The sequence below is a fragment of the Paenibacillus ehimensis NBRC 15659 genome (genome assembly GCF_004000785.1).
In the GTDB taxonomy this organism is placed as follows: Bacteria; Bacillota; Bacilli; order Paenibacillales; family NBRC-103111; genus Paenibacillus_G; species Paenibacillus_G ehimensis.
Genome location: NZ_BILX01000016.1, coordinates 1 through 57,250, shown reverse-complemented (window position 1 = coordinate 57,250; position 57,250 = coordinate 1). Strand labels below are relative to the sequence as shown.

Annotated in this window: 61 protein-coding genes (1 of these 61 cut by a window edge); 57 read left to right on the top strand and 4 right to left on the bottom strand. The window is 53.5% G+C overall.

Features of this window, described 5'->3' with window-relative positions; all coding sequences use genetic code 11:
* The 19 genes from PEH01S_RS11935 to trpA all read left to right on the top strand — a co-directional run.
* Positions 1–148, top strand: the end of a protein-coding gene (locus tag PEH01S_RS11935) for a hypothetical protein (RefSeq protein WP_127485627.1). The gene continues 374 nt to the left of window position 1, outside the view; the window shows 148 of its 522 coding nt (coding positions 375–522); the start codon falls outside the window, past its left edge; the stop codon is at positions 146–148.
* An 88-nt stretch (positions 149–236) separates the two neighbouring features.
* Positions 237–1,100: a heptaprenyl diphosphate synthase component 1 gene (locus tag PEH01S_RS11930; RefSeq protein WP_025846368.1), complete on the top strand. Its 864-nt coding sequence runs from the start codon at positions 237–239 to the stop codon at positions 1,098–1,100.
* Between the two features lie 10 nt (positions 1,101–1,110).
* A complete protein-coding gene (locus tag PEH01S_RS11925) occupies positions 1,111–1,851 on the top strand; it encodes a demethylmenaquinone methyltransferase (protein WP_025846366.1) in 741 nt (246 codons plus the stop codon).
* Between the two features lie 4 nt (positions 1,852–1,855).
* Positions 1,856–2,731, top strand: a complete 876-nt coding sequence (locus PEH01S_RS11920) for a UbiA-like polyprenyltransferase (RefSeq protein WP_025846364.1) — start codon at positions 1,856–1,858, stop codon at positions 2,729–2,731.
* Positions 2,728–3,333, top strand: coding sequence for a UbiX family flavin prenyltransferase (locus PEH01S_RS11915; RefSeq protein WP_025846363.1), 606 nt, complete (start codon positions 2,728–2,730; stop codon positions 3,331–3,333). The genes PEH01S_RS11920 and PEH01S_RS11915 overlap by 4 nt, the downstream gene beginning before the upstream one ends.
* The gene (locus PEH01S_RS11910; protein ID WP_127485625.1) at positions 3,326–4,189 is read left to right on the top strand and encodes a menaquinone biosynthetic enzyme MqnA/MqnD family protein; all 864 of its coding nucleotides are present in this window, start codon (positions 3,326–3,328) and stop codon (positions 4,187–4,189) included. Before PEH01S_RS11915 ends, PEH01S_RS11910 begins: the two co-directional genes overlap by 8 nt.
* Positions 4,186–5,160: a polyprenyl synthetase family protein gene (locus tag PEH01S_RS11905; protein WP_127485623.1), complete on the top strand. Its 975-nt coding sequence runs from the start codon at positions 4,186–4,188 to the stop codon at positions 5,158–5,160. The genes PEH01S_RS11910 and PEH01S_RS11905 overlap by 4 nt, the downstream gene beginning before the upstream one ends.
* Positions 5,161–5,396: 236 nt before the next feature.
* The gene (ndk, locus tag PEH01S_RS11900; RefSeq protein ID WP_025846357.1) at positions 5,397–5,840 is read left to right on the top strand and encodes a nucleoside-diphosphate kinase; all 444 of its coding nucleotides are present in this window, start codon (positions 5,397–5,399) and stop codon (positions 5,838–5,840) included.
* 18 nt (positions 5,841–5,858) lie between these two features.
* Positions 5,859–6,638, top strand: a complete 780-nt coding sequence (locus tag PEH01S_RS11895; RefSeq protein WP_025846356.1) for a CheR family methyltransferase — start codon at positions 5,859–5,861, stop codon at positions 6,636–6,638.
* 84 nt (positions 6,639–6,722) lie between these two features.
* Positions 6,723–6,887 carry a hypothetical protein gene (locus PEH01S_RS34560; RefSeq protein WP_164827793.1) on the top strand — a complete coding sequence of 55 codons (165 nt, stop codon included), beginning with the start codon at positions 6,723–6,725 and terminating at the stop codon, positions 6,885–6,887.
* A gap of 203 nt (positions 6,888–7,090) precedes the next feature.
* Positions 7,091–8,254 carry a chorismate synthase gene (gene aroC, locus PEH01S_RS11890; protein ID WP_025846354.1) on the top strand — a complete coding sequence of 388 codons (1,164 nt, stop codon included), beginning with the start codon at positions 7,091–7,093 and terminating at the stop codon, positions 8,252–8,254.
* 17 nt (positions 8,255–8,271) lie between these two features.
* Entirely contained in the window at positions 8,272–9,369 is a 1,098-nt protein-coding gene (gene aroB / locus PEH01S_RS11885; RefSeq protein WP_025846352.1) for a 3-dehydroquinate synthase, read from the top strand.
* Positions 9,370–9,372: 3 nt separating this feature from the next.
* A complete protein-coding gene (gene aroH, locus PEH01S_RS11880) occupies positions 9,373–9,750 on the top strand; it encodes a chorismate mutase (RefSeq protein WP_127485621.1) in 378 nt (125 codons plus the stop codon).
* A gap of 322 nt (positions 9,751–10,072) precedes the next feature.
* Positions 10,073–11,614 carry an anthranilate synthase component I gene (gene trpE, locus PEH01S_RS11875; RefSeq protein WP_025846349.1) on the top strand — a complete coding sequence of 514 codons (1,542 nt, stop codon included), beginning with the start codon at positions 10,073–10,075 and terminating at the stop codon, positions 11,612–11,614.
* Between the two features lie 28 nt (positions 11,615–11,642).
* The gene (gene trpD, locus PEH01S_RS11870; protein ID WP_025846347.1) at positions 11,643–12,686 is read left to right on the top strand and encodes an anthranilate phosphoribosyltransferase; all 1,044 of its coding nucleotides are present in this window, start codon (positions 11,643–11,645) and stop codon (positions 12,684–12,686) included.
* Complete coding sequence (gene trpC, locus PEH01S_RS11865) at positions 12,676–13,485, top strand: indole-3-glycerol phosphate synthase TrpC (protein WP_127485619.1); 810 nt, start codon at positions 12,676–12,678, stop codon at positions 13,483–13,485. Before trpD ends, trpC begins: the two co-directional genes overlap by 11 nt.
* Before the next feature lie 7 nt (positions 13,486–13,492).
* The gene (locus tag PEH01S_RS11860) at positions 13,493–14,185 is read left to right on the top strand and encodes a phosphoribosylanthranilate isomerase (protein ID WP_127485617.1); all 693 of its coding nucleotides are present in this window, start codon (positions 13,493–13,495) and stop codon (positions 14,183–14,185) included.
* On the top strand, positions 14,178–15,383 hold the full coding sequence (gene trpB / locus PEH01S_RS11855) for a tryptophan synthase subunit beta (RefSeq protein WP_127485615.1): 1,206 nt from the start codon (positions 14,178–14,180) through the stop codon (positions 15,381–15,383). The genes PEH01S_RS11860 and trpB overlap by 8 nt, the downstream gene beginning before the upstream one ends.
* Entirely contained in the window at positions 15,370–16,179 is an 810-nt protein-coding gene (gene trpA, locus PEH01S_RS11850; protein WP_127485613.1) for a tryptophan synthase subunit alpha, read from the top strand. The genes trpB and trpA overlap by 14 nt, the downstream gene beginning before the upstream one ends.
* A gap of 94 nt (positions 16,180–16,273) precedes the next feature.
* Here trpA and PEH01S_RS11845 read toward each other — a convergent pair whose 3' ends face one another.
* Positions 16,274–16,672, bottom strand: a complete 399-nt coding sequence (locus PEH01S_RS11845; protein WP_025846339.1) for a hypothetical protein — start codon at positions 16,670–16,672, stop codon at positions 16,274–16,276.
* Positions 16,673–16,887: 215 nt separating this feature from the next.
* Here PEH01S_RS11845 and hisC point away from each other — a divergent pair, with 215 nt between their 5' ends.
* The 14 genes from hisC to PEH01S_RS11775 all read left to right on the top strand — a co-directional run bounded on the left by hisC (position 16,888) and on the right by PEH01S_RS11775 (position 28,225).
* On the top strand, positions 16,888–17,988 hold the full coding sequence (gene hisC / locus PEH01S_RS11840; RefSeq protein WP_127485611.1) for a histidinol-phosphate transaminase: 1,101 nt from the start codon (positions 16,888–16,890) through the stop codon (positions 17,986–17,988).
* Positions 17,985–19,073 (top strand): prephenate dehydrogenase, encoded by a 1,089-nt coding sequence (locus PEH01S_RS11835; RefSeq protein ID WP_127485609.1) that lies wholly within the window; start codon positions 17,985–17,987, stop codon positions 19,071–19,073. The genes hisC and PEH01S_RS11835 overlap by 4 nt, the downstream gene beginning before the upstream one ends.
* Positions 19,074–19,470: 397 nt before the next feature.
* Positions 19,471–20,064 carry an RNA polymerase sigma factor gene (locus tag PEH01S_RS11830; protein ID WP_025846334.1) on the top strand — a complete coding sequence of 198 codons (594 nt, stop codon included), beginning with the start codon at positions 19,471–19,473 and terminating at the stop codon, positions 20,062–20,064.
* A complete protein-coding gene (locus tag PEH01S_RS11825; RefSeq protein ID WP_025846333.1) occupies positions 20,061–20,687 on the top strand; it encodes an anti-sigma factor family protein in 627 nt (208 codons plus the stop codon). The genes PEH01S_RS11830 and PEH01S_RS11825 overlap by 4 nt, the downstream gene beginning before the upstream one ends.
* A gap of 65 nt (positions 20,688–20,752) precedes the next feature.
* Complete coding sequence (locus PEH01S_RS11820; protein WP_025846332.1) at positions 20,753–21,343, top strand: histidine phosphatase family protein; 591 nt, start codon at positions 20,753–20,755, stop codon at positions 21,341–21,343.
* A gap of 185 nt (positions 21,344–21,528) precedes the next feature.
* A complete protein-coding gene (locus PEH01S_RS11815) occupies positions 21,529–22,656 on the top strand; it encodes a hypothetical protein (protein WP_025846331.1) in 1,128 nt (375 codons plus the stop codon).
* 92 nt (positions 22,657–22,748) lie between these two features.
* Positions 22,749–23,261: a gamma carbonic anhydrase family protein gene (locus PEH01S_RS11810; protein ID WP_025846330.1), complete on the top strand. Its 513-nt coding sequence runs from the start codon at positions 22,749–22,751 to the stop codon at positions 23,259–23,261.
* Positions 23,262–23,314: 53 nt separating this feature from the next.
* On the top strand, positions 23,315–23,506 hold the full coding sequence (locus PEH01S_RS11805) for an IDEAL domain-containing protein (protein WP_025846329.1): 192 nt from the start codon (positions 23,315–23,317) through the stop codon (positions 23,504–23,506).
* Between the two features lie 113 nt (positions 23,507–23,619).
* Positions 23,620–24,072: a DUF2487 family protein gene (locus PEH01S_RS11800; protein ID WP_025846328.1), complete on the top strand. Its 453-nt coding sequence runs from the start codon at positions 23,620–23,622 to the stop codon at positions 24,070–24,072.
* A gap of 241 nt (positions 24,073–24,313) precedes the next feature.
* A complete protein-coding gene (locus PEH01S_RS11795; protein ID WP_025846326.1) occupies positions 24,314–24,859 on the top strand; it encodes a ubiquinol-cytochrome c reductase iron-sulfur subunit in 546 nt (181 codons plus the stop codon).
* Positions 24,860–24,878: 19 nt separating this feature from the next.
* Complete coding sequence (gene qcrB / locus PEH01S_RS11790; protein WP_025846325.1) at positions 24,879–25,550, top strand: menaquinol-cytochrome c reductase cytochrome b subunit; 672 nt, start codon at positions 24,879–24,881, stop codon at positions 25,548–25,550.
* Between the two features lie 58 nt (positions 25,551–25,608).
* Entirely contained in the window at positions 25,609–26,505 is an 897-nt protein-coding gene (locus PEH01S_RS11785) for a c-type cytochrome (protein WP_025846324.1), read from the top strand.
* A gap of 157 nt (positions 26,506–26,662) precedes the next feature.
* Positions 26,663–27,286, top strand: a complete 624-nt coding sequence (locus PEH01S_RS11780) for a DUF1405 domain-containing protein (protein WP_051570209.1) — start codon at positions 26,663–26,665, stop codon at positions 27,284–27,286.
* A gap of 54 nt (positions 27,287–27,340) precedes the next feature.
* A complete protein-coding gene (locus tag PEH01S_RS11775) occupies positions 27,341–28,225 on the top strand; it encodes a sporulation protein YpjB (protein WP_025846322.1) in 885 nt (294 codons plus the stop codon).
* A gap of 8 nt (positions 28,226–28,233) precedes the next feature.
* Here PEH01S_RS11775 and PEH01S_RS11770 read toward each other — a convergent pair whose 3' ends face one another.
* Complete coding sequence (locus PEH01S_RS11770) at positions 28,234–29,100, bottom strand: YitT family protein (protein WP_025846320.1); 867 nt, start codon at positions 29,098–29,100, stop codon at positions 28,234–28,236.
* A 210-nt stretch (positions 29,101–29,310) separates the two neighbouring features.
* Between PEH01S_RS11770 and PEH01S_RS11765 the strand changes: the two genes are divergently transcribed.
* From PEH01S_RS11765 to PEH01S_RS11700, 14 genes are all read left to right on the top strand, one after another.
* On the top strand, positions 29,311–29,646 hold the full coding sequence (locus tag PEH01S_RS11765) for a nucleotide pyrophosphohydrolase (RefSeq protein WP_010501017.1): 336 nt from the start codon (positions 29,311–29,313) through the stop codon (positions 29,644–29,646).
* 91 nt (positions 29,647–29,737) lie between these two features.
* The gene (locus PEH01S_RS11760) at positions 29,738–30,259 is read left to right on the top strand and encodes a tetratricopeptide repeat protein (RefSeq protein WP_025846318.1); all 522 of its coding nucleotides are present in this window, start codon (positions 29,738–29,740) and stop codon (positions 30,257–30,259) included.
* 43 nt (positions 30,260–30,302) lie between these two features.
* Positions 30,303–31,106: a 4-hydroxy-tetrahydrodipicolinate reductase gene (gene dapB / locus PEH01S_RS11755; RefSeq protein ID WP_127485607.1), complete on the top strand. Its 804-nt coding sequence runs from the start codon at positions 30,303–30,305 to the stop codon at positions 31,104–31,106.
* Positions 31,107–31,197: 91 nt separating this feature from the next.
* Positions 31,198–31,617, top strand: a complete 420-nt coding sequence (mgsA, locus tag PEH01S_RS11750) for a methylglyoxal synthase (protein ID WP_010501023.1) — start codon at positions 31,198–31,200, stop codon at positions 31,615–31,617.
* Positions 31,614–32,318, top strand: coding sequence for a bacillithiol biosynthesis deacetylase BshB1 (bshB1, locus tag PEH01S_RS11745; protein WP_127485605.1), 705 nt, complete (start codon positions 31,614–31,616; stop codon positions 32,316–32,318). The genes mgsA and bshB1 overlap by 4 nt, the downstream gene beginning before the upstream one ends.
* Before the next feature lie 45 nt (positions 32,319–32,363).
* Positions 32,364–33,533 carry an N-acetyl-alpha-D-glucosaminyl L-malate synthase BshA gene (gene bshA / locus PEH01S_RS11740; RefSeq protein WP_127485603.1) on the top strand — a complete coding sequence of 390 codons (1,170 nt, stop codon included), beginning with the start codon at positions 32,364–32,366 and terminating at the stop codon, positions 33,531–33,533.
* A gap of 19 nt (positions 33,534–33,552) precedes the next feature.
* Positions 33,553–34,848: a CCA tRNA nucleotidyltransferase gene (locus PEH01S_RS11735; RefSeq protein ID WP_127485601.1), complete on the top strand. Its 1,296-nt coding sequence runs from the start codon at positions 33,553–33,555 to the stop codon at positions 34,846–34,848.
* Entirely contained in the window at positions 34,845–35,819 is a 975-nt protein-coding gene (locus PEH01S_RS11730; RefSeq protein ID WP_174807127.1) for a biotin--[acetyl-CoA-carboxylase] ligase, read from the top strand. The genes PEH01S_RS11735 and PEH01S_RS11730 overlap by 4 nt, the downstream gene beginning before the upstream one ends.
* A gap of 328 nt (positions 35,820–36,147) precedes the next feature.
* The gene (gene panB, locus PEH01S_RS11725; protein WP_025846308.1) at positions 36,148–37,023 is read left to right on the top strand and encodes a 3-methyl-2-oxobutanoate hydroxymethyltransferase; all 876 of its coding nucleotides are present in this window, start codon (positions 36,148–36,150) and stop codon (positions 37,021–37,023) included.
* A 21-nt stretch (positions 37,024–37,044) separates the two neighbouring features.
* Entirely contained in the window at positions 37,045–37,932 is an 888-nt protein-coding gene (panC, locus tag PEH01S_RS11720; protein ID WP_127485599.1) for a pantoate--beta-alanine ligase, read from the top strand.
* Positions 37,933–37,985: 53 nt separating this feature from the next.
* Positions 37,986–38,369 (top strand): aspartate 1-decarboxylase, encoded by a 384-nt coding sequence (gene panD, locus PEH01S_RS11715; protein ID WP_010501035.1) that lies wholly within the window; start codon positions 37,986–37,988, stop codon positions 38,367–38,369.
* Positions 38,370–38,489: 120 nt separating this feature from the next.
* Positions 38,490–39,137, top strand: a complete 648-nt coding sequence (locus tag PEH01S_RS11710; RefSeq protein WP_127485596.1) for a tetratricopeptide repeat protein — start codon at positions 38,490–38,492, stop codon at positions 39,135–39,137.
* Positions 39,138–39,251: 114 nt separating this feature from the next.
* Positions 39,252–42,104, top strand: coding sequence for an ATP-dependent DNA helicase DinG (gene dinG, locus PEH01S_RS11705; RefSeq protein ID WP_127485594.1), 2,853 nt, complete (start codon positions 39,252–39,254; stop codon positions 42,102–42,104).
* The gene (locus PEH01S_RS11700; RefSeq protein ID WP_025846302.1) at positions 42,101–42,721 is read left to right on the top strand and encodes a redox-sensing transcriptional repressor Rex; all 621 of its coding nucleotides are present in this window, start codon (positions 42,101–42,103) and stop codon (positions 42,719–42,721) included. Before dinG ends, PEH01S_RS11700 begins: the two co-directional genes overlap by 4 nt.
* Before the next feature lie 79 nt (positions 42,722–42,800).
* Here the strand turns inward: PEH01S_RS11700 and PEH01S_RS11695 are convergent, their stop codons facing one another.
* The gene (locus tag PEH01S_RS11695; protein ID WP_025846301.1) at positions 42,801–43,802 is read right to left on the bottom strand and encodes an inorganic phosphate transporter; all 1,002 of its coding nucleotides are present in this window, start codon (positions 43,800–43,802) and stop codon (positions 42,801–42,803) included.
* A 57-nt stretch (positions 43,803–43,859) separates the two neighbouring features.
* The gene (locus PEH01S_RS11690) at positions 43,860–44,480 is read right to left on the bottom strand and encodes a DUF47 domain-containing protein (RefSeq protein WP_025846299.1); all 621 of its coding nucleotides are present in this window, start codon (positions 44,478–44,480) and stop codon (positions 43,860–43,862) included.
* 315 nt (positions 44,481–44,795) lie between these two features.
* Between PEH01S_RS11690 and PEH01S_RS11685 the strand changes: the two genes are divergently transcribed.
* The 10 genes from PEH01S_RS11685 to PEH01S_RS11640 all read left to right on the top strand — a co-directional run.
* Positions 44,796–46,055 (top strand): amidohydrolase, encoded by a 1,260-nt coding sequence (locus PEH01S_RS11685; RefSeq protein WP_174807128.1) that lies wholly within the window; start codon positions 44,796–44,798, stop codon positions 46,053–46,055.
* 36 nt (positions 46,056–46,091) lie between these two features.
* Positions 46,092–46,586, top strand: coding sequence for a cell wall elongation regulator TseB-like domain-containing protein (locus PEH01S_RS11680; protein ID WP_127485590.1), 495 nt, complete (start codon positions 46,092–46,094; stop codon positions 46,584–46,586).
* Between the two features lie 265 nt (positions 46,587–46,851).
* The gene (locus PEH01S_RS11675) at positions 46,852–47,385 is read left to right on the top strand and encodes a hypothetical protein (RefSeq protein WP_246062892.1); all 534 of its coding nucleotides are present in this window, start codon (positions 46,852–46,854) and stop codon (positions 47,383–47,385) included.
* Positions 47,378–48,877, top strand: a complete 1,500-nt coding sequence (locus tag PEH01S_RS11670) for an AAA family ATPase (protein WP_025846291.1) — start codon at positions 47,378–47,380, stop codon at positions 48,875–48,877. Before PEH01S_RS11675 ends, PEH01S_RS11670 begins: the two co-directional genes overlap by 8 nt.
* A 216-nt stretch (positions 48,878–49,093) precedes the next feature.
* Complete coding sequence (locus tag PEH01S_RS11665; protein ID WP_025846288.1) at positions 49,094–50,983, top strand: N-acetylmuramoyl-L-alanine amidase family protein; 1,890 nt, start codon at positions 49,094–49,096, stop codon at positions 50,981–50,983.
* A 13-nt stretch (positions 50,984–50,996) separates the two neighbouring features.
* On the top strand, positions 50,997–51,596 hold the full coding sequence (locus PEH01S_RS11660) for a GerMN domain-containing protein (RefSeq protein WP_025846287.1): 600 nt from the start codon (positions 50,997–50,999) through the stop codon (positions 51,594–51,596).
* A gap of 44 nt (positions 51,597–51,640) precedes the next feature.
* Positions 51,641–54,394, top strand: a complete 2,754-nt coding sequence (locus tag PEH01S_RS11655; protein ID WP_025846286.1) for an S-layer homology domain-containing protein — start codon at positions 51,641–51,643, stop codon at positions 54,392–54,394.
* Positions 54,395–54,563: 169 nt separating this feature from the next.
* Positions 54,564–55,271, top strand: coding sequence for an endonuclease III (gene nth, locus PEH01S_RS11650; RefSeq protein WP_025846284.1), 708 nt, complete (start codon positions 54,564–54,566; stop codon positions 55,269–55,271).
* 21 nt (positions 55,272–55,292) lie between these two features.
* A complete protein-coding gene (locus PEH01S_RS11645; RefSeq protein WP_010501064.1) occupies positions 55,293–55,565 on the top strand; it encodes a hypothetical protein in 273 nt (90 codons plus the stop codon).
* Positions 55,566–55,668: 103 nt separating this feature from the next.
* The coding region (locus PEH01S_RS11640) for a dynamin family protein (RefSeq protein WP_174807126.1) at positions 55,669–57,250 on the top strand (1,582 nt) is incomplete at its 3' end.

The following is a 57,250-nucleotide window of genomic DNA, read 5'->3' as shown; positions in this document are numbered from 1 at the left end:
TGCCGTGGACGCCAGGCGGGAGAGATGGCTTCCGAACGAAGCGGGGCTTCGTCCTAAAAACCCGGAAGAGCTGCAGCTTTATCTGGATACCCGCTTTCGAATGACATATACCTCGAAATGGCAGGAGCGTTTTACTCCGAAAAGCTGATCGGGTACATGCGAAAATAATTCGGTTATGCTATAATAGTTTAGATTGCGAGTGAAGAGATTTTTCTTATCGGTTCGGAGGCTTACATATGAACACTTATCGGATTCCGGAGATGGCCAAGAAATACACGGAGCATGACATGATTCAAAAGCATACGGATCTGCCGCTCTTTCCCGAATTCCGCACCCGGCTTCTGTATGCTTTTTTAAATAAACACAGCACATTAGCCGGCTACAGCGAGCTTTATACGCTAGTGACATCCCTTGTACAGCTCGGTCTGGATACGCATGATATGGTCAGCGTAACCAACGACGCCAAGGAGCAGAAGTCCGCCCGCTCCCGGCAGCTCAAGGTGCTTGCGGGGGACTACTTCAGCAGCCGCTTTTATTACCTGCTGTCTCATTCCGGACAGATCGATCTGATCGGAATCCTATCCGCAGCGATATGCGAAGCCAACCGCCTCAAAATGAACCTGTACCTCAAGATGAAGCAGTTGAAGCTTACGGCGGATGAATACATTCGGCAGTCGGTAGAAGTCAAGACGCAATTGTTTCTATCCTTCGCCAATCTGCTCGAAGAGCGTTTTTACGTCGTCTGGCCCGAGGTGCTTCGCCTGTTTACCCGCTGCGAGGTACTGCATCAGGAAATCGTCCGGTCCGAGTCGTCTCAGCCGTATCGGGATAGCTGGGGCTTTTGGCATGTTCTGCAGCAGGCGACGCGGGAAGAAAAGAAGCTGCTGCAAAGCGAAGAGCCGGACGCGGCAAAATGGCGCTCGCTATGGCTGAAGTACAAGGTAACCTCGCAGCTGCACCAGATGCTCGACGCCTGCTTGAAGGAGCTGCAGGACAAGCTGCAGTCGCTGGAACCGGAGAAATTAGGCAAAGAGCTCCTGTCCATCGGCGAACCGTTCCGCCGGTACTTATCGGCCCCGCGGGCGACTCAAGAAGTTTGAGGTGACATTTATGGAAATGAAATCGACCAAGGAACAGTTCGTTCATTCCGTCTTTGAAAGCATTGCGCCGAAGTACGATTTGATGAACGACATTTTGAGCTTCCGCCGGCATAAAGCCTGGAGAAGCTTTACGATGAAGAAAATGAACGTGAAGCCGGGGTCGACGGCTATCGATCTGTGCTGCGGCACGGGCGATTGGACGATCAGTCTCGCTCAAGCGAGCGGCACCGGCAAGATCGTAGGCCTCGACTTTAGCCAGAACATGCTGGATGTAGGCGGCGAAAAAATCAAGCGGCTCGGAATGGACAAACAGATCGAGCTTGTGCAAGGCAACGCCATGGCCCTCCCGTTCGAGGATCATTCGTTCGATTATGCGACGATCGGCTTTGCGCTCCGCAATGTGCCCGATTTGGTCAAAGTCATCGAGGAAATGCAGCGGGTCGTGAAGCCCGGGGGCATGGTCGTCTCGCTTGAACTGTCCAAGCCGACCTGGCAGCCGTTCAAATCGATTTATTATTTTTATTTTCAAAAGGTTCTGCCGCTGCTCGGCAAACTGATCGTTAAACGGTACGAGCAGTATAAATGGCTGCCGGAATCGCTTAAGAATTTTCCGGACCATAAGGAGCTTGCCGACATTTTCCGAAAGACCGGTTTGACCCGCGTCGAGGCTTATCCACTGACCGGCGGGATCGCGGCGCTTCACATCGGCATTAAGCCGCAAGCGGCAAATGGATCTAAGGGAGATGTCTGACAACATGGTATGGAGAAAGACCAAAATCTTTTTGGAAATGATCAAAATCGAGCATACGCTCTTCGCGCTTCCGTTTGCTTTCATGGGAGCGCTTCTCGGTTCGGTCGTGACCTTTAACCATCTGCCGTCATGGGGGCAGATCGGCTGGATCCTGCTGGCGATGATCGGGGCGCGGAGCGCAGCCATGGGGCTGAATCGGGTAATCGACAAAGTGTTCGATGCCAAAAATCCGCGCACGGCGATGCGGGCGATACCGGCCGGCTTGATTTCTTCGAAAGAAGCCATCATTTTTATTATTATTTCGTTCGTATGTTTGTTCTGGGCGGCCTATCATTTAAGCCCGCTGGCGGTAAAGCTGCTGCCGGTCGCCGTATTTTTTCTGGTGTTCTATTCTTACACGAAACGTTTCACGTGGGCATGCCACTTGATTCTGGGGATGACGGTCGCGCTCGCGCCGCTGGGTGGCTGGATTGCCGTGACCGGTGAGTTTTCACTGGCGGCGCTCGTATTTTATGTCGCCATCGTCTTTTGGCTGGCCGGCTTCGATACCATCTATGCGACGCAGGACGTCGAATTTGACAGGGAAGAAGGGCTGCATTCGATTCCGGCCCGGTTCGGGATTCCCAAAGCGCTGCTTATCGCTCGCTGGTTTCATATCGTCACTGCGGCAGGTTTGATCAGCCTGTTTTTTTTAACGGATTTGAGCTGGGTCTACCTGATCGGGGTGCTTGTCTCCTACGCTCTGCTGATGTATGAGCATCTGATTGTAAAGCCGACGGACCTCACCAAATTGAATACGGCATTTTTTACGATGAACAGCACGCTCAGCATCTCGTTGTTCGTGTTCACCTTGATTGACTTGGTGGTGTTTACCGGGTGAAAAAACCGTGGGTAGTGGGCATTACCGGTGCGAGCGGCGCGGCGTACGGCGTGCGGCTTTGCCGCTTTTTGCTGTCGGCAGGGGAAGACGTTCATCTGATTGTAACGGATGCGGGCTGGCGCGTGCTTAAGGAAGAGCTCGGCTGGGACGCCACGAGGCGGCAGGAAAGCGTTCGTCTGCACTTTGCGGCGGACAACCAGCCGGGGAAGCTCGAATACGTGCCTGTGCAGGATATCGGGGCCAAGACGGCCAGCGGCTCCTTCCGGACGCAGGGCATGGTGGTCGTGCCGTGCTCGATGGGAACCCTATCCGGCATCGCAAACGGCGCCTCGGACAACCTGCTTGAGCGAACCGCGGACGTGATGCTGAAAGAAGGGCGCAAGCTGATTGTCGTGCCGCGGGAAACACCGCTGCATGCGATTCATCTCGAAAACATGCTGAAGCTGGCCAGGCTTGGGGTTCGTATTCTGCCGGCGATGCCGGCATTTTATCAAGGTCCGCAGACCTTAGACGATATGATCGATTTTGTGGTCGGCAAAATATTGGACTGCATGGAGATCGAACATCAATTGTATAAAAGATGGGGTATGCCAAATGACTAACAACCAGGCGTCCGTGCGCATCGGCCGTATCGACTTCACCAATGTATGGCCGCTCTTTTATTACTTTCCATTCTCTTCCTTCGGCAGCGATCTGGAGGTTACTCAACAGGTGCCGTCCGGATTGAATCGTGCCATGGCCGAAGGACGAATCGATATCGGAGCTATTTCGTCATTTGCGTACGGAGAACATTTTGACGAGTATTTAGTATTTCCCGATATGTCGGTCAGCGCTTTCGGACAGGTTAATTCCATTCTTCTGTTTCACCGGAAGCCGCTGGAGGAGCTGGGGGACGCCAAGATTGCGCTGCCGACGACTTCCGCCACCTCCATCAATCTGCTGAAAATTATTTTAACCAAGTTTTACGGGCTTCAGCCGAAGTACGAGTACGCGGCTCCGGAGCTTGAACCGATGATGAAGAGCGCAGATGCCGCGCTGTTGATTGGCGATCATGCGATTCGGGCAAGCTGGGAAAATAACGGATATCTCGTTACCGATCTCGCGACGGAATGGACACGCTTAACCGGCCAGTGGATGACGTTTGCCGTCTGCACCATTCGGAAGCAAACCGTGGAGCAGTACCCGGAGCTTATCAGCCGCATCTATGAGGCCTTTCTCGAGAGCAAGAACAAGTCGCTTGCCGATCCGGCGGCGTTGGTTCGTGACGCGCAAAAGCTGATTGGCGGGACCGAGGCCTATTGGCAGCGTTATTTCTCCGAACTGTGCTACGAATTCGGTCCGAAGCAGTGGGCCGGGCTTTCGTTATATTATCAGTATGCCGCAGAGCTCGGTTTTCTTGAGCGGAACGTTCCTCTGCAAATATGGAAAGACAATTCTGTAGTACGGGTGACGGAATGAAACTGTTGGATTTATATACTAAATTAAAAAAAGATATCAATTTGATTGAGAAAGAGCTGGAGCGAAGCATCGATGTCGATCATCCGGTGCTTCGCGAAGCTTCCCTGCACTTGCTGAAAGCAGGCGGTAAGCGGATTCGTCCGGTATTCGTGCTGCTTGGCGCCAAGTTCGGCCAGTACGATCTGCAGCGGATCAAATTCGTAGCCGTGCCTTTGGAGCTGATTCACATGGCTTCACTGGTGCACGACGACGTCATCGACGATGCGAACACGCGGCGCGGTCAATTGACGGTTCGCTCCAAATGGGACAATCGGGTAGCGATGTACGCTGGAGATTATATTTTTGCCAAAGCGCTCAGCATTGTCACCCAACTGCCGGACCCGTCCATCCATCGGATCATGTCCAATGCTCTGGTCGAGATGTCGATCGGAGAAATGGAACAAATCCGCTTCTTTTTCCATACGGGCCAGACCGTGCGCGACTACATGCTGCGCATTAAGCGCAAGACCGCGCTGCTCCTTGCGATCAGCTGCCAATTGGGAGCGATTGCGGCAGGCGCTCCTGAGCGGACGGCCAAGCGGCTGTACGATTTCGGGTATTATACCGGCATGGCGTTCCAAATTCGGGACGATCTTCTCGACTTGTGCGGAACGGAGAAGGAGATCGGCAAGCCGCCTGGCAGCGACATCAAGCAGGGGAATATAACGATCCCCGTCATCTTTGCGCTTCAGAATCCGCAGCATCGTCCGGCTCTCTTGGAGGAAATCTCGCGTATCGAGGCCTGTGACGGGCAAACCGACATCACTCCGTTTTTGAATATGATCCGGCGCAGCGAGGGAATCTCCCGCGCCGAAGCGATGGCGTCGGCATACATAGATAAGGCGATTCGTTCCCTGGAGGGCTTGCCCGATATTCAGGCGAAAAAAGATTTGATCAGTATTGCTCATTTTGTGGGGAACCGTTCTTATTAGGAGATTGGTTTTACACCTCCACTGTATTTGCAACGGCGGCTTTGGTTGTAAAGATATTGCTGCTCCACCGCTCTTGAAATTCAAGTTGTATTCAATATACCTTGCGGTAACAACTTGATTTCAAAGGCGGCCGTAAACTTTCCGCAGCAATACCTTTACCCTGTCGCCTGTTGAAAAAGCATCAAAGCAAAACCAAACTCCCAATAAACTTTATTATAGGGTAGGAGGAGTAAAACATGGAAAAAACGTTTTTGATGGTCAAGCCTGACGGGGTGCAGAGAGGGCTCATCGGGGAGATCGTGCGCCGCTTTGAACAAAAAGGGCTGCAATTGGTTGCGGCCAAGCTGGTGCAGGTCAGCCGCGAGCAAGCGGAAAGGCATTATGCGGAGCATGTGGGCAAGCCGTTTTTCGATAACTTGATCAAGTTCATCACCTCGGGGCCCGTCTTCGCGATGGTTTGGCAGGGGGATCAGGTGATTGCGCTGTCCCGGACCATGATCGGAAAGACGAATTCTTTGGAAGCGCTGCCCGGTACGATTCGCGGCGACTATGCGGTCCATACGAATTTGAACTTGATTCACGGTTCCGATTCTCCGGAAAGCGCCGAACGGGAAATTGCAAACTTTTTCCGTCCCGAAGAAGTGCTCGATTACAGCAAAGCGATACAAACTTGGATCTGATAAGGCGGGGATGGCGGCATGGAGGATAAAGATTTCCTGTTATTCATCAAGAAAGTCAAGGACTACACGTCCATCGACTTGTCCCAGTATAAGGAAGCGCAGATGAAACGCCGTCTGACTACGCTGCGGATGAAAAAAGGGTATTCGACGTTCGCTTCGTTTTTTGAGGCGATGACGAAGGACAAAGAGCTGTTTTACGAGTTTTTGGATCGGATGACGATCAACGTCTCCGAGTTTTGGCGCAATCCGAACCGCTGGGAAGTGCTGGAGCAAAAGTTTTTGCCGGACATGCTCCGCAAATCGCGCAAGGTCAAATGCTGGAGCGCCGCATGCTCCACAGGGGAAGAGCCTTATACGCTGGCGATGATTTTGGCGGAATTGAACGCGCAGGACAGCGTGGTGCTGGCGACCGACATCGATGAAGGCGCTTTGGAAAAAGCAAAGAAGGCGGTTTATTCGGACCGTTCGGTGCGGGACGTGCCGGCCAAATATTTGCAGAAATATTACCGTCAGGAAAATTTGACTTACCACATTGCGGATTCGCTTAAAAAGTCGATCCGTTTTCAAAAGCAAAACCTGCTGGTCGATACGTTCGATACGGGATTTGATTTAATCGTGTGCCGCAATGTGATGATCTATTTTACGGAAGAAGCCAAGCACTTATTGTATCATAAATTTGCCAATGCCTTGAAGCCGGGGGGCATCTTGTTCGTTGGCAGCACCGAGCAGATTTTCAGTCCCGCCCAGTATGGACTGGAATCCGCCGAAACGTTTTTTTACCGTAAAACGGAAGTGTAATGAATAAACGTTTCCATACGATCCCATACTATGAATAAAATGTAGACAGATCCTTGATGCCCGAAAAGCTGCAGGAGGAATCGCATGGACAAACGTAAAGTCATCAACGCTTACCGTCGGGGCTTCATCTCGGTGCAGGAATGCGCCCAAATTCTCGGGATCGATTCGCTGCAAATTATGGGGTTAGTTCATGATCCGCAGATTCAGGATCGTCCTCAAGGGTTAAAAAAACAACCGGCCGGAGGCTGACGTACCTTCGTCCGAAACGGAAAGAAGCGCAGTCATCGGCTACATGCCTTTGGCCGGCGCTTCTTTTTGTTCTGCATATTCTTGTCAAAGCCGCGGGCCTATACTATAATTAGCACATGACTCAGCACATAAAAGCGCTAAAGCGTTTTGAAAGAAATAAAGCTTACGCTTTTCATGGGATAGGATGAAAGGAGACAAATCAGGTGAGATATTTAACCGCAGGGGAAACGCACGGACCACAATTGACAGCTATTATTGAGGGATTTCCAAGCAATGTAACGATCGATTTTGAAGCGGTGAACGAACAGCTCGCCAGACGGCAGAAAGGCTACGGGCGGGGACGCCGCATGCAGATTGAGAAGGATACCGTCAACATTGTCGGCGGCGTTCGTCATGGCAAAACGACCGGCGCTCCGATCGCGCTTGTAGTGGAGAACAACGATTGGAAGCATTGGACTTCCATCATGAACATCGAGCCGATCGAAGGCAATGACGAGTCGAAGCGCCGGGTGAACCGCCCGCGTCCGGGTCATGCCGATCTGAACGGCGGTTTGAAATACAACCAGCGCGATTTGCGCAACATTCTTGAGCGCTCCAGCGCGCGGGAAACGACGATGCGCGTAGCTGTCGGCGGGATGGCCCGCGAGCTGCTGAAGGAGTTCGGCATCAAGGTGGCCGGCCAGGTCATTCGCATCGGGGAAGTGGAAGTACAGCGGCAGGAGCTGCCTATCGACGAATTGATCCGCATCACGGAGGAATCGCCGGTCCGGGTGACGGATAAAGACGCGGAAGCGAGAATGATTGCGGCCATCGATGCGGCCAAGGAAGACGGGGATACGCTTGGCGGGGTCGTGGAGTGCATCATCGAAGGCGTGCCTACGGGTCTCGGCAGCCATGTGCAATGGGACCGCAAGCTTGACGGACGCATTGCGCAGGCGGTGCTGTCGATTCAAGCGTTCAAGGGCGTGGAATTCGGCATCGGGTTCGAAGCGGCCAAGCGCAGAGGCTCGTCCGTCCACGACGAAATCATGCACGACGAGGAGCGCGGCTTTTATCGTGCGACCAACCGCGCAGGCGGATTCGAGGGCGGAATGACCACAGGCGAGCCGATCGTCGTACGCGGTGTCATGAAGCCGATCTCGACCCTCTATAAAGCGCTGCAAAGCGTAGATATCGACACGAAGGAAGCGTTCACGGCGCAGGTGGAGCGCTCCGATACTTGCGCGGTGCCGGCGGCCGGCGTCATCATGGAGAACGTCATTGCTTGGGAAGTGGCGAAAGCGTTTATGGAAAAATTCGGCGGCGACTCGCTTGAGGAAATCCGCAGAAATTACGACAGCTACTTGGAGCAAATCAAATCTTACTAAGCGGGAGAGCCGGATTTATGGTCAGAGAGCTAACGGTAGACCTTGGTACGAGGTCCTATCCGATTTATATCGGGGAGGGCCTGCTCGCGGATATCGCCGCGTACTTCGAGAAGCACGGGATTAGCAAAGCCTCGCCGCTGCTTATCGTAACCGACGATCATGTGGCGAAGCATCACCTGAGCCTGGCTCTGGACCGGCTGGCGGAGGGCGGCTTTACGGCGGTGTCCTACACCGTTGCGGCAGGCGAAAAGTCCAAGTCGCTCGCGGTGCTGGAAGACGTCATCGGTGCCTGCTTGCAGGCGGGACTGGACCGCAAATCGACGGTCGTTGCGCTCGGCGGAGGCGTTGTCGGCGATTTGGCCGGGTTTGTGGCGGCCAGTTATATGCGCGGCGTCCGGTTTGTGCAAATCCCGACGACAATCCTGGCTCACGACAGCAGCGTGGGCGGCAAGGTTGCCGTCAACCATCCGCTGGCGAAGAACATCATCGGCGCGTTCCATCAGCCGGAGCTGGTGTTATACGATACGTCTACGCTGCTGACTTTGCCGGATCGGGATGTGCGCGCGGGATTGTCGGAAATGATCAAGCACGGGCTGATCTGGGATGCGGAATTTACCGCATGGTGCGAAGCGAATGCGGAGAAGCTCATCGGGCTGGACCCGGAAGCGCTCCAGTACGGTTTGTACAAAGGCTGCGCCGTCAAGGCGGCGGTCGTGTCGCGGGACGAGCGGGAGAACGATCTTCGCGCGATCCTGAACCTTGGACATACGATCGGTCATGCGCTAGAGGCGGTGGCCGGCTACAATGAGCTGCTGCATGGCGAAGCGATCTCCATCGGCATGGTCGGTGCGGCGATGCTGTCGGTGCGTATGGGCAATCCGGAAGAAATTCTTACGGTGACCGAACGCATTTTCAAGAAATTTGGCCTTCCTACGCGGATTCCGGCGCACTTCGATACCGAGGCCATCATGCGTGCGATGATGCATGACAAGAAATTCAGCGAAGGCCGCATGGTGTACATCGTTCCAACGGCCATCGGCAAAGTCGAAATTAACAAGAACGTATCCGCGGAATGGGTCAGAGAGATCGTGGATCGGTTAAAACGGGAGGACTGACGGATGTTCGTAAGAGGAATCCGCGGAGCAACGACCGTGGAGCGCAACGAAGAGAATGACATTTTATCGGCAACAACCGCGCTGCTCAATCAAATTATCATCGAAAACGGGATCATTCCGGAGGAAATTGCCAGCGTATTCGTTACAGTGACGCCGGATTTGACGGCGACGTTTCCTGCGCGGGCAATCCGCCAGATGCCGGGCTGGGACTTGGTCCCGTTGATGTGCTCGCTCGAAATTCCGGTGGAGGGCGGATTGCCCCGCTGTATTCGTTTAATGGTGATGGTCAATACGGACAAACAGCAAAATGAAATCATTCATGTTTATCAAAGAGAAGCGATGCGGCTTCGTCCCGATTTGTCCAAATTGACAAAAGCATAATTGAGGTAGTATAGTTAATTACAACGAGTTAAGCAGATAAGAGTGAGTTAGTAGTAACAGAGCAGAGTAGAGAGTGAGCCTAGTTCAGTTTGAGATGAGAAGAGAGAAGATTTACACGTTCCGGGAAAGAACGTCAGGATGCGTGCGGCGCACTATCGGCAGGTTTATTTTAACCTACCCTAGGGCTGTTTAACGTACTTTGGAGATGCTTTCCGTTTGAACGAATCCTTCATCCGCTGAATACCGCCTCTACGATGCGTAGAGGCTTTTTTACGTTTGCAGAGCTAAGTTATTTTTTGAGTTGAGAAGAGGAGAGATGACGATGCACACACCGGAAGCAAAGGAAGTCGTTCGGCTTGCCCGCGAGTATAACCTGATCCCCGTCGTCCGCCATCTGATGGCCGATACGGAGACGCCGATCCGCGTATTTCAACATTTTTACGAAGAGAAGCGTGCTTTCTTGCTGGAAAGCGTCGAGGGCGGGATCAAATGGGCCCGATATTCTTTTATCGGAACAGACCCGTTTATGTTTATTCAGGCAAAAAACGGTGTGACTCGCATCGAAGGTCCGGAAGGAACGACGATCTCGAAGGAAAAACCGGTGGATGTGCTTAAAGCGCATTTAAGTGCGTATACGAGCCCTTCGCTGCCGGATTTGCCGCGCTTTACGGGCGGTGCCGTCGGATTTTTCGGTTATGATCTGCTGCAGTATTATGAGAAGCTGCCGGCCCACCGGCAGGACGATCTGCAGATGAACGATTTGGACTTTATGTTTTGCGATCAAGTGATCGTGTTCGACCACTTTAAGCAGCAACTGAAAGTTATCGCCAACGTGCATGTGCCTCCCCACGGTACGGAAGCGGACATCGTCGCCGCCTACGAAAAAACATGCGCCAAAATCGATACGACGATCGAACGTCTGAAGCGCCCGCTTCCGGCGCTGACGATGAACCATCAATCCATCCCCGACGACGTCGAATTGGGGGAAGTCCGCTCGAACGTGACGAAAGAGCAGTTTTTGGCAAACGTCGATCAAGCGAAGGAGTATATCCGGGCGGGCGATATTTTTCAAGTGGTCCTGTCCCAGCGCTTCGAGATCGAAACGGACATTTCGCCGCTGCATGTGTACCGTATACTCAGAACGATGAATCCGTCGCCTTACATGTACTGCCTCAAAATGGATGAGGAGGTCATCGTCGGCACATCCCCCGAGCTGCTCGTCCGGGTGGAAGACGAGAAGGTGGAGACCCGGCCGATCGCCGGTACCCGTCCCCGCGGGCGGACGACTGAAGAAGACCTCGCGCTCGAACAAGAGCTGCTGGCAGACGAGAAAGAGCGTGCCGAGCACTTGATGCTTGTCGATCTGGGCCGCAACGACCTCGGGCGCGTCTCTGAATTCGGCACGGTGAAATGCGACACGTTCATGCAAATCGAGCGGTACTCCCATGTCATGCATATCGTGTCCAACGTTTCCGGCAAGCTGGCGAAGGACAAAGATTTCTTCGACGCGTTTATTTCGTGCCTGCCCGCCGGTACGGTTTCGGGCGCTCCGAAGCTCAGAGCGATGGAAATTATCGCCGAGCTGGAAAACGAAGCGCGCGGTCCTTACGCCGGAGCCATCGGTTATTTCGGCTTCTCGGGCAACCTCGATACGTGCATTACGATCCGCACCATCGTATTCAAGAATGGCAAAGCTTATGTCCAAGCAGGCGCCGGGATCGTCTGGGATTCCGTTCCGGAGAACGAGTACCAGGAGACGATCAACAAAGCGAAGGGCATGCTGAAATCGATCCGCATGGCGGAAGCCGTTTTTGCATCGAAACCGCCGGAGTATGCATTGATCAATCACGATTATTATCAGTAATACATCGGGATAAGGGGAGGCACGGAAGATGGAACAAACGACGTTGACGGTTCAACAGGCGATCGGGAAAATCATCGGGCTGCAGCACTTGACACGGTCCGAGGCGCGCGAAGTGATGTCCGACATTATGGATGGCGGAGCAACGCCTTCGCAGATCGGAGCTTTGCTTGCGGGACTCCGCATGAAAGGGGAAACGATCGAGGAAATTGCCGGCTTTGCCGAGACGATGCGGTTGAAAGCAAGCCGGGTCAGCACCAGGCAGACGAATCTGCTCGACACGTGCGGCACCGGCGGCGATGGCGCAGATACGTTCAACATATCGACGACGGCGGCCATCGTAGCGGCAGCGGGCGGTATCCGCGTGGCAAAGCATGGGAACCGGGCGATGTCCAGCAAAAGCGGCAGCGCCGACGTGCTCGAAGCGCTTGGCGTCAATATTCAATTGAATCAGCAGCAGGCAGCGCGCTGCCTGGAGCAGGTCGGAATCTGCTTCATGTTTGCGCAGCTGTATCATCAGTCGATGCGGCACGTTGCCGCCCCGCGCAAGGAGCTCGGCGTCCGCACCGTGTTTAACCTGCTGGGCCCGCTCACGAACCCAGCCGGAGCCGATCGCCAGGTGCTCGGCATTTTCGACCGCGGCAAAACGGAAACGATCGCCCATGTGATGCAGGCGCTCGGCGTAAAACGCGCGCTCGTGGTCGCCAGTCTCGACGGGCTGGACGAAATCAGCATCTCCGCCGGCACACAGGTAACCGAGCTGAAGGACGGGAACATTCGTACTTTTGAAATCACGCCGGATGAGCTGGGGCTTCGCACTTACAGCCTCAAGGATGTTATCGGAGGAGACGCCCATGTGAACGCGGGCATCATTCGCCGGATTTTCGCCGGGGAGACCGGCGCCTGCCGCGATATCGTGCTGGCCAATGCCGGAGCGTGCTTCTACGTCACCGGAATGGCCGGAACGCTGCAGGAAGGCGTGAAGCTTGCCGCATCGGTTATCGATTCGGGCCGGGCCCAAGCGAAGCTGGAGCAATTAGTCCAATGTACGGGAGAAGAGAGCTATGTTTCTTGATCGCATTGTTGCCACCAAACGGCAGGAAGTCGCGTCGCTTAAAGAGCAAATTACCATCGACGAAATGGAAAAAACGATCGCCGGACTGGCGCCGTGCCTCGGATTCGAGCGCGCGCTGAGCGCAGGACGGAAGCGGCCGATGGGACTGATTGCGGAGGTGAAGAAGGCCTCGCCTTCCAAGGGCTTGATCCGGGAAGATTTCGAGCCCGTCCGGTTGGCGAAGGCTTACGAGGAGGCCGGAGCGGATTGCCTTTCGGTGCTCACCGACGCGCCGTATTTTCAGGGCTCCAATGATTATTTGAGCCGGGTGAGGCAGGCCGTTGGCGTGCCGCTTCTGCGCAAAGATTTTACGATCGATCCGCATCAAATCTATGAGGCGCGCTGTATCGGAGCCGACGCGATTCTGCTGATCGCGGCTATCCTGACGACCGAGCAGATGCGTCAATTCCAATCGATCGCCCAAAGCATCGGTCTGGATGTGCTGATTGAAGTGCACGATCAGGAGGAGCTGGCCCGCGTGCTGGAGCTGAACCCGACGATGATCGGCATCAACAACCGTAATCTGCAAACGTTTGTGACCGATCTTCGCACGACGGAACAGCTTGTAGGCTCCATCCCGAAAGGGACGACCGTCGTCAGCGAAAGCGGCATCTCGAAGCCGGAGGAGATCGAATGGCTCCGATCGGTTGGAGCTCATGCAGTGCTCGTAGGCGAGCATTTCATGCGTCAGCCGGACGTTTCCGTAGCTGTGCATACCTTGATGGGCTCTTATTCCGAAACGGGCGCCGGCAAGGAGTGAGCAGCGGATGACAGCGCGGGTGAGCGTAAAAATATGCGGTCTGCGGACGGCTGAAATGGCGGAGCAGGTTGCCGCACTTCCGGTAGATTATGTCGGTTTCGTTTTCGCGCCCAGCAAGAGGCAGGTAACGCCTCAGCAGGCCGGCGAAATGATCCGCAGCATGAAGTCGGCTGCCGGGGCGAAGACGCCCGCTGCCGTCGGCGTCTTCGTTAATCCGACGATGGAAGAGCTGGAGGCGGTACTGCAAGAGGCGGCGCTGGATGTCGTGCAGCTTCACGGAAAAGAGAGCGCCGAGTTTTGTCGCGCAGTGAAGCATGCTTTTCCAGGGACGCGCGTTTTTAAAGTATTTACCGTTACAGCCGGTGAAACGATGGTTGGGGAGGAGTCCCATAGCACAGTCAGGTTGGAGCCGTACCGCCATGCCGTAGACGGCATGCTGCTGGATACATACGATCCGGTTTACGGCGGGGGCTCTGGCAAAACGTTCGCGTGGGACACGATACCGCCTTATCTCGCCTGGTGCCGGGAGGCCGGCATTCCGCTGCTTGTGGCCGGAGGGCTTCAGCCGGATAATGTGCGGGACCTGCTCGACGTGTATACGCCCGATGGCGTTGATGTGTCGAGCGGCGTTGAAACGGAAGGCGTCAAAGATATCGTGAAAATAAAAAAATTCGTCGAGAGGGTGCAGACCATTGTATAACGGACCGGATATTCACGGCCGATTCGGCAAGTTCGGCGGGCGTTACGTGCCGGAAACGCTGATGAACGCTTTGATCGAGCTGGAGGAATCGTTTAAGAAATACGCCAAAGACGCTCGTTTTCAGGAGGAGCTGAACTACTGGCTGCACCGTTATTCGGGACGTCCGACTTCTTTATATTACGCAGGACGGTTGACCGAGCATTTGGGCGGCCCCAAAATTTACTTGAAACGCGAGGATTTGAACCATACGGGAGCTCATAAAATTAACAACGCGCTCGGCCAAGGGCTTCTCGCGAAGTGGATGGGCAAAACGAAAATTATCGCCGAAACCGGTGCCGGCCAGCATGGCGTTGCTACAGCCACGGTTGCCGCGCTGCTCGGCTTTGAGTGTAAGGTGTTCATGGGCGAGGAGGACATGAAGCGGCAGCAGCTCAACGTGTTCCGGATGAACCTGCTTGGCACGGAAGTGGTTCCGGTGCTTTCCGGTACCCGGACGCTGAAGGATGCCTGCAACGAGACGCTGCGTTACTGGGTGAGCCACGTGGACGATACGTTCTACATCCTCGGTTCGGCTACAGGCCCGCATCCGTACCCGATGATGGTACGGGACTTCCAGCGCATTATCGGCGACGAATCCCGCAAACAAATTCTCGAGCTGGAAGGGCGGCTGCCGGATGCGGTGATCGCGGCCGTTGGCGGGGGAAGCAATGCGATCGGAATGTTCTATCCGTTCGTACAGGACGAGAACGTGCGTTTGATCGGCGTTGAGGCCGCCGGACGGGGCGTCGATACGGATAAGCATGCCGCGACGATGACGAAAGGCAGCCAAGGGGTGTTCCAAGGCTCGTACAGCTATTTGCTGCAGGACGAATTCGGTCAAGTCCAGGAAGCGCACTCGATATCCGCCGGACTCGATTATCCGGGCGTCGGGCCGGAGCATGCCCATTTGAAAGATACCGGCCGGGCGGAGTACGTTCCGATTACGGATAAAGAAGCGTTGGACGCGCTGCAGCTGCTGAGCCGCAAGGAAGGCATCATCCCGGCGCTGGAAAGCGCGCACGCGATCGCCGAGACGATCAAGCGGGCGCCGGCCATGAGCAAAGACGAAATCATTGTTGTCAGTCTCTCCGGACGCGGCGACAAAGATGTGGAAGCGATCATGAATTATTTGGGAGGATCTGCCGATGAATCGCATTGACCGGAAATTCGCCGAGCTGCGTGAACAAAAACAGCCGGCTTTCATCCCGTTTTTGACGATCGGGGACCCGGACGTGCGGACCTCGGTCGACATCATTAAAGAGCTTGAGAAAGCCGGAGCGGCGATGATCGAGCTTGGCGTTCCGTATTCGGACCCGCTGGCGGACGGCCCGGTCATCCAACGCTCGTCCATGCGCGCGCTCAAAGCGAACCGCATCTCGATTCTCGATTGCATCGGAGCGGCCCGCGAGGCGCGCAGCGAAGGCTGCGAAATCCCGTTTATTTTGTTTACTTATTATAATCCTGTGCTGCAAACGGGGCTTGACCGTATTTTTAAGCTTCTGCAAGAAAATGGAATTGACGGACTTATTATTCCCGATCTGCCGATGGAGGAGGATGAAGAGGTAAGGGCGCTGGCGCAGCAGCACGGCCTTCATCTCATTCCGCTTGTCGCCCCGACATCCAAAGAACGCGTCCAGCGAATCGCTTCGCGCGCCAGCGGCTTCGTTTACTGCGTATCGTCGCTCGGCGTTACGGGGACCCGGACCGAGTTCCACACGGGGATCGACGAATTTTTGACTACCGTCAAATCGTCGACCGATCTGCCGATCGCAATCGGGTTCGGCATCTCTACGCCAGAGCAGTTTGCGCGATTCGCGGGAACGTGCGACGGGATTGTGGTGGGCAGCGCTTTGGTGCGCACGGTGGAAGAAACGCTGCCGCTTCTCACGGATGAATCAACAAAATCGCAAGGGCTCTCGAAAATTCATGAATTTGTGCGACAACTGATTGGATAAAGGGAACAGCCTCGCTAAATTGACGAATTTAGCGAGGCTGTTTAGAATTTTTCGTTGTTCATTCACGAGCAGAGGCCGTGGTGGGGCGTCTGCCCTAGTTTTTTTGGATTTCCCTTCCGGCAATCGCATCCAATTTTCCGGAAACACTTCCGGAACCCGTATACGCCACATCGACATCATAAGTGGCAGGCTTCAAATAAGAGAAACTTACAAGATATGCGCCTTCGAAATCTCCCACCGTTTTATAGTTCGTACAGTTTCCGGTTGAACGGCTGCACAACCGTACCTTTAACGTTGATGCTTTGACATTAGGTTTAAGATTATACAACACTACTTCAGCCATATTGTAAGTGGAAGTGGTTTTAACGTTTCCGTCCCATTTTCCATCTCCTGTTTTGAACACATGACCATATCCTGCTTCCACTTGTGGAACCAAAGCCAATCCGAAAAATATCGCTACGACAACAACGGCAATTCCAAAGCGTTTAAACAAGTAAATCACTCCTTAAAGCAAACTATGAGTTTCCAGCTAGATTATAAGTTGAATCGCAAGACAAAACAAGGAATTCCGGCCTATTGTGTAAATAAATGGGTTATTAAATAGCAGTAAATATAAAGCTTAACATTTTCTTAGACTTGTGCGAAAATTAATGGGGAAATGATTCCGGTATTGGAGCTACTAATTCATGTGACGAGGTGACCTTTGTCGTGCAGCCTAAACAAAATATCGTTCATCTCCCGGTCTACCAGCCGGGAAAACCGATTGACGAAGTCAAGCGCGAGCTTGGTCTGACGGAAGTGATCAAGCTTGCTTCCAATGAAAATCCTTTCGGATGCTCTCCCAAAGCGAAAGAAGCGATTACCGCGATGCTCGACCAAGTCAGCATCTATCCCGACGGCGGCGCCGTCGAGCTGACGAATGCCGTTGCCGGTAAGCTGGGGGTACAGCCGAATCAAATTATTTTCGGATTAGGGTCGGACGAAGTCATCTTGATGATCGCCCGCGCGTTCTTGACCCCGGAAGATGAGACCATTACCGCCTATCCGACGTTTCCGCAGTATAAGCACAACGCCGAGATCGAAGGGGCCAAGGTGATCGAGGTCCCCGTGGATGCGAACGGAAAGCACGATCTGCAAGCGATGCTGGGCAAAATAAATTCCCGGACAAAGATTGTCTGGATCTGCAACCCGAACAACCCGACAGGGACGATGCTGAGCGAAGCGGAAATTACCGAGTTCCTGGAGGCTGTGCCGAAGAACGTTATGATCGTGCTGGACGAAGCTTACGCGGAGTACAACGTGAGCGGGCAATATCCCGACAGCGTCAAGCTGCTGGAGAAGCATAATAATGTCGTCGTGCTGCGCACGTTTTCCAAAATATACGGCTTGGCGTCTTTGCGCATCGGTTACGGCGTAGGCCATCCCGATGTCGTTCGCTCGATCAATCAAGTGCGCGAGCCGTTCAATACGACGAGTTTTGCCCAAAAAGCGGCGCTGGCGGCGGTGAACGACGATGCGTTCATCGAATCCTGCCGTGAGGCTAATGCGCAAGGAATCCGGAAGCTGACAGCGAAATTCGCCGAGATGGGACTGCCGTACTTCGATGCTCACGGCAACTTCATTATGGTTGACGTGAAGCGGGATGGAAACGCGGTATTCCAAGGGCTGCTGCGCAGAGGAATTATCGTCCGCCACGATCCGAGCTGGGGCTACCCGACCATGATCCGGGTCACGGTAGGCAGCGAGGAGCAGAACAACAAATTCCTTGGAGCGCTGGGGCAAGTTCTGAGCGAAGTGGCCGTTTTATGACAAAGGTTTCCATATTCGGAGTCGGATTGATCGGCGGCTCGCTGGCTCTGTGTTTCAAGGGGAAGCCGGGACTGACGGTCGTCGGCCATTCCAATAACCCGAAGTCCGTAGAGAAATATTTGAAGCGCGAAGTCGTGGATTATGCGACCACTTCGATTGAGGAAGCAGCAGCGGAGGCGGACTTTATTTTTTTGTGCGTCCCGGTAGGCAACCTCGAGGAATATTTGCATAAGCTGTCCGCTCTCCCGCTCAAGCCGGGCTGCGTCATTACCGACGTAGGAAGTACGAAAGCGAGCGTAACCGCCTGCGCCTCTCGCCTTAAGCTGCCGGGAGTCCATTTTATTGGAGGCCATCCGATGGCGGGGAAGGAAAAGTCGGGCGTGGAGGCGGCGAGCTCCAGATTGTTCGAGAACGCCTTTTACGTGCTCACGCCGGATGCGGGAACGCCGAAGGAAGCTTATGACCGGCTTGCGGAGCTTCTCCAGCATACCCGGGCCCATCTGGTAAAGGTCGACCCGGTGCTGCATGACGAGATTGTCGGCGCAATCAGCCACCTGCCGCATATTATTGCCGTGGCGCTCGTTAACCAGATTGCCCGATACAATGAATCGAACGAGCTGTACCAGAATTTGGCGGCTGGCGGCTTCCGCGACATCACGCGCATCGCATCCAGCGATCCGGTCATCTGGCGGGATATTCTGATCAACAACCGCGAAGTGGTCCTGAAGCTGCTTCGGGACTGGAATGACGAAATTGCCGGGTTCATCGGACGTCTGGAAGCGGAGGACGGTCTTGGCATCGAACGTGAGTTTCAGAAGGCCAACCAGTTCCGCAACGGACTGCCGGAGCGGCGCAAGGGCGTCATTCATTCGTTCTACGATATTTATGTGGACGTGCCCGACCATCCGGGCATCATCGCACAGATCACAACGCTGCTGGGCAGCCATCGGATCAACCTCAGCAACATTCAGATCATCGAAAGCCGGGAAGATGTGCCCGGGGTTTTGCGCTTATCGTTCCGGGAAGAAGCACAAATGGACAAAGCGCTCGAATTGCTTAAAAAAGACTACGCGGTCCACGTGTAGTCTTTTTTTTCTAAAAAAATCCGTAAACGTTTTCAAAAAAACCATTGACATTTTGTAAACGTATACATATAATAAAAGTACAGTATGGTTTCTCTCCACTCCTATCCGAATAATGGCACACTGTGCAACCGCCTGAATTTCAGGCGGTCTTTTTTTTGCCGGTGCGCATATACAGAAAATGGGTTCAAAAAGAGTAAAAGTGCACACCTGTTTTTGGAAAAAGTTATGAATCTTGTCGGAAAAGCAGGATTTTTGGCTTGTTACCTCGAATCTTATATGATCGTCCCCAATTCTAAAAAAAATTTTAAAATAGACCGCAACTTTTTTACTCCCCCAACAGTACAACAAAGTAGCATCGCTGGGAGTAAGCAGGAATCACAAGGAGGGTCGCACTCGCATGACCGATTCCCAGTTGATCAGAGAAATCAAGGACGGCAATGTCCAACTTTACGATGAATTAATGCGCCGCTACGAACGTAAAATATTGGCATTCATCTTTCATATGCTGAAAAGCGCACAAATGGAATCGCTGGCGGAGGACTTGTGCAACGAGACCTTCTACAAGGCCTACCGCAGCCTGCATTCGTTCCGCGAGGTAGAGGCGACCTTCTCCACTTGGCTCTACACCATTGCGCGCAATACGGTTCTTAGCGAGCTGCGTAAACATAAGAACACCCAGGTTTCATTGGAGCAAAGCGGATACACGCCTCAAACCGCAGTGGAAACATTGCCGGAGCAAACGGTGCTTCGCAACGAAAAGGTGACTATGGTTCGCGATGCGATCAACAATTTGCCTGAGAAGCAGCGTTCCGCGCTTATATTGCGAGAGTATGACCAGCTTGACTATCAAGAGATAGCGAATATCCTCGGACAAACGGTGAGTTCGGTCAAGTCTTTGTTGTTCAGAGCAAGGGCCAGTGTGAAGCTTCAACTGGAACCATACTTTCTTGAACCGATCTTTGAGGAGTATGAGGAGATGAATCGACGATGAAATGCGATGACGTTTACGATTTTTTCGGCGTATACTGGGACTTGCCGGAAGACGATCCGAACCGGCTGGCGGTGGATGAGCATATCAAAAATTGCCCGGCCTGCGCTGAAGAATTTCAAATATGGCAGGAGAGCACGGAGCTAATCCGAACGGCTGGGGTGGAAACGACGTTCGATAGCGGCGAGGTCTCCGTATCTTCCAGCGTAATGAAGCGAATCTACGCGGATGAGTCGTGGCGTGTGCCCGTCGGCGACCGTCTGTATCAATTCTCTTATAAGCTGAGGCGGAACCTGACTGCGGTTATCGCTTGCTTTGTAGCTTTGTTTGTGTTTACCCTTTACTTTTCGTTTATGAACGAGGGTCGGTACGAAGCCGGTTCTCCGCACGAATCTGCGGTTTTCGGGCGGATGAACGATCCCGTCGTTGCCGTTGCCGGGCAATCGGATTCGATGAACGTACATGCGATGCCAACAGCCGTAGCCAGCCTGCGCGGGTTCAGCGATCCGTTCATGTATCAGGTTGGACCTATTCATACGGTCAACGATTATATGCTTTTCGTTTCGTTATTCGGATTGACCGGCACGCTGCTGATCATGAACTGGTTTTTGCGCACCCGCCAGTAACGAGAAGGCCCCGTTCCGGGGCTTTTGCCTTTTGTAGCAGACAGAAAAGGAGAGTCGGCGAAGGAATGTTAACGCTTGGATTTATACGTCACGGAACAACGGAATGGAATTTGGCGGGACGCATGCAGGGGCAGATGGACACTCCCTTGGCTGAAGTAGGCCGGGTACAGGCTGAATTGCTGGCAAAGCGTCTTTCGGGAGAGGCATGGGACGGCGTTATCGCCAGCGACCTGCTGCGGGCTAAAGAAACGGCTCTTACGATATCCCGCCTTACCGGAGCTCCGCTTCTTGGATTGGATGCCAGGCTGAGGGAGCGGTCGTTCGGGGAGTTGGAAGGGACCACGCTGCAGGAGCGTATTGACCGTTGGGGCGAGCAGTGGAGAGACTTGGATCTCGGCGTGGAGAGCGACGAGAAGCTGCTTGCGCGCTGGGCGTCCTTTCTTGTCGATGTGGATCGCGAGCATCGGGGCAAACGGATTCTGCTCGTCAGCCATGGCGGATACATCGCACCGGTGCTGGCACAGTTTATCGGAAGAAAGATTGAGGAGCATCTGAGCAATACGTCGCTCACGATCATGGAGCGGACGCCGGATGGCTGGCAGTGCCGTCTGCTGAACTGTACCGTCCATCTCGCGGAGCTTGGGCAAGGGGCATGACAGATGCATCATGTTGGCCGAAATGAAGCGGTGTTGCACGCATTTCTATTTTTAGAAGTGCTTGCAGCTCCGCTTTTTTATGTTGGGCGAAAATAAACTTTTGAGCGACCGCGTTTAAATCTAGAACATTTTCCCATAATGGGTACTAGGAAAGTTTTGGAGGGAAGTTCTGGAGGGACGAACGGATGAATTTAGCCGACATGTTAAGCTATGCCGACATTCACCAGTTGAGCCGCATCGCAGGGACGTACAACTGCGAGTGCAACGGGCATTCGAAGAACGAGCTGATTCAATCGATTTTGTCAACCGTAGGACGAAGGGACATTTTCGACCGTCAGATCGGGGCGTTGTCCACCCAGGATATCCGGTTTCTCAACTCGCTGCTGTTCGACCAGCGGGGATCGTTCAGTCTGGAGGAGCTGGTCGCCCGGGTGCAGCAGAGCCGGTTCGAGAAAGAGGAAACGGATGCGGCTTGGAATCCGCGCGATACGATTACCCGCTTCAAGCAGCTAGGCTGGCTGTTTAACGGCCATTCGCAGCAGACCAAATATTTGTTTCAAGTGCCTGCGGATTTGAAGCGCCGGTTTGTCACCGCCCTGACAAAGCGATTCGAGCAGCAGCTGGACGCTGTCGAAGAGCCCCCCGTCTACCGGGATGAGCAAAAGCTGATCCTGGACGATATCGCGAACTTCCTGCTCTTTCTTCGCGATCAGGAAGTGATGCTGACGAGCGACAACGCGATGTACAAAAGAAGTCTTCAGCAGGTGCTGGATCGGCTGGCCGTGCGGGAGGAACCGGTAGGGAAGACGGCCTGGCGTTTCGGCTACGGACGGATGTTCCGCGAATATCCGAACCGCTTCTCCTTCATCTACGACTATTGCTACTATAACGATCTTATCACCGAGCATCATCAGGTGCTTGCGCTGACGGAGCAAGGGCTGGCCCGGGTCAACGAAGGAGGGAAGGAAGACCCGGTTCAGGTGTACCGTTTCTGGTTAAGGCTTTATAAAGGCCCCGTTCCACATCTGCAATCGATTGCTCAGTGGCTGAATCGTCTGTGCAAAGGCTGGGTGACGTTCGATTCCGTGAAGCGGGTGCTCGGACCGCTGATCCGTCCCTTTTATTACGATACGCCCGACTCCATCCTGGAGCAGCGTATCGTCCAAATGATGATGCATCTGGGGCTGATCCGGATCGGAGAAGAAGAACGGCACGGCCGCGTCATTCAGGTGACGAAGCTCGGCAGCAGTATTATTGAAGGCACTTACGTGCCGGATGAAGAAAATATCGTGCTGCCATTTGACAACCGGTAATCCCCTTGCTACAATCACTCCATTTAAGCCGCCTGATCCGTCCTTCCGTTTAAGACCGGACGCTTGGGCTTTACAAAGGAGTGGCGATAACTATGCTTCACAGCTATAACGGCATCACCCCTACGGTTCATCCTTCCGCTTTTCTCGCACCTGGCGTGCAGATCATCGGCGACGTCGAAATCGGCGAGGGGGCAACGATCTGGTACAATGCGGTGCTCCGTGGCGACCTGGCCCCGATCCGAATCGGAAAAAGGAGCAACATACAAGACGGCTGCATCGGTCATGTCAACACAGACCAGCCGCTCATCGTCGAAGACGAGGTTTCTGTCGGACATGGTGCGATTATTCACGGGTGCCGCGTAGGCAAAGGCACATTAATCGGCATGGGGGCGATTGTACTTAACGGGGCCGTGATCGGTGAATATGCTTTAATAGGAGCGGGTTCTCTCGTGACCGAAAACAAAACGATCCCCTCGTTTACCTTGTCGCTCGGATCTCCGGCTAAAGTAGTGCGCGAGCTGAAGGAGCCGGACCTTGCACGAATGAAACGGACCATGGAAAGCTACTGCTTGAAGGGCGAGGAATATCGGAAAGAACGTACGTAAGGGATGCTGGAATGAATCGAAATAATCATGACCCGGTTTGGAGGTAGGTTCTCATGGGCAAAATGAATGTGACGAACGAAATGATGCTGAGTTTGTTTGCTGAAATGTTGCTTGATGAAGCACTGCGTAACTACAAAGAGCAGGTTCTATATAAAGAAATCGATCAAGCTCTGGCCAAGGGAGACGAACAATCCTTCATTGCCCTAACGACCGAACTCAATGCGCTGCGCTCTCTGGGGAAATGACGATTTCAAGGCACTCCGACTACAAACGTGTCATTTTTGCGAAAAGACATATGAAGCCGTTCATATGTCTTTTTTCTATGTTAAAGTAGAGAGCGGGAAAGAAGGTGATGTATATGAAATTCAGCGACATTCAAGAAACGCAGTGGGAGGAGCTACGCCCTTACCTTGACACGTGCCTGCTGCCGGTAACGGGACTTCGGGGAACGGAAGTGCCGTGGCAGGCGGCAAGCGAGCTCGAGCGGCTGCGCGACGCTCTTGATCTATTGGAGATCCCGTTTAAAGGCCGGACGGTTACCTATCCTGCAATTCACTTCGTTCCATCGGGCCCGGGAGAAGCGTTCCTTGGAGAAACCTGCGTCAGGCTTAAGGAAGCCGGATTCCGGTATGTGGTGATCGTGACCGCCAAATCGGAGGAGGAGCTAGTTTTAAACCCGGACGAGCTGAGTGGAAAAGCGGATCTTTTGCTTCGATTTACACCGGATGAGCTTCGCCGATCCGCCTCCGACGCGAAGAGACGGGCTGCCGAAGCGGTAACGGCTTTATGGAGCGGCAGGCAAACGCTGTGAAGCATGTATGATCTGTGGCAACAATGCAAATTCTATGCAAAGAGCCCTCATTTTCAGGGTGTTCCGGCAGTTGTGACAATTTCGTTAACAGTGTTATCAGCGGCCAGAATTACACGCCGGAATGGCCTGTCTGCATTCTTGACGCACCCAGAGACGTAAGCTATTATTAGTTATGTCCTAGTATCTGGTGTAAAGTTATGTCGAACGACTGATATATGTTGCAAAAGGGGGTAGAACGAGAATGAACGATCACTCGAATCAAGAGTCGCAGCATCACGGTGAGAAGCCGGTGGCGCGTCGTGAAATGTCCAGACGCCAGTTTCTTAACTACACCCTTGGCGGAGCGGGAGCTTTCATGGGCGCCGGGATGCTGGTTCCGATGATTCGGTTTGCGGTGGATCCGGTTCTTCAGCCTAAAGCTCAGGCTCAATGGGTTAAGGTTGTAGAAGAATCGAAGGTAACGAACGAGCCGAAATCCTTTAAATTTAAAATTCATCAAGTGGACGGCTGGTACGAAAGCGAACCGGAGCTTGAGGCGTGGATTTCCAAAGGGAAGGACGGCAAAGTCTTCGCGCTCAATCCGACGTGTAAGCACCTTGGCTGTACCGTCAACTGGAACGGCAGCCCGGAATTTAAGGATCAATATTACTGTCCTTGCCACGGCGCCCACTATACGGCGGACGGCAAAAACTTGGCCGTCGCACCGCTGCCGCTCGACGAATATGAAGTGAAGATCGAACAGGGCTTTGTGTATCTGGGTCAGCTCGGTCCGAACAAACGGGTGTAATAAGGAGGCGTAACATCAGATGTTTAAAAGTGTCTATAACTGGATTGATGAACGTCTGGATATCACGCCGATGTGGAGGGACGTAGCGGACCACGAGGTACCGGAGCACGTAAACCCGGCGCACCACTTCTCCGCATTCGTCTATTGCTTTGGCGGGTTGACATTCTTTATCACAGTTATACAAATCTTGTCCGGTATGTTCCTGACCATGTATTACGTGCCGGATATTATCAATGCCTATGCGAGCGTCGATTACCTGCAGCATAAAGTGGCTTTCGGCGTTATTGTCCGCGGCATGCATCACTGGGGAGCCAGCTTAGTTATCGTGATGATGTTCTTACATACGCTCCGCGTTTTCTTTACGGGTTCTTACAAGGCGCCCCGCGAGATGAACTGGGTAGTAGGTATGCTCATCTTCTTCGTCATGTTGGGACTCGGTTTGACGGGTTATCTGTTGCCTTGGGATAACAAAGCCTATTTCGCAACAAGCGTTACGCTGAAGATCGTCGAGTCGGCGCCGTTAATCGGTCCGTATGCCAAGACGCTTCTGCAGGGCGGCGAGATCGTAGGCGCTCAGACGCTGACCAGATTCTTTGCTCTGCACGTGTTCTTCCTGCCGGGAGCTTTGCTTGCCCTGCTCGCCGGACACTTCTTCATGATCCGCAAGCAAGGGATTTCCGGTCCGTTGTAAGAACCGGTGAGGCCTGCTGAGCCGGTATTCATGAGAAAATGAGAAGGAGGGGCGAATCGTGGCTCACGGTCATAAAACTGATGAAAAAATCGTTTACGTCGGGGATTCGCGCGTACGTGCCAAGTCGTCGCGGATGATTCCCCAAGATTATTCCGCTTATCCCGGAAAATCGGAAGTATTTATTCCGAACTTTCTATTAAAAGAATGGATGGTTGGCGTTGTCGTTCTGGTCGGGATTCTGACTTTGGTTATGTCCGAAGCGGCTCCGCTTGGTTATCCGGCTGATCCGACGAACACCCAATTCATCCCGATGCCGGACTGGTACTTCCTGTTTATGTACCAGCTGCTGAAATATCCGTACACTTCGAACCAGTTTGTGGTGCTCGGTACGGTCGGTGTTCCGGGTATCCTCTTCGGTGGCCTGTTGCTGGCGCCGTTCTTGGATACGGGGAAAGAAAGACGCTTTTATAAGCGTCCGATCGCTTCCTCTCTGATGTTCTTGAGCCTGATTGCCGTCACTTATCTGACGTATACGTCTTGGCATCACTATCAATTGGAACTGAAAGAGAAAAACGTAATTCCCGAGCATATCAAGCGGGAAGAGGAAATGCATGCGAACAAGGGGAAAGCTGGCGGAGAAGGCGGCGGCGGAGCCAAGAAACCGGCTCAGCAAGCCGCAGCGATCGTCGCGCCGGACGACCCGGCTGCAGCGATTTACCAAAAATCCACTTGTCTTGCATGCCACGGCGGCGACCTGAAAGGAATGCCTTCCGCCAAAATTCCAGCACTTCGCGGAGTCGGCGACAAGCATTCGAAGGATGAGATTCTCGGCATCATCAAGAAAGGCCAAGGCAGCATGCCGGCCCAATATGATGCGAACATCTCAAAAGGTTTGACGGAAGCTGACATCGACAAGCTGGCTGACTGGCTCGCCAAACAAAAAGCAAGCAAATAATCCAACCGAACCTGACCGTTAAGCGCGGTCAGGTTTTTTTAAGATCGAGGAAGCTAAGGATCGGCGGGGTTGAACACATAAGGAGCTGGAGGGAGCCGTTTTGCTGGGAAGGAGCTTGTCGTACTGGTTTTCGCGCGAATTTTTGAGCAGCCGGTTTATGCTGTGGAGTTTGTTTTGGATTAATCTGCTTGGGACGGTATACGGCTATATATGGTACGGCAATCAGTTGGTTTATACGGCCGTTGAAATATCGCCGCTTTATTTGCCATTTGTGCCGGATAGCCCTACCGCCAGTTTGTTTTTTACTTGGGCGGTAGCATATTGGCTTCTTGACCACTATCGATCGAAGGCCGGCACTTTGAGCCCAACCAAGAAAAGCGGCTGGAGATGCTTTGTTGAAGCGTTCGCTGTCGTAACTTCGTTTAAATATGGGATTTGGGCCGTTGCGATGATTTTTGCCGGGGCTTATCAGGGAGATATTCTTGTATGGCAGGATTGGATGCTGGTGTTCTCTCATCTTGGCATGGCGGCTGAAGCGATTCTATACTTCAGATTGTACCGTTATCGTTGGCTCTCCGTTATCCTGGTCGCTTGCTGGGTATTGTGGAACGATGCGATGGATTACGGGCAAGGGGTTTATCCATGGCTGCCGAAAGTGCTGGAGGACAATCTATCTGAAATTGCCACGTTTACTTTAGCATTGAGTGTATTTAGTGTCGCTTTAGCTCTTGCGCTGTGGTTCGTTAGAGAGCTTCGGCCGGCAAGAAACCCGTCCAAATAGTCGGTCTAATCGGCGCTTTCTCTCCATAGGATGAACTTAGGAGGGGATGTCCCAATGGCCGGAAAGGCTCGAAGATGGCGCAGGTTCGGGGTTTGGCTGGCCCTATCCGTCAGCTTAATGCTGGTTGCAACCGGGTGCGGAAAGGGAGAAAGCACAAAAGAAACGTCGGCGTACAGGCCCTCGGCGGAGCAGGTGCAGAAGACAGAGCTGCTGGGCAGAACGGCGGAGGAGCTGTACCAAAAAGCAAAGCAGGGAGACGTTCCCGGAAGTCTGATGGCGCTTCAGCAGCTAAGCGATCAAATACCGAAGATACGCTTTGAAGGTCTCACGTCAATCGAAGGAATGAACGCGCTCACCCGGGCCGTTACGGATGCGAAACGGGTGTTCAACGCGGTAAGCTTTAAACCGGATGAAGGACTGGTAGCAGCCGCTAAAATTCGTCTCGCTGCGGATGCGCTCACGCACCCTCATACGCCGCTATGGCTGCAGTATGACAAGCTGCTCTCCGACGATGTGAACCTGCTCGAAAAGGCCGCAACCGATAAAAATAGAGCCGAGGTTCGAAGAGGAGCGGCCTTGCTGGAGCAGCATATCGGCATCATCCGCCCGAGCTTGTTGATCAGCCGCAGCCCTACGGACGTCGAGAAGCTCGATTCGTTTGCAACTTTCATTAAGCTTCAGGCTCAAGGGGAAGGCGAGCTGTACCGCAACGTGCTTAATGCAGTGCCTCCGCTCCGCGGCTTGCTCGATAAACTGTTTCTCAAACGGGAGACGACTGCCTATCTGCCTTACCCCGAACCGCAGAACCCGATTCTATGGATTGTGACGCTTGGTTCCGTCATCCTGGCATCGCTCGGCTTTGCCGGCTGGCGGTTATCCAAGAAAAACGGCGGCCTTGTTCCGGTCCGCCGTCCTGATCAAGAAACGCCGGGAAGTTAAAATAAGATTTAATTTGGCTTAAAGCCTTCGCCCACAACGTCGTGAACCTCCGTAATAATGAGAAATGCGAGGGGATCGATAGAACGGACGAGGTCTTTAAGCCTTTTCATTTCGCTCCGGGCGACGACGCAGTAGACGACGTTTTTGGGCTGCTTGGAATAGGCTCCGACCGCGGGGAACAGGGTGGCTCCCCGGTCCAATTCCTTCGTAATCGCCGCGGAAACCTCATCGGCGTGATCGGTGATGATCATGAACGATTTGGCGGCATACGCCCCTTCGATCAGAATGTCAATCAGCTTCGAAGCGATGAAAACGGCGACAAAGGTATATAAGATTTTTTCCTTCGGGAGAAAAAAGAGCGAGGAGCCGATGACGACTACGTCCATAATCAAGATCACTTGCCCGATGCTCCAGCCCTTCAGTTTGTGGGCGACTCTTGCCAGGATGTCCGACCCTCCGGTCGTTCCGCCATACCGGAAAACGATACCGAGACCCAGACCAAGCGTAAAGCCGGCATAGGCCGTTGCCAGAAAAAAATCGTGCTCCGTCCGGAACGGAACCAACCACCCCATCTGAATGAGCCGCTCCATGACCCATAGAAAGAACGATACGGACAAGGTGCCCAGCACCGTATAGCCCATCGACGCCTTGCCCAAAATGCGCCATCCTAAGTAGAAAAGCGGGATGTTCAGACCTAAAGTCGTCAAGGACGGCGGCAACCCGAAAATATAAGAGAGCAGCAGGGCAACTCCGGTCACGCCGCCTTCCATCAATTCGTTGGAGATCACAAAATAATGAATTCCGAACGCATAGATCGCCGTTCCGAGGATAATGGGAACAATGTTTTTCAGATGTGCTTTTAAGCGGTCCGGCATAACTCCACCTCGATTCGAAAAGATGTTTATATTAACATTCTCTTAGGTTATCGCGTTGCCCTTTTTTTCATGATAAAGGATGTGAAAAAGTTTTAGGGAGCAAAAAAAATTTGTCATTCCCCCTCGTTTTGCGTTAACATGGTACTGATACGGTTGTGTCCGCACAATCGTTAGTCATCTTGATTATAAGGTGGGTGAACATCTCCCGGTATGTCCGAGAAAACGTTAAAGGACCTCCAAGGCGAGGTGCACGAATACATATCGCAGTTTAAGGAAGGGTACTTCAAACCGCTGACGATGCTGGCCCGGATGTCGGAAGAGGTAGGGGAGCTGGCGCGGGAAGTAAATCATCGTTACGGCGAGAAGCCGAAAAAGGCCACCGAGGAGGAGAACTCCATCGAGCTTGAGCTTGGCGACATCTTGTTTATTACCATCTGTTTTGCGAATTCGCTAGGCATCGATTTGACGGAAGCGCATGATAAGGTCATGCACAAATTCCGGACGCGCGACGCGGACCGTTGGACGAAAATAAACACCGACGCCTGATTCTTTTCATATACTGTACCATCACCTTGCACTTCTCATGTCGGCTTGGAAAAGTTTGCTTCCGGCTTGGCTGAGGAAGGAGATGATGCAGTTGAAGGGCGAAGAGGCCATCAAGAAAGCGTACGAATCGATATTGAATCACGACTTCGAACAGGCCATCGCCTGGTTCGAACATGCGATTGCGACGAATCCCGAATGCGCGGCGTATCATTATAAACTGTCCATTACGTACGCACGCAGCGGCAAGCTGGATAAAGCGGAGGCACATGCAAGCCAAGCGGTCCGGCTTGAGCCGGAGGATGAACATTACACGTTGCATCTGCAGCACCTTCAGGCGCGCCAACTGACGCTTCAAGCAGAGAAGCTGTTCGAGGAGTCGGACGAACGGCTATGGCTGGCGGTGTCGCTGCTGCAGCAGGCGGTGAAGCTCGATCCGCTTTCACAGGAAGCTTTTTTACTATTGGGTATCGCGTATTCCCGGCTTGGGGAGTTCGCTCCGGCCGTGCAGGCCGTTCAGGAATTGCTCAAGCTGGATCCGCAGCATTCCATCGGCCTGCGGCTGCTCGCGGACTACCGGAAAAAATGGAAGGAATATATGAGCGTTACCCTATAAGTGCCAATGATCGACACCTAAGCGGAAAGGACAATGAATCCATATGAAACCAATCATCAAAGTAGCGGTTGCCGGAGCGGGAGGCCGCATGGGGCGCGAGGTCGTCAAGCTGGTTTTGGGCGACCCGGAGCTGGAGCTGGCCGCTGCGGTTAACCGTTCCGCTGTAGGAACGGATGCAGGCAGACTGGTCGGCTTGGATGCTTGCGGAATTGCGGTTACGAACGATCTGGAGCTTGCTCTCGCGGAAACGAAACCCGATGTGCTGGTTGATTTTACGGCTCCGCATTCGGCGGTAGCCCATACCCGACTGGCTATTCAACATAAGGTCCGCCCCGTGATGGGGACGACCGGCTTTACGCCGGAGGATATCGCCGAACTGGACAAGCAGTGCAAGGAAGCGGGGATCGGCGGATTGATCGCCCCGAACTTCTCGATCGGTGCCATTCTGATGATGAAATTCGCCGCACAAGCTGCCAAATATTTTCCTCATCTGGAGATTATCGAATATCATGGCGATCAGAAGCTGGACGCGCCTTCGGGCACTTCCGTGAAGACGGCGGAGATGATCTCCGAAGCGCGTCAGGAGCTGCGTCAGGGCAATCCCGACGAAGTGGAGACGATCGAAGGCTCCCGCGGAGGGTATTATAACGGATTCCGGATCCATAGCGTTCGGCTGCCGGGCATCTTTGCCCAGCAGGAGGTCGTATTCGGCGCTTTCGGACAAACCTTGAAAATCCGTCACGACTCGTATGACCGGGCCGGCTATATGCCTGGCGTGAAGGTGGCCGTTCAGAAAGTCATGGAATATACCGGTATGATTTACGGCTTCGAACATTTTATCGATTAAAAACGAAAGAGGACATGGGGCCGGGCCGAAGAGGACCGCTCGAGTGTCCTCGTTTTATAGGAGTTTAGAGAGGAGCAGCCATCCTATGGCAATGAAAATCGCACTTATCGCACACGACCGCAAGAAAGAAGAAATGGTAAATTTTGTTACGGCTTACGAGAATGTGTTTCAAGATCATACGTTGTATGCGACCGGAACGACAGGCACGCGCATAATGGAAAATACGAACCTGCAGGTGAATCGCTTTATGTCCGGTCCGCTCGGAGGTGACCAGCAGATCGGAGCATTGGTGGCGACCAATGAAATTGATTTGATTATCTTTTTGCGCGATCCGCTCATGGCGCAGCCGCACGAGCCCGATATTATTGCTTTGCTTCGTCTGTGCGACGTTCAAGGAATTCCTTGCGCCACCAATATCGCGACCGCGGAAATTTTGGTCAAAGCGCTTGACCGGGGAGACTTCGCTTGGCGGGAGCTGGTACATAAATACAAGCCGGGGATCGATCAATGAGCGAGTCGCTTGATCTGCTTGTTTTCGGCGCTCACCCGGACGATGCGGAAATCGGTATGGGCGGTACCATTGCGAAGCATACGGCAGCCGGACTTAAGGTCGGCATTTGCGATTTGACCTTGGCGGAAATGTCGTCTAACGGCACCGTCGAAACGCGTCAACAAGAAGCCAAGGCGGCATCGGAGACGCTCGGTCTGACCGTTCGCACCAATCTGCAGCTGCCGGACCGCGGACTTTATCTGCTGCCGGAATATGTGGAGCGAATTGCCTTGGAGATCCGCACTTGGAAGCCGCGAATCGTATTCGCACCGTATTGGGAAGACCGGCATCCGGACCATATCGCCTGCAGCAAGCTGGTGCAGGAAGCGCTGTTCAATGCGAAGCTGAGACGGTACTTGCCGGACCATCCGGCGCATACGGTTGAGGAAAGCTATTTTTATTTCATCAACGATGTAATAGAGCCCGATGTGATGGTTGACGTGACCGGCCATTATGAGAGCAAGCGCTCGTCGCTGCTTGCGTACCGGAGCCAATTCGAATCTTCGGGTTCGGGTGCCGGGAACGACATCGTGCGCACCCCGCTGAATCAAGGCTATCTTGAGCGGGTGGAGGCCCGGGACTCTCTGCTTGGGCAAAAACGGGCGGTCCGTTATGCGGAAGGCTTCATCAGCAAGCTGCCTTACTTGACAGAACTGTTCTAAAAAGCGTGACCAATTCTAGGAGCAAAAGGAGGCGGCTCGAAAACAATGAACCGGTTAAAAATCGGAATTACATGCTATCCCACGTTAGGGGGTTCGGGCGTCGTCGCCACCGAGCTCGGCAAGCTGCTTGCGGAAAAAGGGCACGAGGTTCATTTTATTACGCACAGCATGCCGTTTCGACTTGGAAAGTTCGACCGCAACATCTTCTATCACGAAGTCGAAGTCAACGACTATTACGTCTTTAAATATCCGCCTTACGATTTGTCTTTGGCGAGCAAGCTTGCGCAAGTGGTCAAGCTGGAAGAGCTGGACCTGCTGCATGTTCATTACGCCATTCCGCACGCCGTCTGCGCCCTGCTGGCTAAACAGATGGTCGGTCCGGAGCTGAAAGTGGTAACGACACTGCATGGTACCGATATTACGGTTCTGGCGCAGGACGAGTCGCTTAGCGACCTGATCCGGTATGCGATCAACCAAAGCGATGCGGTGACCGCCGTATCCCAAGACTTGATCCAGGAAACGCGGCAGCTGCTTGGCATCGAGAAGCCGATCGATCTGGCTTACAATTTTGTGGACAAACGGGTGTATTATCCTCGTGAAGTGGCGTCGCTCCGCAAGGAGTTTGCACATCCCGACGAGAAGATTTTGATTCACATTTCCAACTTCCGTCCGGTCAAACGGGTGACGGATGTTGTGGAAATTTTCGACCGGGTCCGTAAGGAAGTGCCTTCCCGCCTCCTGTTTGTAGGCGAAGGTCCGGAGCTGTCCAAGGTGCTCTGCAAGGTAAAGGAGCTCGGGCTGTTGGATCGGGTCACGTTCTGCGGCAAGCAGGACGACGTCGCCCAGTTGCTGTCGTTAGCCGACCTCATGCTGCTTCCCTCCGAGAAGGAAAGCTTCGGCTTGGTTGCGCTGGAAGCGATGGCTTGCGGCGTGCCGACGATCGCTTCGAACGCCGGCGGCATTCCCGAGTTGATCACTCATGGGGAAACCGGTTACTTGGCGGACATCGGCGATGTGGAACAAATGGCGGCGTATGCCATCTCTCTGCTGAAGGACGAAAGCTTGTACAAAAAGACGGTAGACGCCTGTTTGTATCGCGCGCGCTATACGTTTTGCAACGATTTGATTACACGGCAGTATGAGGAGTTATATTATCGGGTGCTTGGGCGGCCGGTCCCGGAGTCGATTCGGGAGAATCCGCTCAATTGCGGATAAAGGAAGCGAGATTGCATACATGAGCGATGCTTTAAAGCAGGGAGCCATGCAGATCGTCCGGCGCTTGTGCGAAGCGGGCTTTGAGGCTTATTTGGTCGGCGGTTGCGTTCGGGATGAACAGCTCGGGCGACCCGTTAAGGATTACGATATCGCCACTTCCGCTCATCCCGAGCAGGTGCAGCGGCTCTTCGAGCGCACGGTCCCTACCGGATTGCAGCATGGGACGGTTACGGTCGTTGTGGGCAAGAAGCCCTACGAAGTGACTACGTTTCGCCGCGAAGGCGGATACGAGGCCTTCCGACGCCCGACCGAGGTGGAATATATCGACAGCTTGACCGAGGATTTGCAGCGGCGCGATTTTACAATGAATGCGATGGCTATCGACCAAAACGGCCGGCTGATCGATCCATTCGATGGCATGAGGGATTTGGAACGCGGCGTACTTCGCTGCGTCGGACAAGCGGAAGAGCGGTTCGGCGAAGATGCGCTGCGGATGATGCGGTGTCTCCGTTTTGCGTCGGAGTACGGGTTGATCGTGGAACAGGCGACCTGGGACGCTTTAAACTCCGGTATTTCGCTGCTGCGTCACATCGCCATGGAACGCATCCGGGCGGAGCTGGAGCGAATGCTCGGGGGGAGCGATCCGAACCGGGCTCTGGACTTGCTCACGGGAAGCAAGGCGCTGCGTCATGTGAAGCAGGAGCTGCTGCTGTCCGGGCTGGACAAGGAAACGGCGTGGCCGCCCCTCTCACGGTTAACCGAAATGGAGCATCGGCTTGCTTTCATCTACATTCGGCTAGGAGCCGTTCCGGCCGAAGTTGAAGAGGATATGATCAAGCTAACCTTTTCCAGACATCAGATGGAGACGGTCAAGCGAATCGTCGCCGCGCACACTGCGCTTTTATCCGGACTGGATAGAGCGACGGGATGGGCCGAAGAAGCATATTTGAGACGAATATGGATCTCGGCCGCGCTCACTTACGGCGTTCCTGCACTCCGTGCGCTAAGGGAGATTTACCTGCTGGAGAATCGCCCGATCCGGACTGAAGACATCAAGGTTGGCGAGGCAGCGGATGTATGGAAAAGACTGGGCTCCGTATGGCTGGAGCAGATGCCCGTTTCGGCTCTTGCAGAGCTCGCCGTCGGAGGGAAGGATCTTATGGGACACCTGGGCGTCAAAGGCGGTCCGTGGACAGGCCGGCTGCTGCACCGGTTGCTTGAAAGCGCCGCGCTCGCCGAACTACGTAACGACAAGGAAACGCTGCTTGCGGCGGCCCGCGAGCATTACGAAAACATGCAGGAGAACGATGAATGATGACGGATCGACTGATCGGACTGTTCGAGCAATCGGACGGCAAATTTTTGTCTGGCGAACAGCTGAGCGAGGAGCTTGGAGTCAGCCGGACGGCCGTTTGGAAGCAGATCGAGCGTTTGCGGCAGCAAGGTTACCGGTTCGAAGCGGTGTCGCGCAAAGGGTATCGGCTGTTGTCAAAGCCGGACAGGCTGGATATGAGCCGTCTGCAATTGAAGCTGGAGACGGAACGGTTCGGCCGGTTTGTGAAATATTACGGCCAAGTGGAGTCGACGCAAATCGTCGCGGCGCACTGTGTCGAGGAAGGTGCGGAGGAAGGCACGCTTATTCTTGCGGAGCAGCAGACGGCCGGAAAAGGCCGGATGGGGCGCACGTGGCATTCCCCGGTCGGAAAAGGCATCTGGATGAGCCTGATTCTGAAGCCGGTTTGGATTCCTTTGTTATTTACCCCTCAGCTGACATTGCTCGTTGCCGTCGCTTTGTGCCGGGCCATCCGCAGTACGACAGGTGTGGAAGCGGGGATCAAGTGGCCTAACGACCTGCTTGTCGGCGGCAAGAAGGTCGCCGGCATCTTGCTCGAATCGAGCGCCGAGGACGAACGGCTGCAGCACATTATCGCCGGAGTCGGCATCAGCGTGAACCTGCAGTCGGACGATTTTCCGCCAGAGCTTCGGGATGCGGCCACCTCGCTTGCCATCGAAGCAGGCTGCCAGGTGGACCGAATCGAGGTGCTTAGCCGATTTTTGCTGGAGTGGGAGCAGTTGTACGAGCTTTACCGGCGGGAGGGCTTTGCCCCCATCAAGCTGTTGTGGGAAGCGCTGACCGTTTCGCTTCACCGGAATATCCGCTGCCGAACGCCGCAAGGAGAGTTCGAGGGATTTGCCGAGGGGATCGATGAGCATGGTGCCCTGCAGCTTCGCACAGCGGATGGTTCGGTAAGGAAATTGTATTCCGCGGATATTAGTTTTGGGTGACACCGGATGAAAACTTTGGTATAATGTACGGTACGAAGACGGTATCCGTATGGAACTGTACTTCAATCGTATGTTTTTTGAACAACATCATAGCTTTACCCAAGCAATATGTCGGATTCTGCTCTGAGCCTAACCGGACCGAGACAGAAGGATCATATGAGAAGGACATGTGAACCTTTTAGCCTCCGTATGGGCTGAAAGGTTTTTTTGCTCTTTGCAACAATCCGGCCGATTATCGCAATACTATCAGGAGGAAGAACGGCAGAGGGAGAGACTCCCGAGCGTGCGGAACCCTGAACCATTCCAACCGGAAGGCAAGGTGTAAATCATGGAGATGCGTAAACCGATAACGACGGCCAAACTGAGGAAAATGAAAGAAGACGGAACTCCGATCAGCGTAATGACAGCCTATGATTACCCGACGGCTATGCTGGCGGAGGAAGCCGGTATCGATGTGATTCTTGTCGGGGATTCGCTTGGCAATGTCGTGCTCGGCTACGATTCGACGCTTCCCGTCACCCTGGACGATATGATCTACCATTCCCGTGCGGTTACGCGTGCGGTTCGAACCAGCTTTGTGGTGACGGATATGCCGTTCAATACGTATCACGGCAGCATCGATGCATCGCTGCGGAATGCCGGACGGATTATGCAGGAAGGGCTGGCCAAAGCGGTGAAAATGGAGGGCGGGGCGGAGATTGCGCCGACAGTCGAAGCGCTAGTGCAAGCCGGTATTCCTGTGATGGCCCATCTTGGCCTGACGCCCCAGTCGATTCATCAAATCGGAGGATATAAAATCCAGGGCAAGACGGCCGATCAAGCGCAAAAATTACTTGATGATGCCAAAGCCTTGGAGCAGGCCGGAGCTTTCTCCATCGTGCTGGAGCTGGTAACCGATCAGGTTGCCGCACATCTGACGAGCAAGCTGTCCATTCCGACGATCGGTATTGGCGCCGGCAGAGATTGCGACGGTCAGGTGCTCGTATTTCACGACGCGCTCGGCTACGGATCGGACATACATCCGAAGCGTTTTGTGAAGACTTACGGGAATGTCGGCGAGATGATCCGCAATGGGCTGCGCCAGTATGTGGACGACGTGAAGCAGCGCAGCTTCCCGGGTCCGGAGCATTCGTTTCGTATGGACGACGAAGTGGCGGAATCGTTGTACGGCGGCGGGAAACCGGTAGCTGCACATAGAGAATAAGAAACGGGGCTTCGATAACCGATGCAAATTGTTCATCAGATTGATTCGTTACGACAGATGATTAAAGCAAAACGGGCTGCCGATCCGGCCGTACGCATCGGCTTCGTGCCGACCATGGGCTTCCTGCACCGAGGCCACGCCTCGCTGCTCGAAGCCGCGCGCAAAGAGTGCGACGTGGTGATCCTGAGCATTTTCGTCAATCCGCTGCAGTTTGGGCCGAACGAGGATTTGGACCGGTATCCGCGGGACGAGGAGCGGGATATGGCCGTTGCGCGCGAAGCCGGGACGGATATCGTATTTTTTCCACAGGTGAGCGAGATGTACCCGAAACCGACCAGAACGATCGTCTCCGTCTCCGGTGTAACCGAGCGGCTGTGCGGGGCTTCCCGGCCGGGACATTTTGACGGCGTCGCCACGGTTGTTACCAAGCTGCTGAATATCGTTCAGCCTGACAATGCTTATTTCGGGATGAAGGACGCCCAGCAGGTAGCGGTCATCGAGCAGATGGTGTATGATCTGAACATCCCCGTCACCATCGTCCCATGTCCGATCGTCCGGGAAGAAGACGGACTTGCGATGAGCTCGCGCAACGTGTATTTGAGCGAGGAAGAGAGAAGACAGGCGCTTGTCCTTTCCGCGGCTCTGGAAGAGGCGGAATCGCTTCTCACGGCTCGTAAAGAAACGATCTCTCCGGAAGAGCTGAGGCAAACGGTCGTTCGGCGTATTCAATCCGCGCCGTTGGCCGATATCGATTATGTGGAGCTGCTTTCTTATCCGGATTTGGTTGCATTGGAAAACTGGAGCAGGGAAGAGCGGGTTATTGTCGCGGTGGCCGTCCGGTTCGGATCGACTCGCCTGATCGATAATCGGATACTTCGCGCTCCTGCAGCTTCATTGAGCCACTCGTAACCCGACAGCTGAGGGCTAGTCCCGAGAGCGCAAAAACGTAGGAGGCGTCAGCCATGTTTCGTACCATGTTAAAATCGAAAATTCACCGTGCAACCGTAACGGAAGCCAATTTAAACTATGTTGGAAGCATTACGATCGATCAGGATTTGCTGGATTTGGTCGATATGCTCCCAAACGAGAAAGTTCAAATCGTCAATAATAACAACGGCGCCAGATTCGAGACGTATATTATTCCCGGACCGCGGGGCTCGGGCGTCGTCTGCTTGAACGGTGCGGCGGCAAGAATGGTCCATCCCGGAGATATTGTCATTATTTTATCGTATGTCATGTTATCGGACGAAGAAGCCCGCAAGCACACGCCGAGCATTGCCATTATGGGCGAGAACAATCAAGTCGTAGGCGTGCTGAAGGAAGAAATTCATTCCACGGTCCTTTAAACGAGAATGAAACGGGACGGGTAGACGCACAATGTAGATACGATCACAGCGGGCGCCACAGCTGCGGCGATGAAAGGTTAAAGCTGCTGTGGGAAAAGAAGCAAAGGTGGGATACGGCCGATGTTTAAACATCTTTTTGCTTCCATGAACGAAATGCTGGATGAAGTCATATTGCAATACCCGTCCTCCCAAGGCACCGCACGCAGAGAGCTGCAGGAAAAGCTGCGGGCCCTTAAGGCAATGAGCGATGCCTGCATCGAAGAATGGCTGCAGTTCGAAGAGAAATGGAGCAAGTTGATGAGTGTCGCCGGCATATCGTTGAACGGTACGGGAGCCGATCCGCTCGATCCCGAATTTTCAGGCAAACGGACCGATTTGTTTATCCGGGGACAAGGATATTACAAGCTCCATATGTTCGACCGGGCGATCGCCGAATTCGACGAATTGATCCGGCTCCAGCCCGATTTCAATTTGGCACGGATTTATTTGGCCATGTCTTACTTGCGCAAAGGGGAAGCCGGGGAAAGCTATCTGCATTTTCAATTTTTGTCCCGATTGACTGAAAACATGCAGCTCAAAGCGATCTCCTTTAATGCCATGGGTTGTATCCAAGCGCAGCTGCACAATATGGACAAAGCGTGTGAATTGTTCAACATGGCATATCGGACCGACCCGTCCAGCGTTCAGCCCTTGCTCGATTTGGGCGTTTGCTGTGAGAAAAAGGGCGGACTCCAGTTTGTGTTCGACATGTCGCGGCCTTCAGATTAACCCGAATGTTCGTTCCTGTTTTTTTGTAAAAAGGGTAAGTTTGCTATTCCCTTTTTCCCGCAGTATTGGTATGCTTATGAGAAGAGTGGGAATGAAGGGATTGACACGACTCCGATGAAATTTGCAGTTTTGGATTTTGAAACGACGGGGAGCACGGCGACGGATCGCATTATCCAAGTCGGGCTCTTTCTTATAAACGACCACGAAATGACCGACAGGTATACTTCTCTCGTAAATCCGGGCATAAGTATACCTTCTTCAATTACAACGCTTACCGGAATCGACGACGAGATGGTAAAGGATGCTCCCCCCATGGAAGAGGTTATTGCCCACATGGTTCCTCTTCTCCAAGACGCGGTTTTGGTCGGCCATAATATTGCCTTTGACTTGTCTTTTCTGCAGCGTGCGCTGGACGATAACGGTTACTTTCCGTTCGACGGACGTGTACTGGATACGATGGACGCGCTTCGCGTTTTGTTTCCCGGCTTGTCCAGCCTGCAGCTATCCATGGTTTGCCATGCCTTCGGTATCGAACACGAACGGCCGCATCAAGCGGATAGTGATGCAGAGGTCACCGCGCTGATCTGGCTCCGATGCATGGAGCGGTTTCAGTCGCTTCCGCTGCTTACTTTGCAAAGGCTGGAAATGGTATTTGCCGATTCGGCGGGAGACTTCGGCTGGTTTGTAAGCGAAATGCGACAGTATAAAGAGCTGCACCAACCGCTTGATCCGGATATGGATCGTTATTTTCGGCAATTTGCCTTGAATGTAGGAGAATGGGGAGATGAAGAACCGGTGCGGGAGGAGGAAGATATCCTGCGGCTGCCGGACGATTTTCCTTCATTCTACGATCAGTTGAAGCAAGAGCTCCGGCAGCGGTTTGCCGCTTACGAGGACAGGGAGTCGCAGGTGCAAATGCTCAGTGAGGTGGAGACGGCTTTCGAAGACGGTAAGCACCTGATGATTGAAGCGGGCACGGGCACGGGGAAGTCGCTCGGCTACCTGATTCCTTCGCTGTATTACGGGCTCAAGCAGGAGAAGAAAGTGCTGGTCAGCACGCATACCATCAATCTGCAAGAACAGCTCAGAGAACGGGATGTGCCGCTGCTGCACGAGTTGTTCCCGGTAGGCTTCCGGGCGGCCGTTCTGAAGGGACGGAGCCATTATTTATGCCTGCGCAAATTTGAGCATAAAATGAATACGCTCGATTTCGAGCATGGTAAAGAAGACCGGATTACGGCCGGGCAGATGCTTGTCTGGCTGGGAGAAACGAAGCATGGGGATGAAGAAGAGCTTCATTTCGCCAATAAAGGAAAACAGTTTTGGCAATCGGTGGAAAGCGACACGGATTCTTGTTTGAACCGCGCGTGCCCATGGTTTAAAAAATGCTTCTATCACCGCGCCCGTCATGAGGCGAACACCGCAGACGTCATCATTACCAACCACTCGCTGCTGTTCACCGATATGAAAGCGGAAAACCGGCTGCTGCCGGGCTACAAGCATTTGGTTATTGACGAAGCTCATCACTTCGAGGAAGTGGCCGGCAAGCATCTCGGGATCGAGCTGCACTATCATGGATTGTCCAACACGCTCCTCTGGCTCTATAAAGATGCGCGCTCAGGACAACTGTCCAGCTTGCGGATTCGGCTGCAGCGGTTCGAAGACGAGCGGACTCAAGGCTGGTGCGCGGCGATTGACCGGGTTGTCGAGAAGCTTCTGCAATTGAAGGAAGAATGGGATGAGCTGACAGAGCTGTTGTACCAGCTCCTGGCGTCGCGCAGCGACCCTTCCCAATCGGAAGGGAACGGACTTGTATATCGGATCAAGAAAGACGCGTTGCCTACAGGGTGGGATAAGCTGGAAGTGCTCGAAGAGAACATGCAGCTTAACTTCGGGGAAGCTCTTAAACCGCTCGACAAGCTGATCTCGGAGATCAAAGAAGTGCAGGACGAATACGATGTCCAAAGCTTAATTACGGACCTCACCGGGACCGTCAAGGAGCTGTACCGGCACAGGGATTCGCTTCATTTCTTCATGACGATGCCGGATGCCAACTACGTCTATTGGCTTGAAGCCGGGACCTACAGCAGAAACCGGTCGGTCCAGCTGTTTTGTGTGCCGATTGACGTCAGCGAGATGCTAAAGCAGCATTTCTTCGGTCCGAAGGATAGTGTTATCCTGACTTCGGCGACGTTATCCGTCGGCAAATCGTTCGATTATACGTGTGACCAACTGGGCTTGAGAGAAGACGGGGCGGACGGCAAACTGAAAACCGTTCAGCTTCCCTCGCCGTTTAATTACCGCGAGCAGGCGCTTGTGGCCATTCCAAGAGATTTTCCTACGCTTCGGGGAGCCAGCGGCGAGAAGGAGTTCATGGACCGGCTCGTGCCGTCGCTGGCCGAGGTAGCGCTGGAAACGCGAGGCCGCATGCTGGTATTGTTTACGTCCAATCGGATGCTGAAGCTGGTTCATGGCGCGTTGAAAGAGATGCTGAGCCCATTCGGTATCGGCGTGCTCGGTCAGGGCGTGGACAGCAGCAACCGGAGCAAATTGACAAGGCTGTTTCAGAATAGTCCGAACTGCGTTCTGTTGGGTACAAGCAGTTTCTGGGAAGGGGTGGATATTCCTGGAAATGCGCTGAGCTGTCTGGCGATCGTAAGGCTGCCGTTTCAACCTCCGAACCATCCGTTGATCGAAGCAAAGACCGAGATGATCAAGCAGCGAAACCAGAACCCGTTCATGAAGCTGTCGGTACCGCAAGCGGTGATCAGGTTCAAGCAAGGCTTCGGCAGGCTGGTGCGCACGGCTACGGATAAAGGCATCGTCATCATATACGATACCCGGGTTATCGACACGAATTACGGCAAATATTTCTTGTATTCGCTGCCGGGCCCAAAAATCGAGCATATGAATTCGAACCAGCTCGTACCAAGAATAAAGCAGTGGATGGGTGAGAACCAAGCATGAAGACGATGAAAATTTCCGAGGCAGTCGTGCGCCGGCTTCCGGTGTACCTCCGTTTCTTGAACGAACTCAGCAAGAAAAACGTGCAGACGGTGTCCTCTCAGGATCTCGGGCAGAAGCTGGACTTGAATCCGGCGCAAATCCGTAAAGATCTGGCTTATTTCGGGGAATTCGGCAAAAAGGGAATCGGCTACGACGTCGACTATTTGATCGAGAAAATCCGTCAAATTTTAAAGCTAGATAAAATCATTCCCGTAGCGTTGGTGGGAGCGGGAAATTTGGGCCGCGCCTTATGCAATTATAATGCGTACCTGAAAGACAACATGAAAATCGTAGCCGTCTTCGATTCGCACGAATCGAAGATCGGGGATACGATCAACAACTTGAAGGTCAAGTCTACGGGCGAAATGAAGGCAACCATCCAAGAGCTAAAGGTCCGCATCGGGATTATTACCGTTCCTGCGGCAGAGGCGCAGCAGGTGGCCAATCAGTTTGTGGAGGCCGGTATCGAGGCGATTCTAAATTTTGCTCCGATCATTATTAAAGTGCCAAGCGAAGTACGGGTGCATCATGCCGATTTTACGACGGAGCTGCAGAGCTTGGCTTATTATTTGGATTAACGAAAAAGGATAGAGCCTGACAGAACGTTGTTCTGGAGCTCTATCCTTTTTTTGCCGTTTCGCTTAGGCCTGTCCGTTCTTACCCAACAAGAGCGAACAGAATTTTATAAATGACAAAGGCAAGAATCATACTGATCGGAATTGTGATCACCCACGTCATGACCATGCGGGTAACCGTCCCCCATTTCACATCGTGAAACCGCATCACGGAGCCCGTTCCGATAATGGAAGACGAGATGACATGCGTTGTCGAGAGCGGCATGCCGAGATGCGTAGAGGTCTGAATCACGATAGACGAGTTCAAATCCGAGGCGAAGCCGTTAATCGGTTCGATTTTTAGCAGCTTTTTGCTCATCGTCTTGATAATTCTCCAGCCGCCGATCGAGGTTCCAAGTCCCATGGCGGTCGCGGCCGCCATTTTCACCCATAACGGCACATCCAAATTATTCTGGTACCCTAGTGCGACAAGACCGAAGACGATGATCCCCATCGCTTTCTGTGCATCGTTACCTCCGTGGGAGAAAGAAAGCAGGCCTGCAGAGAGCACCTGAAAGCTCTTGAATGTGCGATTCATCTTCGAACGGGATTGATTGCCGCTAACCAGGATAAGCTTGCGGATGATCCACATGATGACGAAGCCTGTGGCAAAGGCGACAATTGGCGACAGGACAAGAATCAGAACGATTTCTTTAAATCCGGACCAGTTGAGCGCCCCGACTCCCGCCCCTGCAATAACCGCTCCGGCAAGAGAACCGATCAGCGTATGGGAAGAAGACGAAGGAATACCGTAGTACCAGGTCAACAAGTTCCAGATAATGGCGGACAACAACGCAGCGATCACGATATATACGCCGTTGTCGATCGTAGCAGGATTGGCGACTTTGCCTCCGACCGTCTTGGCCACCTCCGAGGAAAAGATCGCGCCGACGAAGTTCAGTATGGCGGCGAAAAATACGGCAAAGCGCGGCGATAACGCCCGGGTTGAAATCGATGTAGCGATGGCGTTGGCCGTATCGTGGAAACCGTTAATAAAGTCGAAGAGGAGCGCCAGAGCTACGATGATGATGAGAATGGTTAACATAGTTTCCTCCTAAGCAGGCTGAGTCGTACCCATGTTCCGAATTGTAAAACGGTCCTGTTAAGAATATCGCAGGACTACGCTATCCAAAATGTTGGCTACGTCTTCGCATGCGTCGGTCGTTTGCTCCAGGCGCTCATAAAGCTCTTTTAATTTAAAATCGTGATACGGGTCCTTAGGATGGGTGAAAATCTCGCGAATGCCTTCGCGCATGAGACGGTCGGCTTCATTTTCCAAGCTGTTGATTTGTACGGTATGCTCGGTGATTTGCATGTATTTTTTCTTGGACAGCAGCTTGAAGGCGTCCAGAATGTGCTGGCAGCTTGCAACGAGCACGGCGGAAAATTCCTTCATATATTTATCGGATACGGTGATATTCAAGTAATCGAAACGGGCGATCGTGGCTTCGATCCCGTCGAGCACGTCATCCACTTTGGAGGCCAGCTCCATAATATCCTCGCGGTCCAGCGGCGTGATGAACACTTTGTTCAAGCCTTTAAAGATTTGGTGTGTGATTTGGTCTCCTTTGTTTTCGAGTTCTTTCAGCTGCGGATAAAACGTAGCCGGCGGCTCGCTACCCATGACGGCATTCCGAAACATCTGCGCGGCGTCAAGCGTATTTTCGGACGCTTTAATGAGCAGCAGCAGAAAATCGGTGTCATTCTTTTTGGTAAACAACATACGGTTTTGGCCTCCCAGGTAATTGAAAATTTACAAAAAATTAAACTAAGTAGCAAGAAATATGTAGAAAAAACGCGCCAATTCACACAAAATTAAAAATAACATAATCAAACAACGGAATGCAATTCTTAGTTTATCCATTTTACATTATGTTAATAAATCTTTTGCTATGTGACCGAATTCCCCCCCCATAGGTATAGTCAGCTTGATTTTTGTCCTCCGCAGGGTGTACATTGAAAACGAGATTGTATTTGTATTGGGAGGGGATTGTGTCCGGTGAAGAAAACAATAATCGAAAACGGAACGTTTCTAACGATGAATGAAGAGGCGCCAATCATCCAGGGGTGCATGGTCATTGAAGGAAACCGCATTACATATATCGGAGAACAGGCGCCGCTTCCTGCAGGCTCATACGACGAGCGTATCGACGGTTCAGGCAAGCTGTTCATGCCGGGGCTCGTCAATACGCACGGGCATGCCGCGATGTCGCTGCTTCGCGGTTACGGCGACGATATGGCGCTTCAAGTTTGGCTTCAGGAGAAAATGTGGCCAATGGAAGGGAAGTTCACCGCGCAGGATGTACGTGCAGGCACCCGTTTGTCCGTGCTGGAAATGCTGAAGGGCGGAACGACGACCTTCGTCGATATGTACGATCATATGAATGAAGTGGCGAATGTGGCGGTAGAGAGCGGTATCCGCGCCTGCCTTACGCGCGGCGTGATCGGGCTGTGCTCGCGGGAGATCCAGGACGCCAAGCTGACCGAAGCGATTGCTTTTGCAAAAGATTGGCACGGCCAAGCGGACGGCCGCATCACGACCATGATGTCGCCGCATTCTCCTTATACCTGCCCTCCGGATTATATCGAACGTATTGTGCAGGCGGCTCACGACTTGAATTTGCCGATCCACACCCACATGTCGGAGACGGCCAGGGAAGTGCAGGAAAACGTCGAACAATACGGATTGCGTCCGGTAGCGCATTTGGAGAAGCTCGGCGTGTTTTCCCGTCCGACTCTCGTAGCTCATGGAGTACACTTGACCGACGAAGAGATCGAAGTGCTGAAGCGGTACGACGTGCGCATTTCGCACAACCCCGGCAGCAACCTGAAGCTGGCTAGCGGCGTAGCGCGAGTGCCGGAGCTGCTCAAGGCGGGCGTACTCGTGTCCTTGGGAACGGACGGAGCCGCCAGCAATAACAATCTTGACATGCTGGAAGAGGTGCGGTTGGCGGCCTTGATCCACAAAGGCGTGTCCGGCGATCCCGTAGCGGTATCCGCTTCGGAGGCTTTGAAGCTTGGTACGCTTGACGGGGCACGTTCAATCTGGTTAAACGACGTTGGTGCGCTTAAGCAAGGAATGAAGGCCGACTTTATCGCGCTTGATATCGATCAGCCGCATTTCTACCCGCGGACGAATTTCATCTCGCACGTCGTTTATTCCGCCGTTTCCAAGGATGTGACGGACGTGTGCATCGACGGACGCTGGGTCGTCCGAAAAGGCGAATGCCTGACCATGGACGAAGAGAAGGTCAAATTCGAGGCGCAGCAAAGCTTCGAGCGATTGACGGCTCTCTAAGCGTCTCAGCACGACTAGGCAGAAAGGAGGCCGCCGGTGCGTAAGACATGGAAGATCACGATCATTGCCGGGGCCGCGGCAGTTGTGATTGTGACCGGGATGAGCATGGCTTTTAACTTCATTATGGATAAGGAATGGACCGAGCAGCGGGCTGCCGTCCTTACCGCTTACGAGAAGACGGTATTGTCCAAAGCGGTTAAGGTCGAACGGTTCGTTGCGGAGAAGCCTTATACGGTCATCACGGGGGAAGACAAAATCGGCCAACCGGTGTATGTATGGGTAGGCCAGGACGAGATCCATACGGAAATGGGCAGTGCCGGAATCGATGCGTCACAGGCTGAAGCGAAGGTGAAAGCGGCGCATCCGGAAGCGAAGGTGCTCCGGACGACCCCTGGGATCCGCAGCGGCCAGCTGGTCTGGGAGGTATTCTATAAGCTGCAGCCGGAGGGTAAGCCGGAACAGCATTTTTACGATTATTACGCCTTTAAGGACGGCCAAGCGATCGATACGCTGCGCTTGACCATTCAGTAGCACGAACCGGCGTTCAAATGCCGAAATCAGCCGCGGGAAACGCCGAACGAAGCGGCATCTTCCGCGGCTGTTCTTTATCGTTAGCTTGCAAGCGGAGTTCCAAAAAGCAGTGGAGGCGCACGCCGCCATTCATTCAATTGCCACACATTGCATCAACATTCGTATATACGATATGATATACTAACGGTATGGCTAAAACGTATAGATGGGAAACTTCGTCTGAAGCTTTTTCACATGAATTTATAGAAAGGGGGACGTATAGCTGATGAATATGAAGTTACGTCTCTTGCCTGTCGTATTGAGTGTTCTTGTGTCGGCAACGCTGCTGTTCGGCGGTTATTTTGCTTACCGGACATTGGCAATGGAAAGTCCGCTGCAAAAGGTCGTCTCCGGCATTTCCGGGGTTGAGCTGGTGTCTATGGATTTAAGCGGGCCGGATGCCCGTATGGAATTGAAACTTGCACCGGGTACGAACCTGCGTGAAGTATATAGCAAGATCCAAACCGAAGGTCGTACGACATTGGGCACCAAGGAATTAAAGCTCAAAGTCGTGAACGATCCGTCGCCGCGGTTGGAGCAATGGTGGTCTTCCGCTTTGTTCGAGGTGGCTCAGGCCATGGAAACGAAGCAGTATGCGCAAATCCCGAAAACGCTGCAGGCTCAGGGCAGCGACGGAATTAAAGCGTCCACGGAGATGGACGACAAATATGTGTACGTTACGCTATCGGACGGCACGGCGAGCAAGTATGTCATGCTGCCGAGAACGCCTGCCAAACTGGGGGTGTGGCCGAATGAGTAAGTACGGCAAAGAGATTTTGCTCGGCTTTATACCCGTTCTTGTTATCTTCCTGCTTTATATCGGAGTGAATCTGTTTCCTATCGTATTTATGGCCGCGATCTTGGGTACCTTCTTGTATATGGCGCGCGCGCGCGGAGGGCTGAACGTAGGGTCGGAACGCAAATCGCGCGGCAAAACGCCGGGCTTCCTGACGTTCGACGATATCGGCGGGCAGGATCGGGCAAAAGGCGAGCTGAAAGAGGCGCTTGATTTTCTGATCCGTTATGACGATATTAAAAAGCTCGGCATTCGTCCGCTAAAGGGCATTCTGCTGACGGGTCCTCCGGGAACCGGGAAAACGTTGATGGCGAAGGCTGCTGCGCATTACACGAACTCCGTGTTTTTGGCGGCATCCGGCAGTGAATTCGTCGAAATGTATGTCGGCGTCGGAGCGAGCCGCATCCGCGACTTGTTCAAGGAAGCCCGCTCGCGTGCCGCGAAGGAGAACAAAGAGAGCGCTATTGTGTTTATCGACGAGATCGACGTGATCGGCGGCAAGCGGGATGGCGGTCAGCATCGGGAATACGATCAGACGCTGAACCAATTGCTCACCGAGATGGACGGGATTCATACAAGCGAAACGCCCCGCGTTCTGATCATTGCGGCCACGAACCGCAAGGAAATGCTGGACGGCGCCCTGCTGCGTCCCGGACGGTTCGACCGTCATATCGAAGTCGATCTGCCGGACAAAAAGGGCCGTCTGCACATTCTGAACATCCATGCCAAAAACAAGCCGCTGGCCGAAGGAGTCGATCTGGAAGCGATCGCGCGGGAAACGTTCCATTTCTCCGGTGCACAGCTGGAAAGCGTAATGAACGAAGCGGCAATTTATGCCATGCGGGACGAATCGGATGTGATCGGACAGCAGCACTTGTCGCTGGCAGTCGATAAGGTCATGCTCGGCGAGAAGACGGACCGCGAATCGAATAAGGAAGAGCGGGAACGCGTCGCGCTTCATGAGCTTGGACATGCTATTGCCGCCGAGCTGGTGCGGCCGGGTTCTGTTTCCCAAGTGTCGCTCAGCCCTCGCGGGAAAGCGCTCGGTTTTGTGCGCCATAATCCGCAGCAAGATCAGTATTTGTACACGAAAGCGGAGATCGAGCAGCAGATTATGGTCGCACTCGGCGGTGCCGTGGCGGAGGAAATGTTCTACGGCGGACGAAGCACCGGCTCGCGCAACGATTTCGAGCAGGCGCTGAACATGGTGCGCACGATGATGGATTCGGGGCTGACAAGGCTTGGCATCATCGACCGCGAGATGGTTACGAAGCAGGAGCTTATGAAGGAAAATGCCGCGATTTTGGAAGAGTTGACGGAGGCGACCCGGCGCATGCTGGAGAGCCACAGATCCGTTTTCGAACAATCGCTTGACATTTTGATTGCCGAAGAAGTGCTTTCCGGAGACCAATTCCGCGAGCTCCTCAAGCAGTCGTCACAAGCTCAAATTGCCTGAAAATAAAAAAGAATCGAAGCCGAAGGCGACAAGCCTTCGGTTTTTTCGTATTTCCTCGTAAATTCTACGAAATTTGCCGAACGTGCAACTTTTTTGATAGAATTTAGTCTAATATATTGGTAGTTTTCGCCACGGTATTCTTTTTGTCGGCTGGGAGTCGCAACCATTTCCAGCTTCCTACATAAAGCAAAAAAATACAAGATTTTGAGGTGCAAAATGAAATTTTTAACGGCTTGGTTCACCCTGTCGATCGCGTCGCTCCTGTTGCTGCCGGCCGTAGGCTCGGCTGCCGCTCCGTCCAAATCATCTACGCCGAAGTCGTCTAAGCCGCCCGCGCCGCCAATTCAGTTGGTATTAAACGGAAAAAAGCTCGCACCGGAAGTTGCTCCGCGCAACGTGGACGGGAGCGTCATCGTGCCCGTTCGTATTATTGCAGAAGAGCTCGGCTCCAAGGTTACATGGGACGAGAAGCAGCGAAAGGTTACCGTAGTTAAAGACGAAACCAATATACAACTGTTTATTGACAAAAAGAATGCAACGGCAGGAGGGAAATCGTTTCAGCTTGAGGCGGCGCCCACGATCATCGAGGGGAATACGATGCTGCCCGTACGATTCGTTAGCGAGCAGTTAGGGGTAAAGGTATCATGGGACGAACGCAACCAATCGGTTAATTTGTCCACGCCGGAAAAGAACAAGGACGATAAGACTCCCGCGAAAACGGAGAAGCCCGGCGAAAAAGAACCGGGCAGCGTCCCGGCCGACGGCAAGCCCGCTTCCTCATTCGAGCCGGACAATACGGTGAAAGCAGGGGATAAACCTGACAGCGGAAAGAGTGCTGCTGGAAAGGAGAATGGTACCTCGCCGTTGCCTGGAGGAACCGCGCAGACGGGAGGGACATCGCCGGGGAAAAACGGTTCCGGACAGCTGCTGGCTTGCGTTCCCGCACCCGGGGGGATGCAGTCGACTAGCGGCGGCGCAACAGCTGCGGCAGGAAGTCAACAGGCGGCAAGCGGCGTGACGCAGGCGGTTAGCGGAGGCTCTCAGCCGGTGAACGGCAGCACGCCAACGGGGGCCGGCGGCGCTCAAACGCCGAACGGAGCTGCGCAAGGGGCGGTGAGCGGAACGGTACAGCCGGGAGGCGGAGTCCAGCAGACAACGGGCGGGACACAGACGCCGGCCGACGGCAAACAGGAAGCGGCCGGCGACAAAAACGCGACGAACGGCTTGGTTACCGTACAATCTATATCGCTGCAAGGCGACACGCTGACTATCAAAACGTCGGATTGCGCCAGAAAGCCGAGTATATTCCGTTTGGCCAATCCGGACCGGATCGTTCTTGACCTGTCTAACGCGCAGCTTGACCCGGCGCTCATGGCTAAGCTCAATCCGCAAGGCGAAGGAACTTTGCCGGATAAGAGCGAATTTGTCACACAAATTCGTTATTCGCTATTTTCAAAAGAAGCATCTGTCGTTAGAATGGTATTAGATTTGCCGCAGAAGGGGGAGCTTCGCTTGGCCTCCGTACAGCAAAACGGGGAAATTACCGGGAAAATATCATTCGGTAAAACCCGCTACCGGGTCTTTATCGACCCCGGACATGGCGGCAAAGATAACGGAGCCAGCTCGCTGAATAATCGGCATGAGAAAGATGCGGTGCTGTCGCTCGGCCGGAAGGTGGCGGCTCTGCTGGAGAAAGAACCGAAGATCGAAGTGACGATGACTCGCTCGGACGATACGTTCATCGAACTGGAAGACCGCCCGAGCATGGCGAACAACGCCGATGCCGATTTATTTGTCTCGATTCATGCCAATTCCGCCGGAAAAGAAACCGTCGGCGGGACGGAAACGTATTATTGGACGGAGCAAAGTCTCGATTTTGCCAAGCTGATGCACAAGCATCTTGTCGAGGCTACCGGTTTTCCGGACCGCAAAGTGAAGCAGGAGCGTTTTGTCGTCATTAAAAACTCGACCATGCCGGCTGTACTGCTGGAAATCGGCTTCTTGACGAATCGGGCGGAAGAGGAACTGATGTATCAGGATGCTTTTCAAAACAAGGTCGCCGCATCCATCGTGACTGCCATCAAGAAGCAGTTGAATCTCGACTAAGGAGTGGGTGACGATGCATAAGACATGGCAAAAAGGAATGGCTGCTGCAGCCATCGCGGCTCTGCTGTTGGCAGGCTGCGGAACGAGCAAAGCGCCGTTGCAAGGCACCGCGGAAACACCGCCCTCCAAGAGCGGACAAGCAGTGCAGCCCGGGACAGGGGGAGAGAAGACAACGACTCCGCCGGAGACGTCCGCCCCGAAGCCGGACCCGGACAAGAAAGAGTTAAAGATCAAAGCGTATTACAGCGATGCTCAGCTTGAGAAACTGGTTCCAAAAGATGTGACGATCCATATTAAGCAGGATCAGGACAAATATTTGGCCGCGCTTAACCAGTTGAAGAAAAGTCCTGACGACAATACGATTCCATTATTTAAAGGGTTCACGTACAAAAACGTCGCGTTGAAAGACGGCCAGCTGAACCTGGACGTATCCATTGCGGATGAAGGAAGGCTGGGCTCCGGCGGGGAAGAAATGCTGCTGGATGCACTGCAAAAGACGATGTTCCAGTTTTCCGAAGTCAAATCCATCGAAGTGCTGGTTGACGGAAAGCAGGTCGAAAGCTTGATGGGACATATGGATTTGCCGCATCCGATCAAACGCAGCCAAAGTTAACGTACATCATGAACGAACATAAGTCGATCGAGAGGAGCTATTTCATGAAAAGCATCAATTCCAGACAAGCACGCAGACTAGCGGCAGCCGTTTTAGCGCTGTCGCTGGCGTTCGGAAGCCCGGCCTTTGCCGCCGCGGCCGAAACCAAAAGCAATATTTCGACGGGAAGCTCCGTAAGCTCGCAGCGCTTTACCGACGTCGGGGACCAGCACTGGGCGATCAAGCATGTCACCAAGCTGGCTTCCCTCGGGGTGATTGAAGGATATGAAAAAGGGGAATATAAACCGGAAAACTCCGTATCGCAGCAGGAAGTCATCGTTATGGCACTGCGGTTTATGGGTCTTGAATCGGAGGTAGCGAAAAGCAAGACAGAAACGGCGCTGCCTTTCAGTGTTGATAAATTCTTCAAGCCATATGTCGCTTATGCGATCGATCGCGGCTTAATTAATATTCAAGAGGAAACGGCAGACGGCACGAACGCCAAAACGGCTTGGGGAGCTAAAGAAGCGTCCCGCGAATGGGTGGCCAAGCTGGTCATCCGCGCTATCGGCAAACAGGAATTAGCCACTCAGCAGGCACAATCCTCTTCGTCATTTACGGACAGCAAGGATTTCTCGTCGTGGGCGGCCGGTTATATCAACGCGGCGGTATCGCTGAAGATCGTACAAGGCTTTGAGGATAACAGCTTCAAGCCGAAAGATAAGGTGACCCGCGCCCAAATGGCGACGTTCCTCAGCCGCGCGGATAAAGAATCGACTTCCCGCTCCTCCCGGGTCGCTACCGGATATGTGATGGAGCTGACGGACCGCAAAATCAGCGTGCTGAATGCCAATGGGCAAACGACGGAATATACGCTGTCTTCCGATACGGCTTTCTATAGCGGCAAAGACGACAGCCGGATTTCGCCGTCGAACATCAAGCTGACGAACGAAGTATACTTGGTGCAAAATCAAGGCGCGGCGCTGTACATAGAACTTACCAACGATCAGCAGAAAATGGAAACCTACGAAGGGACGCTGACGGAAATATTCACCGACCGGATGATGGCCTCGATCCAGCGCAACGGAAAGAACGAGCTTTACGATTTGTTCCCGACCGTCACGGTAACGGATAAAGACGGCCGCGGCCTGAGCTTGAGCTCTTTGACGCCGGGAAGCATCGTCGAATTGAAAAAGAACACGCTGCTGAAAGAATCGAAAATTTCGCAAATCGTACTGAAGCAAACGCCGGTCAGCAAAACGTCTGAAGGTACGGTGCTTACTCTGAACAAAGATCAAAACCAAGTGACATTCTTGGAGCAGGGGACGGGGCAGAACGAATCGTTCACGCTCACTACGCGAACGGTCGTGAAGCTGCAGGACGGCTCGACGGCCGACCTCTCGAAGCTGCGCGTCGGCGACGCGGTGAGCTACGAGGTGAAAGCGAACGAGCTTCAAGTCGTTTCCGTGAAGAAGCCGGCTGATTTTAGCCAATCCGTTGAAGGAACGATGGCCAGCTTAAGCAGTGACAAGCGGATCTTGACGATTAATAAAGCGGGCGGTTCGCTCGGCGCCTATCATATCGCTGACAATGCGATTATTACGATTGACGGGTTGACGAACCCAAGCCTGTTCGACATCGAATCCGGAGATCAACTAAAGATGGATTTGATTAATGATAAAATCGTTAAAATTTCCGTTACCAGCCGTTCGGTCAAGCAATACATATACGCTACGATCCTGAGTTATGATGCCAATTCCAAGGTGGTGACGATCAGCACCGAGAGCGACGGAGTAGGGGCATACCGGCTGACGGACAATACGATCATCCGCTTTATGGGCGGCCCGATCCAGCTATCAAACTTCCAGAGCACGTTCGTAGGCAACGGTAACGATAAGAAAAAAGTAGATCTTAAAGTTTCCAAAGATAAAATCGTGCAGATCGAAACGACAATGAATGTGGAAGGCACGATCGCTCAAATCAATACCAGCAATATTACAAACGACTTGACCATACGTACCGCCGGAGGACAAAACTTAACGTTCAAAGTCAATTATGGCGCACCGGTCGAAATGTTTAACAAAACGAACGGCACCATCTCGGACCTGAAAGTAGGGGATGCGATCCGTTTGACGCTCACAGGAACTCAGGATTTCGTAACGAACCTGATGGCCAAGAAAACGGGCGTGTACAAGGTACTAGTCACCAATCCTAGTACGAGCCAAGTTACCGTGAAGGACGAGACGGGCTCACAGCTGACGTTCAAAGTCGAAAACAACGATCAAATTATTAACCCGGGCAAGCAATCTCACGCCTTCTCTGATATTTTGGTCGACGAGTACGTTAAAGCCAGCTTCAGCGGCACGAAGCTGGATAATCTCCAACTGCTCAATTCGGTGCGCGGCAAAGTGACGAATGTGGACGTAGCGGCAGGCACGCTGACCATTCAGGATTTCCAAGGCAACATTCAGGTAATCACGGTCGGACAGCAGTTCACAATCAGGCAAAATGCCAACACATCCGCCGCCTTGAATACGATTAAGCAAAATGACCGGGTGGAGATCATCCGGGACGCGAACGACAAGGCGATCATTCAAGTGGCGACTGCGACGAAACGGACAGTATCCTCTTACGATACGGTGCTGAATCAATTGCTTTTGAAGCCGACGGCCAATAACGACAAGACGTCGTATAATTTATTTGCCAAAGCGTATTTGCACAAAGGCACCCAAACCGTGGCTCCAAGTACGTTTATGGAGAACGAAGAAGTAATGGTATATGTAATCGACGATAAAATTTTCGAAATTGAAAAGCCCTAATCGGTTTATTTGAAACTTTTATCCGGTTTGAGCCGTCTGTGTAGTGAGAACTTCTTGCTGCATAGGCGGTTTTTTCGTAAAAAGTTCGCATTTTGTCGGCATTAGTCATTGATTCGACTGCGGCGTTTCGGTAAACTGTAAGAAACAGGCGAAAGAAAGGACAGGGAGCATGAATCAGACGCAAGCGAGAACCATACTGGATACGATTGCCGAAATGTTCCCGGATGCCCACTGCGAGCTGAACCACTCGAATGCGTTCGAGCTGACGATCGCCGTCCTGTTGTCGGCCCAATGTACGGACGAGACGGTCAATAAAGTAACCGCCACGTTGTTTCAGAAGTACAAAAGGCCGGAAGACTATTTGGCCGTGCCGCTCGAAGAGCTGGAGCAGGATATTCGGCGGATCGGTTTGTTCCGGAACAAAGCCAAGAATATTCAGGCTTTGTGCGCAATGCTTTTGGACAAGTATAACGGGGAAGTTCCCCGTGAACACGAGAAGCTGGTGGAATTGCCGGGCGTCGGACGAAAAACGGCGAACGTCGTCGTTTCCAATGCCTTCGACGTACCTGCTATAGCCGTCGATACGCATGTGGAACGGGTATCCAAACGGCTCGGGCTTGCCGGGGTTAACGATTCGGTGCTCGAAGTGGAAAAAAAGCTGATGAAACGGGTGCCGCGCGAAGAATGGACGCAGACGCATCATCGGCTCATTTTTTTCGGACGTTATCACTGTAAAGCGCAAAACCCAAAATGCGAGGTTTGCCCGTTGATTGATCTTTGCCGGGAAGGTAAAAAACGAATGAAATCGAACTCGAATAGGAAGCCTATACCAAAAGCGAAAGCAGCTGTCAAAGCTGCAAAAACTAAAGAAGCGTAATACGAAAGGATAGGATTAGAGATGAAATGCATATCGGTCTACACCAGCGATTTTGAACTGTTTTCGGATATTTACGAAAAGGTGCTTGAGACTCCTTTGCAGGAAAACGAAGAGAAACAAGTGGAAGGCGTCGTCGTAACGGAGTCGGGCAGCGTACCGGAAAATTACTTGAACCGTATGAAGCAGCGTCCGGAAGTGGTCGTCATGAAAGTGAAGGATAAAGACATTACGATTTTGCAGCATCGCGATGTTTTCGAAATATTTATTCCGGAGACTGAAAATATGGTACACTAAAAACCGAAGCGATTCGGTTTTTTCTTTTTGTTCGGAACACAAAAAGATAGACGACAAACGCTTGGATTTTTTAGACAGAGGAAGAACAGGGGCAGGAGAAACGATGAAAAGCGAATTGACTATAGCAAAAGAAATGTCAGTAGAGATAGGGAACGATGAGGGGCTGCAAGGCGGGACCTCGCAGGATGAAATGCTTGCCGCCGTTCAAGGGCTGCTTGCGCAGGTAGAGCAAACGGGGGACGGAGAGCACGGAAAGAAGCTGCGGCAGCTGTTGGCGAAAGCGCAGAGCGAGCGGCTTTATTTGGCATTTTGCGGACACTTCTCCGCGGGGAAGTCGAGCCTGATCAACCGGCTGTGCGGTCATATGCTGCTGCCGTCGAGTCCGATTCCGACGAGCGCGAACATTGTGAGCATCGTGAACGGGGAAGCCGGGGCAAGGGTCATCTATCGCAGCGATGAGACAAGCGATCAGGCTCAAGGAGTGGGCGAACAACGGTCCGAAACGGTACCATTGGACGAGCTGGCGGAGCATTGCCGTAACGGCGAAGCGATCGAAACGGTGGAAATCCGCTATCCGATCCCGTTTCTGGGAGAGCATGCGGCGCTGCTGGATACGCCGGGAATTGATTCGACGGACGACGCGCATCAGCTGGCAACGGAGTCGGCGCTGCATTTGGCTGACGTTGTGTTTTATGTGATGGATTATAACCACGTGCAGTCGGAAATTAATTTGGCCTTTACGAAAAAAATGACGGAGTGGGGCAAGCCGCTCTATTTGATCGTGAACATGATCGACAAGCATCGGGAGCAGGAGCTGTCGTTCGCCGCATATCAGGAAGGCGTGCGCGAAGCGTTCGCCAGCTGGGGCGTGCGTCCCGACGGTATCGTTTACACCTCGGTCAAAGTGCCGGATCATCCGTCCAGCGAATGGAGCAAGCTGGACGGACTGCTCGGCCAGTTGATCGAGCTGCGACGGCCGCTCGTGCGGCTCAGCCTCGAAAAGTCGGCGCGGGCGCTCGCGGCGGCGCATGCCGAGAAAATGGCCGAGCGCAACGAGCCGGCGAAGGATGCGATACGCGAGCAGCTGGCTGCCTCCGGCGAAGATCTGGACGCCGTCCAGGCGGAGTACGCGGAGGCGGGCGCCGAGCTGGCGCGGCTCGAATCGCTGCCGGCGGAGCTGCAGGCAGCCGTGCGCAAAGACGTGGCGGCGGTATTGGACAACGCCAACGTGATTCCGGCCGCGACGCGGGACCTCGCGCACGCGTATTTGGAGAGCCGTCGGCCCGGCTTCAAGGTCGGCTGGTTTGGCGCCGCCGCGAAGACGGCGGCGGAACGGGAGCAGCGGCTTGCTGCGCTGCATAAGGATTTTGCGTCGCAAGTGGAGACGCAGGTGGCACGACACGTGCAGCAGACGGTCAAGGCGAAGCTGGAAGGCCACGGCCTGCCCGCGGGCGCCATAACCGAGGCCGCCGACCGGATCAGCGTGGAGCTTACGCCGGAATGGCTGGCCGGTCAGGTGAACGAGGCCGCGGTGTTCGGCAACGAGTATACGCTGACCTACTCGAAGCAGATTTCCGCGGAAGCGAAAGGCTTGTACCGCAAGGAGGCGTACGCCGTCAGCGACGAGCTGATCGCGGCGCTGGGGGCCGCCCTGCAGCCGCGCCTTGCGGCGCTGCGCGCGCAGC

Coding starts and splice junctions, on each gene's coding strand:
- PEH01S_RS11930 (WP_025846368.1), top strand. CDS start 237: ATGAACACTTATCGGATTCCGGAGATGGCCAAGAAATACACGGAGCAT.
- PEH01S_RS11925 (WP_025846366.1), top strand. CDS start 1,111: ATGGAAATGAAATCGACCAAGGAACAGTTCGTTCATTCCGTCTTTGAA.
- PEH01S_RS11920 (WP_025846364.1), top strand. CDS start 1,856: ATGGTATGGAGAAAGACCAAAATCTTTTTGGAAATGATCAAAATCGAG.
- PEH01S_RS11910 (WP_127485625.1), top strand. CDS start 3,326: ATGACTAACAACCAGGCGTCCGTGCGCATCGGCCGTATCGACTTCACC.
- PEH01S_RS11905 (WP_127485623.1), top strand. CDS start 4,186: ATGAAACTGTTGGATTTATATACTAAATTAAAAAAAGATATCAATTTG.
- ndk (WP_025846357.1), top strand. CDS start 5,397: ATGGAAAAAACGTTTTTGATGGTCAAGCCTGACGGGGTGCAGAGAGGG.
- PEH01S_RS11895 (WP_025846356.1), top strand. CDS start 5,859: ATGGAGGATAAAGATTTCCTGTTATTCATCAAGAAAGTCAAGGACTAC.
- PEH01S_RS34560 (WP_164827793.1), top strand. CDS start 6,723: ATGGACAAACGTAAAGTCATCAACGCTTACCGTCGGGGCTTCATCTCG.
- aroB (WP_025846352.1), top strand. CDS start 8,272: ATGGTCAGAGAGCTAACGGTAGACCTTGGTACGAGGTCCTATCCGATT.
- aroH (WP_127485621.1), top strand. CDS start 9,373: ATGTTCGTAAGAGGAATCCGCGGAGCAACGACCGTGGAGCGCAACGAA.
- trpE (WP_025846349.1), top strand. CDS start 10,073: ATGCACACACCGGAAGCAAAGGAAGTCGTTCGGCTTGCCCGCGAGTAT.
- trpD (WP_025846347.1), top strand. CDS start 11,643: ATGGAACAAACGACGTTGACGGTTCAACAGGCGATCGGGAAAATCATC.
- trpC (WP_127485619.1), top strand. CDS start 12,676: ATGTTTCTTGATCGCATTGTTGCCACCAAACGGCAGGAAGTCGCGTCG.
- PEH01S_RS11860 (WP_127485617.1), top strand. CDS start 13,493: ATGACAGCGCGGGTGAGCGTAAAAATATGCGGTCTGCGGACGGCTGAA.
- trpA (WP_127485613.1), top strand. CDS start 15,370: ATGAATCGCATTGACCGGAAATTCGCCGAGCTGCGTGAACAAAAACAG.
- PEH01S_RS11835 (WP_127485609.1), top strand. CDS start 17,985: ATGACAAAGGTTTCCATATTCGGAGTCGGATTGATCGGCGGCTCGCTG.
- PEH01S_RS11830 (WP_025846334.1), top strand. CDS start 19,471: ATGACCGATTCCCAGTTGATCAGAGAAATCAAGGACGGCAATGTCCAA.
- PEH01S_RS11825 (WP_025846333.1), top strand. CDS start 20,061: ATGAAATGCGATGACGTTTACGATTTTTTCGGCGTATACTGGGACTTG.
- PEH01S_RS11820 (WP_025846332.1), top strand. CDS start 20,753: ATGTTAACGCTTGGATTTATACGTCACGGAACAACGGAATGGAATTTG.
- PEH01S_RS11815 (WP_025846331.1), top strand. CDS start 21,529: ATGAATTTAGCCGACATGTTAAGCTATGCCGACATTCACCAGTTGAGC.
- PEH01S_RS11810 (WP_025846330.1), top strand. CDS start 22,749: ATGCTTCACAGCTATAACGGCATCACCCCTACGGTTCATCCTTCCGCT.
- PEH01S_RS11805 (WP_025846329.1), top strand. CDS start 23,315: ATGGGCAAAATGAATGTGACGAACGAAATGATGCTGAGTTTGTTTGCT.
- PEH01S_RS11800 (WP_025846328.1), top strand. CDS start 23,620: ATGAAATTCAGCGACATTCAAGAAACGCAGTGGGAGGAGCTACGCCCT.
- PEH01S_RS11795 (WP_025846326.1), top strand. CDS start 24,314: ATGAACGATCACTCGAATCAAGAGTCGCAGCATCACGGTGAGAAGCCG.
- qcrB (WP_025846325.1), top strand. CDS start 24,879: ATGTTTAAAAGTGTCTATAACTGGATTGATGAACGTCTGGATATCACG.
- PEH01S_RS11780 (WP_051570209.1), top strand. CDS start 26,663: ATGCTGTGGAGTTTGTTTTGGATTAATCTGCTTGGGACGGTATACGGC.
- PEH01S_RS11775 (WP_025846322.1), top strand. CDS start 27,341: ATGGCCGGAAAGGCTCGAAGATGGCGCAGGTTCGGGGTTTGGCTGGCC.
- PEH01S_RS11770 (WP_025846320.1), bottom strand. CDS start 29,100: ATGCCGGACCGCTTAAAAGCACATCTGAAAAACATTGTTCCCATTATC.
- PEH01S_RS11765 (WP_010501017.1), top strand. CDS start 29,311: ATGTCCGAGAAAACGTTAAAGGACCTCCAAGGCGAGGTGCACGAATAC.
- dapB (WP_127485607.1), top strand. CDS start 30,303: ATGAAACCAATCATCAAAGTAGCGGTTGCCGGAGCGGGAGGCCGCATG.
- mgsA (WP_010501023.1), top strand. CDS start 31,198: ATGAAAATCGCACTTATCGCACACGACCGCAAGAAAGAAGAAATGGTA.
- bshB1 (WP_127485605.1), top strand. CDS start 31,614: ATGAGCGAGTCGCTTGATCTGCTTGTTTTCGGCGCTCACCCGGACGAT.
- bshA (WP_127485603.1), top strand. CDS start 32,364: ATGAACCGGTTAAAAATCGGAATTACATGCTATCCCACGTTAGGGGGT.
- PEH01S_RS11735 (WP_127485601.1), top strand. CDS start 33,553: ATGAGCGATGCTTTAAAGCAGGGAGCCATGCAGATCGTCCGGCGCTTG.
- PEH01S_RS11730 (WP_174807127.1), top strand. CDS start 34,845: ATGATGACGGATCGACTGATCGGACTGTTCGAGCAATCGGACGGCAAA.
- panB (WP_025846308.1), top strand. CDS start 36,148: ATGGAGATGCGTAAACCGATAACGACGGCCAAACTGAGGAAAATGAAA.
- panC (WP_127485599.1), top strand. CDS start 37,045: ATGCAAATTGTTCATCAGATTGATTCGTTACGACAGATGATTAAAGCA.
- panD (WP_010501035.1), top strand. CDS start 37,986: ATGTTTCGTACCATGTTAAAATCGAAAATTCACCGTGCAACCGTAACG.
- PEH01S_RS11710 (WP_127485596.1), top strand. CDS start 38,490: ATGTTTAAACATCTTTTTGCTTCCATGAACGAAATGCTGGATGAAGTC.
- dinG (WP_127485594.1), top strand. CDS start 39,252: ATGAAATTTGCAGTTTTGGATTTTGAAACGACGGGGAGCACGGCGACG.
- PEH01S_RS11700 (WP_025846302.1), top strand. CDS start 42,101: ATGAAGACGATGAAAATTTCCGAGGCAGTCGTGCGCCGGCTTCCGGTG.
- PEH01S_RS11695 (WP_025846301.1), bottom strand. CDS start 43,802: ATGTTAACCATTCTCATCATCATCGTAGCTCTGGCGCTCCTCTTCGAC.
- PEH01S_RS11690 (WP_025846299.1), bottom strand. CDS start 44,480: ATGTTGTTTACCAAAAAGAATGACACCGATTTTCTGCTGCTGCTCATT.
- PEH01S_RS11685 (WP_174807128.1), top strand. CDS start 44,796: ATGAATGAAGAGGCGCCAATCATCCAGGGGTGCATGGTCATTGAAGGA.
- PEH01S_RS11675 (WP_246062892.1), top strand. CDS start 46,852: ATGAATATGAAGTTACGTCTCTTGCCTGTCGTATTGAGTGTTCTTGTG.
- PEH01S_RS11670 (WP_025846291.1), top strand. CDS start 47,378: ATGAGTAAGTACGGCAAAGAGATTTTGCTCGGCTTTATACCCGTTCTT.
- PEH01S_RS11665 (WP_025846288.1), top strand. CDS start 49,094: ATGAAATTTTTAACGGCTTGGTTCACCCTGTCGATCGCGTCGCTCCTG.
- PEH01S_RS11660 (WP_025846287.1), top strand. CDS start 50,997: ATGCATAAGACATGGCAAAAAGGAATGGCTGCTGCAGCCATCGCGGCT.
- PEH01S_RS11655 (WP_025846286.1), top strand. CDS start 51,641: ATGAAAAGCATCAATTCCAGACAAGCACGCAGACTAGCGGCAGCCGTT.
- nth (WP_025846284.1), top strand. CDS start 54,564: ATGAATCAGACGCAAGCGAGAACCATACTGGATACGATTGCCGAAATG.
- PEH01S_RS11645 (WP_010501064.1), top strand. CDS start 55,293: ATGAAATGCATATCGGTCTACACCAGCGATTTTGAACTGTTTTCGGAT.